Source organism: Rhodococcus oryzae (genome assembly GCF_005049235.1).
Lineage (GTDB): Bacteria > Actinomycetota > Actinomycetes > Mycobacteriales > Mycobacteriaceae > Rhodococcus_G > Rhodococcus_G oryzae.
Genome location: NZ_SUMD01000005.1, coordinates 114,749 through 170,687 on the forward strand (window position 1 = coordinate 114,749; position 55,939 = coordinate 170,687).

56 protein-coding genes, 1 tRNA gene, 1 other RNA gene and 1 riboswitch (2 of these 59 cut by a window edge) are annotated in these 55,939 nt (G+C 70.0%); of the genes, 31 read left to right on the plus strand and 27 right to left on the minus strand.

Going from position 1 to position 55,939, the window contains the following annotated elements:
- A protein-coding gene (gcvT, locus tag FCG67_RS12000) for a glycine cleavage system aminomethyltransferase GcvT (protein WP_136910029.1) crosses the window boundary here: on the minus strand, positions 1-608 show its 5' portion. It extends 493 nt beyond the left edge of the window; only the first 608 of its 1,101 coding nucleotides appear in the window; the start codon lies at positions 606-608; its stop codon lies beyond the left edge, outside the window.
- Between the two features lie 83 nt (positions 609-691).
- On the opposite strand from gcvT, the gene FCG67_RS12005 reads away from it, so the two are divergent.
- Positions 692-2,206 carry a leucyl aminopeptidase gene (locus tag FCG67_RS12005; RefSeq protein WP_136910030.1) on the plus strand — a complete coding sequence of 505 codons (1,515 nt, stop codon included), beginning with the start codon at positions 692-694 and terminating at the stop codon, positions 2,204-2,206.
- Positions 2,207-2,267: 61 nt separating this feature from the next.
- On the opposite strand, the gene FCG67_RS12010 is transcribed toward FCG67_RS12005, so the two are convergent.
- On the minus strand, positions 2,268-2,606 hold the full coding sequence (locus FCG67_RS12010) for an oxidoreductase (protein WP_136910031.1): 339 nt from the start codon (positions 2,604-2,606) through the stop codon (positions 2,268-2,270).
- Positions 2,607-2,861: 255 nt separating this feature from the next.
- Between FCG67_RS12010 and sucB the strand changes: the two genes are divergently transcribed.
- From sucB to FCG67_RS12035, 5 genes are all read left to right on the plus strand, one after another.
- Entirely contained in the window at positions 2,862-4,586 is a 1,725-nt protein-coding gene (gene sucB, locus FCG67_RS12015; protein ID WP_136910032.1) for a 2-oxoglutarate dehydrogenase, E2 component, dihydrolipoamide succinyltransferase, read from the plus strand.
- Between the two features lie 90 nt (positions 4,587-4,676).
- Positions 4,677-5,567: a TIGR01777 family oxidoreductase gene (locus FCG67_RS12020; RefSeq protein ID WP_136910033.1), complete on the plus strand. Its 891-nt coding sequence runs from the start codon at positions 4,677-4,679 to the stop codon at positions 5,565-5,567.
- A gap of 58 nt (positions 5,568-5,625) precedes the next feature.
- Complete coding sequence (gene lipB / locus FCG67_RS12025; protein ID WP_136910034.1) at positions 5,626-6,390, plus strand: lipoyl(octanoyl) transferase LipB; 765 nt, start codon at positions 5,626-5,628, stop codon at positions 6,388-6,390.
- 63 nt (positions 6,391-6,453) lie between these two features.
- Positions 6,454-7,467, plus strand: coding sequence for a lipoyl synthase (gene lipA / locus FCG67_RS12030; protein WP_136910035.1), 1,014 nt, complete (start codon positions 6,454-6,456; stop codon positions 7,465-7,467).
- Between the two features lie 56 nt (positions 7,468-7,523).
- A complete protein-coding gene (locus FCG67_RS12035) occupies positions 7,524-8,264 on the plus strand; it encodes a DUF4191 domain-containing protein (protein WP_136910036.1) in 741 nt (246 codons plus the stop codon).
- Positions 8,265-8,337: 73 nt separating this feature from the next.
- Here the strand turns inward: FCG67_RS12035 and FCG67_RS12040 are convergent, their stop codons facing one another.
- Entirely contained in the window at positions 8,338-8,814 is a 477-nt protein-coding gene (locus FCG67_RS12040) for an RDD family protein (protein WP_136910037.1), read from the minus strand.
- A 195-nt stretch (positions 8,815-9,009) separates the two neighbouring features.
- Here FCG67_RS12040 and glnA (FCG67_RS12045) point away from each other — a divergent pair, with 195 nt between their 5' ends.
- Positions 9,010-10,446, plus strand: coding sequence for a type I glutamate--ammonia ligase (gene glnA / locus FCG67_RS12045; protein ID WP_097212117.1), 1,437 nt, complete (start codon positions 9,010-9,012; stop codon positions 10,444-10,446).
- A gap of 90 nt (positions 10,447-10,536) precedes the next feature.
- Here glnA (FCG67_RS12045) and FCG67_RS12050 read toward each other — a convergent pair whose 3' ends face one another.
- From FCG67_RS12050 to FCG67_RS12060, 3 genes are all read right to left on the minus strand, one after another.
- Complete coding sequence (locus FCG67_RS12050) at positions 10,537-11,067, minus strand: C40 family peptidase (RefSeq protein ID WP_136910038.1); 531 nt, start codon at positions 11,065-11,067, stop codon at positions 10,537-10,539.
- A gap of 245 nt (positions 11,068-11,312) precedes the next feature.
- A complete protein-coding gene (locus tag FCG67_RS12055) occupies positions 11,313-11,693 on the minus strand; it encodes a hypothetical protein (protein WP_246045022.1) in 381 nt (126 codons plus the stop codon).
- Between the two features lie 172 nt (positions 11,694-11,865).
- Positions 11,866-12,627: an MgtC/SapB family protein gene (locus FCG67_RS12060; RefSeq protein WP_136910040.1), complete on the minus strand. Its 762-nt coding sequence runs from the start codon at positions 12,625-12,627 to the stop codon at positions 11,866-11,868.
- 293 nt (positions 12,628-12,920) lie between these two features.
- Positions 12,921-13,094, minus strand: a riboswitch (M-box (ykoK) riboswitch).
- A 171-nt stretch (positions 13,095-13,265) separates the two neighbouring features.
- On the opposite strand from FCG67_RS12060, the gene FCG67_RS12065 reads away from it, so the two are divergent.
- On the plus strand, positions 13,266-14,366 hold the full coding sequence (locus tag FCG67_RS12065; RefSeq protein WP_136910041.1) for a serine hydrolase domain-containing protein: 1,101 nt from the start codon (positions 13,266-13,268) through the stop codon (positions 14,364-14,366).
- 6 nt (positions 14,367-14,372) lie between these two features.
- Here the strand turns inward: FCG67_RS12065 and FCG67_RS12070 are convergent, their stop codons facing one another.
- From FCG67_RS12070 to FCG67_RS12080, 3 genes are read right to left on the minus strand one after another with little or no spacing between them, the layout of a single operon-like run.
- Positions 14,373-17,387: a bifunctional [glutamine synthetase] adenylyltransferase/[glutamine synthetase]-adenylyl-L-tyrosine phosphorylase gene (locus tag FCG67_RS12070; RefSeq protein WP_136910042.1), complete on the minus strand. Its 3,015-nt coding sequence runs from the start codon at positions 17,385-17,387 to the stop codon at positions 14,373-14,375.
- A gap of 6 nt (positions 17,388-17,393) precedes the next feature.
- Complete coding sequence (glnA, locus tag FCG67_RS12075) at positions 17,394-18,734, minus strand: type I glutamate--ammonia ligase (protein WP_136910043.1); 1,341 nt, start codon at positions 18,732-18,734, stop codon at positions 17,394-17,396.
- Positions 18,735-18,789: 55 nt separating this feature from the next.
- Positions 18,790-20,364 carry an alpha/beta hydrolase gene (locus FCG67_RS12080; RefSeq protein ID WP_246045023.1) on the minus strand — a complete coding sequence of 525 codons (1,575 nt, stop codon included), beginning with the start codon at positions 20,362-20,364 and terminating at the stop codon, positions 18,790-18,792.
- Between the two features lie 165 nt (positions 20,365-20,529).
- Between FCG67_RS12080 and FCG67_RS12085 the strand changes: the two genes are divergently transcribed.
- From FCG67_RS12085 to FCG67_RS12105, 5 genes are all read left to right on the plus strand, one after another.
- Positions 20,530-21,378, plus strand: coding sequence for a type IV toxin-antitoxin system AbiEi family antitoxin domain-containing protein (locus FCG67_RS12085; protein WP_246045024.1), 849 nt, complete (start codon positions 20,530-20,532; stop codon positions 21,376-21,378).
- Between the two features lie 183 nt (positions 21,379-21,561).
- Positions 21,562-22,410 (plus strand): 3-methyl-2-oxobutanoate hydroxymethyltransferase, encoded by an 849-nt coding sequence (panB, locus tag FCG67_RS12090; RefSeq protein ID WP_136910045.1) that lies wholly within the window; start codon positions 21,562-21,564, stop codon positions 22,408-22,410.
- 137 nt (positions 22,411-22,547) lie between these two features.
- The gene (locus FCG67_RS12095; RefSeq protein WP_136910046.1) at positions 22,548-22,994 is read left to right on the plus strand and encodes a hypothetical protein; all 447 of its coding nucleotides are present in this window, start codon (positions 22,548-22,550) and stop codon (positions 22,992-22,994) included.
- Positions 22,991-23,956, plus strand: coding sequence for a prolyl aminopeptidase (gene pip / locus FCG67_RS12100; RefSeq protein WP_425467832.1), 966 nt, complete (start codon positions 22,991-22,993; stop codon positions 23,954-23,956). Before FCG67_RS12095 ends, pip begins: the two co-directional genes overlap by 4 nt.
- A gap of 48 nt (positions 23,957-24,004) precedes the next feature.
- On the plus strand, positions 24,005-24,877 hold the full coding sequence (locus FCG67_RS12105; protein ID WP_136910048.1) for a CHAD domain-containing protein: 873 nt from the start codon (positions 24,005-24,007) through the stop codon (positions 24,875-24,877).
- Here the strand turns inward: FCG67_RS12105 and FCG67_RS12110 are convergent.
- The 4 genes from FCG67_RS12110 to rnpB all read right to left on the minus strand — a co-directional run bounded on the left by FCG67_RS12110 (position 24,861) and on the right by rnpB (position 28,040).
- Positions 24,861-26,273 (minus strand): RNB domain-containing ribonuclease, encoded by a 1,413-nt coding sequence (locus tag FCG67_RS12110; RefSeq protein WP_136910049.1) that lies wholly within the window; start codon positions 26,271-26,273, stop codon positions 24,861-24,863. The genes FCG67_RS12105 and FCG67_RS12110 overlap by 17 nt on opposite strands.
- 46 nt (positions 26,274-26,319) lie before the next feature.
- On the minus strand, positions 26,320-26,508 hold the full coding sequence (locus FCG67_RS12115) for a hypothetical protein (protein ID WP_077041980.1): 189 nt from the start codon (positions 26,506-26,508) through the stop codon (positions 26,320-26,322).
- Between the two features lie 297 nt (positions 26,509-26,805).
- Positions 26,806-27,579, minus strand: coding sequence for a potassium channel family protein (locus FCG67_RS12120; RefSeq protein WP_136910050.1), 774 nt, complete (start codon positions 27,577-27,579; stop codon positions 26,806-26,808).
- Positions 27,580-27,624: 45 nt separating this feature from the next.
- Positions 27,625-28,040: RNase P RNA component class A (gene rnpB, locus FCG67_RS12125), an RNA gene on the minus strand.
- A gap of 86 nt (positions 28,041-28,126) precedes the next feature.
- Between rnpB and FCG67_RS12130 the strand changes: the two genes are divergently transcribed.
- Together FCG67_RS12130 and FCG67_RS12135 are read left to right on the plus strand one after the other, a co-directional pair.
- On the plus strand, positions 28,127-28,651 hold the full coding sequence (locus FCG67_RS12130) for a DUF1697 domain-containing protein (protein WP_136910051.1): 525 nt from the start codon (positions 28,127-28,129) through the stop codon (positions 28,649-28,651).
- Positions 28,652-28,674: 23 nt separating this feature from the next.
- The gene (locus FCG67_RS12135) at positions 28,675-29,919 is read left to right on the plus strand and encodes an SLC13 family permease (RefSeq protein WP_136910052.1); all 1,245 of its coding nucleotides are present in this window, start codon (positions 28,675-28,677) and stop codon (positions 29,917-29,919) included.
- 49 nt (positions 29,920-29,968) lie between these two features.
- Here the strand turns inward: FCG67_RS12135 and FCG67_RS12140 are convergent, their stop codons facing one another.
- The 4 genes from FCG67_RS12140 to FCG67_RS12155 all read right to left on the minus strand — a co-directional run bounded on the left by FCG67_RS12140 (position 29,969) and on the right by FCG67_RS12155 (position 34,311).
- Positions 29,969-31,363, minus strand: a complete 1,395-nt coding sequence (locus FCG67_RS12140; protein ID WP_136910053.1) for a dicarboxylate/amino acid:cation symporter — start codon at positions 31,361-31,363, stop codon at positions 29,969-29,971.
- Positions 31,364-31,655: 292 nt separating this feature from the next.
- Positions 31,656-32,759, minus strand: a complete 1,104-nt coding sequence (locus FCG67_RS12145) for a bifunctional RNase H/acid phosphatase (RefSeq protein WP_136910283.1) — start codon at positions 32,757-32,759, stop codon at positions 31,656-31,658.
- 20 nt (positions 32,760-32,779) lie between these two features.
- Complete coding sequence (locus FCG67_RS12150; RefSeq protein WP_136910054.1) at positions 32,780-33,517, minus strand: zinc ribbon domain-containing protein; 738 nt, start codon at positions 33,515-33,517, stop codon at positions 32,780-32,782.
- Positions 33,518-33,606: 89 nt separating this feature from the next.
- The gene (locus FCG67_RS12155; protein WP_136910055.1) at positions 33,607-34,311 is read right to left on the minus strand and encodes a TetR/AcrR family transcriptional regulator; all 705 of its coding nucleotides are present in this window, start codon (positions 34,309-34,311) and stop codon (positions 33,607-33,609) included.
- Between the two features lie 124 nt (positions 34,312-34,435).
- Here FCG67_RS12155 and FCG67_RS12160 point away from each other — a divergent pair, with 124 nt between their 5' ends.
- Positions 34,436-35,662, plus strand: coding sequence for an FAD-dependent monooxygenase (locus tag FCG67_RS12160; RefSeq protein WP_136910056.1), 1,227 nt, complete (start codon positions 34,436-34,438; stop codon positions 35,660-35,662).
- Between the two features lie 43 nt (positions 35,663-35,705).
- Here FCG67_RS12160 and FCG67_RS12165 read toward each other — a convergent pair whose 3' ends face one another.
- Together FCG67_RS12165 and cobC are read right to left on the minus strand one after the other, a co-directional pair.
- A complete protein-coding gene (locus tag FCG67_RS12165; RefSeq protein WP_246045025.1) occupies positions 35,706-36,839 on the minus strand; it encodes a Nif3-like dinuclear metal center hexameric protein in 1,134 nt (377 codons plus the stop codon).
- Entirely contained in the window at positions 36,836-37,870 is a 1,035-nt protein-coding gene (cobC, locus tag FCG67_RS12170; protein ID WP_136910058.1) for an Rv2231c family histidinol phosphate aminotransferase CobC, read from the minus strand. Before cobC ends, FCG67_RS12165 begins: the two co-directional genes overlap by 4 nt.
- 55 nt (positions 37,871-37,925) lie before the next feature.
- Here cobC and FCG67_RS12175 point away from each other — a divergent pair, with 55 nt between their 5' ends.
- From FCG67_RS12175 to FCG67_RS12185, 3 genes are read left to right on the plus strand one after another with little or no spacing between them, the layout of a single operon-like run.
- Entirely contained in the window at positions 37,926-38,594 is a 669-nt protein-coding gene (locus tag FCG67_RS12175; RefSeq protein ID WP_136910059.1) for an HAD hydrolase-like protein, read from the plus strand.
- Positions 38,584-39,057, plus strand: a complete 474-nt coding sequence (locus FCG67_RS12180; RefSeq protein WP_136910060.1) for a low molecular weight protein-tyrosine-phosphatase — start codon at positions 38,584-38,586, stop codon at positions 39,055-39,057. The genes FCG67_RS12175 and FCG67_RS12180 overlap by 11 nt, the downstream gene beginning before the upstream one ends.
- A 50-nt stretch (positions 39,058-39,107) precedes the next feature.
- Positions 39,108-40,019, plus strand: a complete 912-nt coding sequence (locus FCG67_RS12185; protein WP_136910061.1) for an SURF1 family cytochrome oxidase biogenesis protein — start codon at positions 39,108-39,110, stop codon at positions 40,017-40,019.
- Here the strand turns inward: FCG67_RS12185 and FCG67_RS12190 are convergent.
- Entirely contained in the window at positions 39,945-40,940 is a 996-nt protein-coding gene (locus tag FCG67_RS12190) for a cobalamin biosynthesis protein (RefSeq protein WP_136910062.1), read from the minus strand. The two genes, FCG67_RS12185 and FCG67_RS12190, sit on opposite strands and share 75 nt — an antisense overlap.
- A gap of 46 nt (positions 40,941-40,986) precedes the next feature.
- On the opposite strand from FCG67_RS12190, the gene FCG67_RS12195 reads away from it, so the two are divergent.
- The 4 genes from FCG67_RS12195 to FCG67_RS12210 all read left to right on the plus strand — a co-directional run bounded on the left by FCG67_RS12195 (position 40,987) and on the right by FCG67_RS12210 (position 44,042).
- Complete coding sequence (locus FCG67_RS12195) at positions 40,987-41,343, plus strand: DUF5655 domain-containing protein (protein WP_136910063.1); 357 nt, start codon at positions 40,987-40,989, stop codon at positions 41,341-41,343.
- 116 nt (positions 41,344-41,459) lie between these two features.
- Positions 41,460-42,152, plus strand: a complete 693-nt coding sequence (locus tag FCG67_RS12200; protein WP_211243178.1) for an ABC transporter ATP-binding protein — start codon at positions 41,460-41,462, stop codon at positions 42,150-42,152.
- Positions 42,149-43,456 carry an FtsX-like permease family protein gene (locus FCG67_RS12205; RefSeq protein ID WP_136910065.1) on the plus strand — a complete coding sequence of 436 codons (1,308 nt, stop codon included), beginning with the start codon at positions 42,149-42,151 and terminating at the stop codon, positions 43,454-43,456. The genes FCG67_RS12200 and FCG67_RS12205 overlap by 4 nt, the downstream gene beginning before the upstream one ends.
- Positions 43,457-43,466: 10 nt before the next feature.
- Positions 43,467-44,042: a thermonuclease family protein gene (locus FCG67_RS12210; RefSeq protein WP_246045026.1), complete on the plus strand. Its 576-nt coding sequence runs from the start codon at positions 43,467-43,469 to the stop codon at positions 44,040-44,042.
- A 4-nt stretch (positions 44,043-44,046) separates the two neighbouring features.
- Here FCG67_RS12210 and FCG67_RS24955 read toward each other — a convergent pair whose 3' ends face one another.
- Positions 44,047-44,211: a hypothetical protein gene (locus FCG67_RS24955; RefSeq protein WP_169310504.1), complete on the minus strand. Its 165-nt coding sequence runs from the start codon at positions 44,209-44,211 to the stop codon at positions 44,047-44,049.
- A 108-nt stretch (positions 44,212-44,319) separates the two neighbouring features.
- Between FCG67_RS24955 and FCG67_RS25180 the strand changes: the two genes are divergently transcribed.
- Positions 44,320-45,024, plus strand: coding sequence for an excalibur calcium-binding domain-containing protein (locus tag FCG67_RS25180; protein WP_211243179.1), 705 nt, complete (start codon positions 44,320-44,322; stop codon positions 45,022-45,024).
- 95 nt (positions 45,025-45,119) lie between these two features.
- On the opposite strand, the gene FCG67_RS25560 is transcribed toward FCG67_RS25180, so the two are convergent.
- On the minus strand, positions 45,120-45,590 hold the full coding sequence (locus FCG67_RS25560; protein WP_136910066.1) for an acyltransferase: 471 nt from the start codon (positions 45,588-45,590) through the stop codon (positions 45,120-45,122).
- Positions 45,591-45,743: 153 nt separating this feature from the next.
- On the opposite strand from FCG67_RS25560, the gene FCG67_RS12225 reads away from it, so the two are divergent.
- Complete coding sequence (locus FCG67_RS12225) at positions 45,744-46,001, plus strand: type II toxin-antitoxin system Phd/YefM family antitoxin (protein WP_136910286.1); 258 nt, start codon at positions 45,744-45,746, stop codon at positions 45,999-46,001.
- A 16-nt stretch (positions 46,002-46,017) separates the two neighbouring features.
- Here FCG67_RS12225 and FCG67_RS12230 read toward each other — a convergent pair whose 3' ends face one another.
- Positions 46,018-46,476, minus strand: coding sequence for a DUF5994 family protein (locus FCG67_RS12230; RefSeq protein ID WP_246045027.1), 459 nt, complete (start codon positions 46,474-46,476; stop codon positions 46,018-46,020).
- Complete coding sequence (locus FCG67_RS12235) at positions 46,473-46,922, minus strand: DUF5994 family protein (RefSeq protein ID WP_425467833.1); 450 nt, start codon at positions 46,920-46,922, stop codon at positions 46,473-46,475. The genes FCG67_RS12230 and FCG67_RS12235 overlap by 4 nt, the downstream gene beginning before the upstream one ends.
- Before the next feature lie 735 nt (positions 46,923-47,657).
- Between FCG67_RS12235 and FCG67_RS12240 the strand changes: the two genes are divergently transcribed.
- On the plus strand, positions 47,658-48,476 hold the full coding sequence (locus FCG67_RS12240; protein ID WP_169310505.1) for a transglycosylase domain-containing protein: 819 nt from the start codon (positions 47,658-47,660) through the stop codon (positions 48,474-48,476).
- 103 nt (positions 48,477-48,579) lie between these two features.
- On the plus strand, positions 48,580-48,993 hold the full coding sequence (locus FCG67_RS12245) for a hypothetical protein (protein ID WP_136910068.1): 414 nt from the start codon (positions 48,580-48,582) through the stop codon (positions 48,991-48,993).
- A gap of 105 nt (positions 48,994-49,098) precedes the next feature.
- Here the strand turns inward: FCG67_RS12245 and FCG67_RS12250 are convergent.
- The 3 genes from FCG67_RS12250 to FCG67_RS12260 all read right to left on the minus strand — a co-directional run bounded on the left by FCG67_RS12250 (position 49,099) and on the right by FCG67_RS12260 (position 50,113).
- Positions 49,099-49,170 (minus strand) — tRNA-Val (locus FCG67_RS12250).
- Positions 49,171-49,200: 30 nt separating this feature from the next.
- Positions 49,201-49,665: a peroxiredoxin gene (locus FCG67_RS12255; protein WP_097212084.1), complete on the minus strand. Its 465-nt coding sequence runs from the start codon at positions 49,663-49,665 to the stop codon at positions 49,201-49,203.
- A gap of 25 nt (positions 49,666-49,690) precedes the next feature.
- A complete protein-coding gene (locus FCG67_RS12260; RefSeq protein WP_136910069.1) occupies positions 49,691-50,113 on the minus strand; it encodes a DUF3052 domain-containing protein in 423 nt (140 codons plus the stop codon).
- Positions 50,114-50,352: 239 nt separating this feature from the next.
- Between FCG67_RS12260 and aceE the strand changes: the two genes are divergently transcribed.
- From aceE to acpM, 4 genes are all read left to right on the plus strand, one after another.
- Positions 50,353-53,217 carry a pyruvate dehydrogenase (acetyl-transferring), homodimeric type gene (gene aceE, locus FCG67_RS12265; RefSeq protein WP_211243180.1) on the plus strand — a complete coding sequence of 955 codons (2,865 nt, stop codon included), beginning with the start codon at positions 50,353-50,355 and terminating at the stop codon, positions 53,215-53,217.
- A 111-nt stretch (positions 53,218-53,328) separates the two neighbouring features.
- The gene (locus FCG67_RS12270; RefSeq protein WP_136910070.1) at positions 53,329-54,645 is read left to right on the plus strand and encodes a PucR family transcriptional regulator; all 1,317 of its coding nucleotides are present in this window, start codon (positions 53,329-53,331) and stop codon (positions 54,643-54,645) included.
- A gap of 127 nt (positions 54,646-54,772) precedes the next feature.
- The gene (locus FCG67_RS12275; protein WP_136910071.1) at positions 54,773-55,690 is read left to right on the plus strand and encodes an ACP S-malonyltransferase; all 918 of its coding nucleotides are present in this window, start codon (positions 54,773-54,775) and stop codon (positions 55,688-55,690) included.
- Positions 55,691-55,809: 119 nt separating this feature from the next.
- On the plus strand, positions 55,810-55,939 hold the 5' end (the start) of the coding sequence (gene acpM, locus FCG67_RS12280) for a meromycolate extension acyl carrier protein AcpM (RefSeq protein WP_077041999.1). The gene runs 176 nt beyond the window's last position; only the first 130 of its 306 coding nucleotides appear in the window; the start codon lies at positions 55,810-55,812; the stop codon falls past the right edge of the window.

A 55,939-nucleotide genomic window follows, 5' to 3' on the forward strand; every position in this document is an offset into this window, starting at 1 on the left:
TCCCACGCGGGCAGCAGCTCGTAGCCGTGTTCACCGGTGTACCCGGTGCGGCACACCCGGACGGTGACTCCCCCGAAGGTGGCGTCGACGAAGGACATGTACTCCATGTCGGACGGAAGCCCCAGCGCGGCAAGGATTTCCGCGGACTTCGGGCCCTGCACGGCGAGCACGCCGAACTCGCGATGCTGGTCCGTCACCGTGATCCCGGCGGGCACCTTGGCGGCCAGCTCGGCGACGACGGCAGCGGTGTTGGCCGCGTTCGGGACGAGGAAGACCTCCTCGTCGCTGACGTAGTAGGCGATCAGGTCGTCGGTGACGCCGCCCGTCTCGGTGGCGCACAGGGTGTACTGCGCCTGGCCGGGCCCGATCTTGCCCAGATCGTTGGTCAGGGAGGCGTTCACGAACTCGGCCGCGCCCGGGCCCGCGACCAGCGCCTTGCCCAGGTGGCTGACGTCGAAGACGCCGACGGTCTCGCGGACCGCGGTGTGCTCGGCCACCACACCCGCGTAGGAAACCGGCATCTCCCAGCCGCCGAACGGGGCGAAGGTGGCACCCAGTTCGGCGTGCACCGCGCGGAGGGGGCCCTGCAAGAGTTCAGCGTCGCTCATGGGCGAACACGCTAGCCGACCGGGGCATCGCCCCCGCACTAGAGTTGGCCCGCAGTTGTTCACCAACAGATCAGGAGATCGAAGTGAGTGCCGCCAAGCCCCCCACCGCGCCCCTCGGCCCCGAGCTCGCGCTGGCCGGATCCGTCGCCGAGTCGGTGGAGGTCCTCGTCATCGGCCTCACCAAGGGCGCCGAGGGCCCGGAGGCCTCGGTCGGCGATGCGCTCGACGACGCGACCGCCGAGGCGGTGCTGGCCGGGCTGGTCGCGGTCGGCGCCACCGGCAAGGCGGAGGAACTGACCCGGATCCCGGCGCCCGCGGGCTCGGGCGTCGCGAGCATCCTCGCGGTGGGGCTCGGCGACCCCGACGACGTGGACGCGCAGCGGATCCGCGAGTGCGCGGGCGTCGCGGCCCGCGCACTGGCCGGGACCACCGTCGCGGCCACCACGCTGTCCGTCCTCGACCTCGGCGCGGCCGCGGAGGGCTTCTACCTCGGCGCCTACACCTTCACCCGGTTCAAGTCGGCCAAGTCGGCGCCGAAGGACAACGGGAAGCCGATCACCCGCGTGGAGTTGCTCGTCGAGGAGCCCGGCGACCAGGAGTCCGAGAGCACCCTCGCCCGGTCCGCCGCGATCGCCGAGGCCGTCGCCACCGCGCGTGAATTCGTGAACACCCCGCCGAGCCATCTCTTCCCGGAGGAATTCGCCGCCCGCGCCGAGGCGCTCGGTACCGCGGCCGGACTCGAGGTCGAGATCCTCGACGAGAAGGCACTCGAAAAGGGCGGCTTCGGCGGCATCCTCGGAGTCGGCAAGGGCTCCTCGCGTCAGCCGCGCCTTGTCCGGCTCACCCACAAGGGGTCCGGTGGCAAGTCCGTAGCCCTGGTCGGCAAGGGCATCACCTTCGACACCGGCGGCATCTCGATCAAGCCGGCGGCGGGCATGGAGAACATGACCTCCGACATGGGCGGCGCCGCGGCGGTCGTCGCGACGGTGGTGCTGGCCGCGAAGCTCGGCCTGAGGGTCGGCGTCGACGCCTGGGTGCCGATGGCCGAGAACATGCCGTCCAGCACCGCGCAGCGCCCCGGCGACGTGCTCACCCAGTACGGCGGCACCACGGTCGAGGTCATCAACACCGACGCCGAGGGGCGGCTGATCCTGGCCGACGCGATCGTGCGGGCCTGCGAGGAGAAGCCCGACTACCTGATCGACACCGCCACCCTGACCGGGGCGCAGATGGTGGCGCTTGGCAACCGCACGCCCGGCGTGATGGGCACCGACGAGTTCCGTGACCGCGTCGCCCGCATCTCGCAGCAGATCGGCGAGAACGCGTGGGCGATGCCGCTGCCCGGCGAGCTGCGCGCGGACCTCAACTCGAAGGTCGCCGACCTGGCCAACGTCACCAACCACCGCTGGGGCGGCATGCTCGCCGCCGCGATCTACCTCAAGGAGTTCGTCGCCGAGGGCGTGCAGTGGGCGCACATCGACGTGGCCGGTCCGGCCTACAACACCGGCGGGCCGTTCGGCTTCACGGGCAAGGGCGGAACCGGGGTCCCGGTGCGAACGATGATCAGCGTCCTCGAAGACATCGACCACCAGGGCTGACACCCCGTGAGTCCTTTCGGTCCCGCCGCGGGCCGGATGGACTCACAGGCGGCGCAGCCGCCTAGGCCTCGCGGGCGCGCTTGCGCAGGATCTTCTGCCGGGCGTCGTAATCGCGCATCCGCTGCGGATACCCGGTCTTGTGGACGTCGTACACGGGGATGTGCAGATCCTCGCCGAGGCGGCGGGCCCCGCGCACCCCGCCGACCGGGCGTCGCGTCCATTCCCCGTCGTTCGCGACCAGCACGACCGTCACCGGTGTGACGGTGGTCTGCGGCTCGACGTAGGCCTCGACCCCGGTGTGCGTGTGCACCCAGTTCGCCAGGTACTGGGCGTCGGGTCCACGCGTGCCGTGTCGGCCGGAACCCGCCCGTCCCCTCGAGAGCCTGCTGAAAAGACCCACGTCCTACCTCCTCCCACCGTGGCGCGACCGCCCGTTCTAACCAGTTTCAAGTTTGCCAGCGCTTGCTGAGAACTGAATGTGGAACATGTGACCAGGCCCTCATAGGACGGGCGAATCCGATCAATGACAGGATGGGTCCGCGAGGTTCACGGTTCGCAACACGCCCCGTGGACCCAGTACGACACGCACAATGGATTTCGACCACAAGTCGGCAAAACTCAACAACCCGAACACAACTGTCGAGGAGTCAAAAGCATGGCCTTCTCCGTCCAGATGCCAGCTCTTGGTGAGAGCGTTACCGAGGGGACTGTCACGAGGTGGCTCAAGCAGGAAGGAGATACGGTCGAAGTCGACGAGCCCCTGCTCGAGGTCTCCACTGACAAGGTCGACACCGAGATCCCTTCCCCGGTGGCAGGCGTGCTGACCAAGATCGTCGCGCACGAGGATGAGACCGTCGAGATCGGCGGAGAGCTCGCCGTGATCGGCGCGGCTGGAGAAGCCGCCGCACCCGCGCCCGCAGCCGCCCCGGAGCCCGCCGCCGCACCCGCACCGGCACCGGCCGCCCCGGAGCCCGCCGCCGCACCCGCCGCAGAGGCACCCGCCGCACCCGCGCCCGCCGCAGCGGCGTCCGGAACCCCGATCACCATGCCGGAACTCGGCGAGTCCGTGACCGAGGGCACCGTCACCCGCTGGCTCAAGGCAGTCGGCGATTCGGTCGCCGTCGACGAGCCCCTGCTCGAGGTCTCGACCGACAAGGTCGACACCGAGATCCCCTCGCCCGTCGCGGGCACGCTGCTCGAGATCAGCGCCCAGGAGGACGACACCGTCCCGGTCGGCGGCCAGCTCGCCGTCATCGGTTCGGGCGCCCCCGCCGCCGCGCCTGCCGCGCCGCCGGCTCCCCCGGCACCGGCCGCCGCGCCGCCGGCTCCCCCGGCACCGGCCCCCGCGCCGCCGGCTCCCCCGGCTCCCCCGACACCGGCACCCGCAGCACCCGCGCCGGCCGCGCCCGCTCCGGCGGCCGCACCCTCCGGTGACGGCAGCCCGTACGTGACCCCCCTGGTCCGAAAGCTGGCCACGGACAACAACGTCGACCTGTCGACGGTCACCGGCACCGGCGTCGGTGGACGGATCCGCAAGCAGGACGTGCTGGCCGCGGCCGAGGCGAAGAAGGCCCCGGCCGCCGCCCCGGCAACCGCCGCCCCCGCTGCCGCGGCCCCGGCCGCACCGGCCGCGGGCGTCCGGCCCGAGCTCGCGCACCTGCGCGGCACCACCCAGAAGGTCAACCGGATCCGCCAGATCACCGCGGTCAAGACCCGGGAGTCGCTGCAGACCACCGCGCAGCTGACCCAGACCTTCGAGGTCGACGTCACCAAGATCGTCGCCCTGCGGGCCCAGGCCAAGGCCGGGTTCGCCGAGCGCGAGGGCGTGAACCTGACCTTCCTGCCGTTCTTCGCGAAGGCCGTCGTCGAGGCACTCGGGGCACACCCGAACGTCAACGCCAGCTACAACGAGGACGCCAAGGAGATCACCTACCACGCGGCCGAGCACCTCGGCATCGCCGTGGACACCGAGCAGGGCCTGCTCTCCCCGGTGATCCACAACGCAGGCGACCTGTCGCTGGCAGGCCTGGCCCGCGCGATCGCGGACATCGCCAAGCGGGCCCGCTCCGGCGGCCTCAAGCCGGACGAGCTGGCCGGTGGCACCTTCACGGTCACCAACATCGGCAGCCAGGGCGCCCTGTTCGACACCCCGATCCTGGTGCCGCCGCAGGCCGCCATGCTCGGCACGGGCGCGATCGTCAAGCGCCCGATGGTGATCACCGACGAGAACGGCAACGAGTCCATCGGCGTCCGGTCGATGTGCTACCTGCCGCTCACCTACGATCACCGCCTGATCGACGGCGCCGACGCCGGTCGGTTCCTCACCACGATCAAGCAGCGGCTCGAGGAAGCCTCGTTCGAGGCGGACCTGGGGCTCTAGCTCGACCAGTAGATCGGCAGCACGGACACGCCCGTCGGGGGCACCATCGGATCACCGGTGGTGCCCCCGTCGGCGTCAGGAGGCAGCACGATGCGAGTGACAATCGCCGGCTCGTCCGGCTTGATCGGGTCATCCCTTGTGGCTTCGCTGCGGGCGGACGGCCACGAGATCCGGCGGCTGGTGCGGCGGCCTGCCGCGGGGCCGGACGAGTTCCGGTGGGCACCCGAGCGCGGCGAGCTGGACGAACGCGCCCTCGCCGACGCGGACGCGGTGGTGAATCTGTGCGGCACCAACTTCGGCGACACCCGGTGGAACGGCGCGTTCAAGCAGACGCTGCGGGACAGCCGGATCACCTCGACCGACGTGATCGCGCGGGCGGTCGCCGATGCCGGGGTGCCGAGGCTGCTCAACGCCAGCGCGGTCGGCTACTACGGCGACACCGGCGAGCGGGTCGTCGACGAGACCGCGGCGCCCGGGGCCGGGTTCCTGGCCGACCTGTGTCGGGACTGGGAGGCGGCGACCGTGCCCGCCAGTGAGGCCGGGGTGCGCACCGTGCTGCTACGGAGCGCGGCGGTGATCTCACCGCGGGGCGGGCTGCTGGGCCGCCTGCGTCCACTGTTCCGGTTGGGGCTCGGCGGCCGGCTCGGCACCGGGCGGCAGTACCTGTCCTGGATCTCCCTCGAGGACGAACTCGACGCCATCGCGTTCGCGCTGCGCACCGAGACGCTGAGCGGCCCGGTGAACCTCGCCGGGCCCTCGCCCGCGACCAACGCGTCCTTCACCGCCGCTCTTGGCCGCGCCCTGCACCGCCCGACGCCATGGGTGGTGCCCGGATTCGCGGTGCGCGCCGTCGTCGGCGAGATCGCGGACGAGGTCGCGCTGACCGGGCAGCGGGTCCTGCCCGCGGCACTGGAGAGTGCCGGATTCACCTTCCACCACACCACGATCGGCGAGGCCATCGACGCCGCGCTGTCGGACTGACCGCCCTCGGCCCGGACCGCGCCCAGCCGACCGACGGGCCGGGCGTAACGTGTGCCCCATGGGCACCACTTCCTCGGTTCGGTTCAGCACGGATCCCCTCGAGGTGAGGAGCCTCGGCACGCTCGACTACCTGGCGGCATGGGAGCTGCAGCGCGAACTCGTCGCCGATCGGGCCGCGGACAGCGGGCGTGACACCCTGCTGCTGCTCGAGCATCCCTCCGTCTACACCGCCGGGCGTCGCACCGCCCCGGAGGACCGGCCCACCGACGGCATCCCGGTGATCGACGTGGACCGCGGCGGCAAGATCACGTGGCACGGGCCCGGACAGCTGGTCGGCTACCCGATCGTCAAGCTCGCCGTACCGGTCGACGTCGTGAACTACGTCCGGCGGATCGAGGAGGCACTGATCTCCGTCTGCACCGACCTCGGCATCGCATGCGGACGCGTCGAGGGTCGCTCCGGTGTGTGGCTGCCCGCCTCGCTGACCGGCGGGTCCTGGCTGCCCGAGCGCAAGATCGCCGCGATCGGCGTGCGGATGCAGCGCGGGGTCGCCATGCACGGCTTCGCGATCAACTGCGACGCGGACCTCGGGGCCTTCGACGAGATCATCCCGTGCGGCATCGCCGACGCAGGCGTCACCTCGCTCTCGCGCGAACTCGGTCGGACGGTCACCGTCGCCGAGATCACCCCTGCGGTCGTCGCCGCGGTCGCGGCCGCGCTCGACGGCGAACTCCGGGTCACCGAGCACGACATCGAGCGCATCACCTTCGACGAGGCGGCCGCGGCCGAGCCGACCCGCTTCACCACGCACCGGTTCGCCTGACGCCCATCGCCTGCGCCTCTCCCGGTCGATCGACGTCCTCGCGCCGGGCGTAGCATCGGAGCCGTGACTGTGGCCCCAGAAGGACGCAAGCTGCTCCGTATCGAGATCCGAAACGCGGAGACCCCCATCGAACGCAAACCCAACTGGATCAAGACCCGAGCGAAGATGGGCCCGGAGTACTCCGAGCTCAAGGGTCTGGTCAAGCGGGAGGGTCTGCACACGGTCTGCGAGGAAGCGGGCTGCCCCAACATCTACGAGTGCTGGGAGGACCGCGAGGCCACCTTCCTCATCGGCGGTGAACAGTGCACCCGCCGATGCGATTTCTGCCAGATCGACACCGGCAAGCCGGAGGCGCTCGACCGCGACGAGCCGCGCCGCGTCGCCGAGTCGGTGCAGGCAATGGGTCTGCGGTACTCCACGATCACCGGCGTCGCCCGCGACGACCTCGAGGACGGCGGCTCCTGGCTGTACGCCGAGACGGTCCGCCAGATCCACGCCCTCAACCCAGGCACCGGCGTCGAGAACCTGATCCCCGACTTCAACGGCAAGCCGGATCTGCTTGCCGAGGTGTTCGAGTCGCGGCCGGAGGTCCTCGCGCACAACGTCGAGACCGTGCCGCGGATCTTCAAGCGCATCCGTCCCGCGTTCCGGTACGAGCGCTCGCTCGGCGTCATCACCGCCGCCCGCGACTTCGGACTGGTCACCAAGTCGAACCTCATCCTCGGCATGGGCGAGACGCCCGAGGAGATCCGCCAGGCGCTGGTCGACCTGCACGAGGCCGGCTGCGACATCATCACCATCACCCAGTACCTGCGTCCCTCGCCGCGGCATCACCCCGTCGAGCGGTGGGTCAAGCCGGAGGAGTTCGTCGAGCACTCCCAGTTCGCCACCGAACTCGGCTTCGCGGGCGTGATGGCCGGACCGCTGGTCCGCTCGTCCTACCGGGCCGGTCGCCTCTACGCGCAGGCGATGGCGCACCACGGCCGCGAGCTGCCCGAGGGCCAGGCCCATCTCGCCGACGGGGGCAGCGCCTCGCAGGAAGCCAGCTCGCTGATGGAGCGGCTCGCCCGCGCCTGAGCCCCACCACCACTCGGGTGCGATCGGCCTCCGGCCAGGGACGTATCCTGTGACGTATGGCGAACGGCAAGGGCAAGCCCACCAAAGAGGCGAAGGCTGCGGCGAAAGCGGCCCGTAAGCAGGCATCGAAGGAGCGCAGGAGCCAGCTCTGGCAGGCGTTCCAGATGCAGCGCAAGGAAGACAAGCTGCTGCTGCCGCTGATGATCGGTGCCGTCGTCGGGCTCGCCGTGGTGTTCTTCCTCGTCGGCCTCATCTTCGGAATCCAGTGGTTCCTGCTGCCGATCGGCATCCTGCTCGGTGTGCTCGCCGCGTTCATCATCTTCGGCAGGCGCGTGCAGAAGACCGTGTACGGCAAGGCCGAGGGCCAGGCAGGCGCAGGCGCCTGGGCACTGGACAACCTGCAGGGCGGCTGGCGGGTGTCCAACGCGATCGCGGGTACCACCCAGCTCGACGCCGTGCACCGGGTGATCGGCAGGCCGGGCGTCATCCTGGTCGCCGAGGGTTCGCCTCAGCGGGTGAAGTCCCTTCTCGCGCAGGAGAAGAAGAAGACCGCGCGGCTCGTCGGCGACACCCCGATCTACGACATCATCATCGGCAACGACGAGGGCCAGGTGCCGCTGTCGCAGCTGCAGAAGTACCTCGCGAAGCTGCCGAAGAACATCGACACCAAGCGGATGGACTCGATCGAGTCGCGGCTGGCGGCGCTCGGCGCCCGCGGCGGCCCGGCCATGCCGAAGGGCCCGCTGCCCGGCGGCGCCAAGATGAAGGGCGTCCAGCGCACGATGCGCAGGCGCTGACCCTCCCCCTCACAACCGAAGTGCCCTCGACGTGATTCACGTCGAGGGCACTTCGCGTTCGGGTGCGGGGCGACTAGCGCGAGCGAACCAGCGCGGTGCCGGTGGCGCGGTCGTGCATGCCGCGGCCGTCGAGATCGGTGATCAGCGCGGGGATGACGAACACCAGCAGCACCTGACGGGCCAGCGCACGCACGATGCCGACGGGCACCGGCGCGTCGACCCGGGCCACCTGCAGTCCCACGCAGTACTGGCCGGGGGTGAAGGAGAACAGCGTCACCGTGAGCACGCCGACGACGAACCAGACCATCAGGATGATGGTGCCGAGCCGGCCGTCGAGCGCGTCCCCGCCGAGGATCAGCAGCGCGACGCCGCCGCCCATCAGCCAGTCGATCATGAAGGCCGCGAGACGTCGGCCGGTGCCGACCAACGAGCCGCGGCCCGACTCCGGCAATCCGAGCCGCTCGCCCTTGTAGAGGTTCTCGGTGCCGTCCTCCCCCTTGGGAAGGGCCGCCGAGGGGCCGGAGAGCCAGGATCCAGTGCTTCGCGCCATGCATCCCAGGATAGGCCCAGCGTGGCGGGTCGATCACGATGGCCCGGGGAGGGTGTGAGATACACCGTTATCCGAGACGTGTAACACTGGCGAAACACAACCTTGATTGCTGGGCAACACCAGGTCCATACCGTCTGTCTCGACGCAAGCCGCCGGAATGCACAATCGGCAGGCACCAACTGAAGGAGCACACGCGTGGCGTTCACCACGGCCGAAGAGGTCATCAATTACATAGCCGACGAAAAGATCGAGTACGTCGACATCCGGTTCAGCGACCTGCCGGGCGTTCAGCAGCACTTCTCGATCCCCGCGTCCGCGTTCAACAAGGACGTCTTCGAGGACGGCCTCGCGTTCGACGGTTCGTCCGTCCGCGGCTTCCAGTCGATCCACGAGTCGGACATGATGCTCCTGCCCGACGTCAGCACCGCCCGAGTCGACCCCTTCCGCGCCGCCAAGACGCTGAACATGGACTTCTTCGTGCACGACCCGTTCACCCGTGAGTCCTACAGCCGCGACCCCCGCAACGTCGCGCGCAAGGCCGAGGAGTACTTGGTCAGCACCGGCATCGCCGACACCGCCTTCTTCGGCGCCGAGGCCGAGTTCTACATCTTCGACTCGGTCCGCTACGACTCCGGCATGAACGGCGCCTTCTACGAGCTGGACTCGATCTCCGGCTCCTGGAACACCGGCAACGAGGTCAACGCCGACGGCAGCCCGAACCTCGGCTACAAGGTTCGCCCGAAGGGTGGCTACTTCCCGGTCGCCCCGTACGACCACTACGTCGACCTGCGCGACGAGATCTCCACCAACCTGCAGAACGCGGGCTTCGAGCTCGAGCGCGGCCACCACGAGGTGGGCACCGGCGGCCAGCAGGAGATCAACTACAAGTTCAACACCCTGCTCGCGGCGGCCGACGACCTGCAGCTGTTCAAGTACATCGTGAAGAACACCTGCTGGCAGAACGGCAAGTCCGCGACCTTCATGCCGAAGCCGCTCTTCGGTGACAACGGCTCGGGCATGCACGTGCACCAGTCGCTGTGGAAGGACGGCAAGCCGCTCTTCCACGACGAGTCCGGCTACGCGGGCCTGTCCGACATGGCGCGCCACTACATCGGCGGCATCCTGCACCACGCACCGTCGCTGCTGGCCTTCACCAACCCGACGGTCAACTCGTACCACCGCCTGGTGCCGGGCTACGAAGCCCCCATCAACCTGGTGTACAGCCAGCGCAACCGCTCCGCGGCCGTGCGTATCCCGATCACCGGCAACAACCCGAAGGCCAAGCGCATCGAGTTCCGCGCGCCGGACTCCTCGGGTAACCCGTACCTGAACTTCGCCGCGCAGATGATGGCCGGCCTGGACGGCATCAAGAACAAGATCGAGCCGATGGCGCCGGTCGACAAGGACCTCTACGAGCTACCGCCGGAGGAGGCCCGCAACATCCCGCAGGCCCCCACCAGCCTGGCGACGGTCATCGACCGCCTCGAGGCCGATCACGAGTACCTCACCGAGGGTGGCGTGTTCACGACCGACCTGATCGAGAGCTGGATCTCGATCAAGCGCGAGCAGGAGATCGCCCCGGTCAACCTGCGGCCGCACCCGTACGAGTTCCAGCTGTACTACGACGTCTAAATCGACGTCCAAGTCGTTCATCCGCTGAACGCCTGAACACACAACGGCGCCCCGACCATTTCTGGTCGGGGCGCCGTTGTCCTGAGGGGGTCAGTACCGCCGGGCGGCGGTGAAGGGCATCGAGTCGAGCGGTGCCCGCTTGACCGACTGGCCGGGGGTCGGCGCGTGCACGACCATGCCGCCGCCTGCATAGAGGCCGACGTGCTCGGTGCCGTAGAACAGCACGACGTCGCCCGGCTGCAGGTCACCCTTGCCGACCGGCGTTCCGCCGTTGATCTGGTCGTAGGTGGTCCGCGGCACGGACACGCCCGCCTGCCGATATGCCCACTGGACCAGACCCGAGCAGTCGAAGGTGTCGGGGCCGGTCGCGCCCCACACATAGGGCGCGCCGATCTTGGTCTGCGCGGCGTCGAGTGCGCGCTGTCCGTGCGTGACCATGGCGTCCGGGGTGATCGCGCCCATCGGCGGTAGGCCGGGGATCTCGAAGTTTCCCAGCCCCGGGATACTCAGCGGCTGCGCCACCGCGGGGGCGACCGGGAGAATCACCGCTCCCGCGGTGATCGCCCCCAGCAACAGACCACGGGCGATTCGGTTGTTCTTCTGCAGGCGGTGCTTGCTCATGCGAGGGGTCCTCCGGGTGTTCCGCTGACCGAAACCTCGTGTGGCTCGATCTACTGGCGGAACCCAGAGTCCCTTCGTTATCTAATCGAGACATCGGGAGAACTACCCGCATGGGTACCCGTTTTGTGATGTTTGGGTACCTGGTGTGATGTGTCGGTTACCCGGCCTGAATCCGTACCGACTCCCCGGTCCGTACGCGCGTCAGCGCTCGCACCGGGTCCCGGTGCGAGCGCGACACCTGCGCGCTATGGGGTGTTGACGTAGTCCTCGATCGCCTTCTGCGCCTTGGGGTTGCCATTGGCGATGCCGATGAGCGCGCCGGTGACGGCACCGGTCGGCAGCCCGATCATGCAGCCGGCGAGACTGCCGGGGAACATCGAGAGGCATCCAACGCCGAGGCCGATGGCCGCGCCGATCGCCGTTCCGGCCGCGCCGCCGTTGGCCCAACCGAGATTGAGCTCGTTGAGCATGTTCTCGAGCGCCGCCTGTTTCTGGTCGACCAGGTGCACCCCCGGGACCACCGGTCGCGGCGGTCCCTCGTCCGGGGCGATCGGGCCGGCGTGTGCGGTTCCCGCTCCGGCAATCACCGCCGCGGCGAACAGGGCCGATACTGACGTTCGGGTCATCAGTTTCATGTCGATCCTCACCTTGCAGACGAAGGACGAGCCAGGACTGACTGTAACTTCCGGTCGCGGCGGGGGGTGAGCGAAACGCCGCAATTCCCCTGGCTCCGACCAGCGCCGTTATGTGGACAATCGTCCGAGTTCCAGCGGCGTTTCGCCGAGTGTGCAGCTACCGTCACGTCGGCCGAGAGCGGGCGACGGCAGCTGCACACTCGGCGGCGGGCCGAGCGCAGCGAGAGTCGGTCTCCACCGACCAGCGCACGTGGGTCACCAGCGGCTCCATGCTGAGCCGGCTGACCGCGCTCTCGAGCAGCCGGTCGTCCCGCTCGTCGGCCGTCAGCTCCGCCAGCACCGTCACCTCGCCGGTCTCGGGCAGATCGAACGAGCGGACGGATCGCAGTCGGAACTCCGAGCGCGAGACTGCCTGCACGGCGAGCCCACGCACGTGGGCCTCGGCGTCGTCGCGGCACGTCACCTCGAAGACGTATTCCGCCGCAGGCATCTCACGCCCCTTGGTGGCAGGTTGATGATCCATCAACCTGCCGAGCGGGCGCAGCAGCGTGTTCGCCGTCATGATCGCAACGGTGCCGATCACCGCGGCCCAGTACATCCCGCCGCCGGCCAGCGCACCGATCGCCGCCGTCGCCCAGAGCGTCGCCGCCGTGTTCAACCCGGTGATCGAGGCGCCCTGCTTCATGATCACACCCGCCCCGAGGAAGCCGATGCCCGAAACGATCTGTGCGGCAACGCGAGTCGGGTCCGCCCCCGGACCGTCGAAGCTGTAGGCACCCAGGATCACGAAGAGCGTCGCACCCAGACTGACCAATGCGTTGGTCCGGAGCCCGGCCAGCCGGGACCGCCACTGCCGCTCGATCCCGACCGCAGCGCCCAGCCCGAGGCCGAGCGCCACGCGCAGGATGATCACCGTCGTATCCATCGCCAACTCCTAGTTCCCTGGCGCGCAGCGCAGGGTTGCTCCGCGACATCGAATGCCGCGGGCTCGAACGCGACGCCGAGGTCGCGAGGGGGGAAGGACCGAGGTGGGCGAGACCAGCCGCCTCAGCGACCACCGTCGGCCGAATTGTGTTGCGTCAAAACTCCACTGGGCGGGTCGTCCACGGTGGTCACCTCCTCCTGCGTCTGGCTGCCGCGAACGGATGGACACCGCCGCGGTGGAACCTGCGAGCACACGAGGTCGAATCCACCTACTCCGACATGGATTCCGTCGATCTGACACCTCCACGTAAGGGCTTTGACACTGCACGACGTATCCCGGATCACGCCGGGAAGCCACTTCGGATCACCCCTTAATCCGGGGAGATCTGTCCTAACCTTGGGCGTCTCTCGACGTCGTCAGATCAGTGGCCTGTGTTCGTGCAGGAGCCTCGCCTAACGAGGTGCTGCGTTTTCCACCGTAGGCGCGATGCATTGGCGGGGCAACCCGCCCACAACGCCGCGCGCCGCCGACGACGACGCCGATCCGGTCACCGAGGCCACTCCCCCGACCGAATATCAGGGCACAGATCAGGGGCAACCCCGATGACACCGATCGGCCCCGTCCGTACGGTCATCGACATGCGACACCAGAAGCCGGCGCTCGCCGCCGCCATCGCCGCGATCGCCCTACTACTCAGCGGCTGTGTGGATTTCGAGCGCACCCGTACCCTGCAGAACGACCTCGACGGCTTGACGAGCGCGGGTGTCGCCGGCGCGGTATCGACCGTGAGCGCCAACCGCACCACGACTGTGCTGACGAGCGGCGTCGGCGACCGCACGACCGGCGCCGAGATCGCCGACGACAGTCGGGTCCGAGTGGGCAGCATCACCAAGGCCTTCACCTCCGCGATCATCATGCAACTCGTGGCGGAGGGAAGGGTCGATCTCGACCGCGCCATCGACGGCTACCTACCCGGTGTGATCGCGGGCGCGGGCGGGGACGGCACGGCGATCACTGTCCGGCAGCTCATGCAGCATCGCAGCGGGCTGCCCGAGTTCGCGGGCGAACCGGGGGCGGACGAACTGGTCGCCGCGAACGAGAACCGCACGATCACCCCGGCCCAGGCGGTGGCGATCGCGATGGCCAAACCGGCACAGTTCCCGCCGGGATCCCGATTCCTCTACACCAACACCAACTACATCGTGCTGGGCATGCTGATCGAGGCGGTGACCCGACACAGTTACACCGACGAGCTCACCACCCGCATCCTCGGCCCCCTCGGCCTCGAGGACACCTACCTTCCCGGGCCTGGCGAGCGCGCGATCCGGGGCCCGCACCCCTCCGGATACCAGGACGTCGACGGCATCGTCAGCGATGTCTCGATGATCGAACCCTCGGTCCCGTGGTCGGCGGGTGCCCTGGTCTCCACCGGCCGCGACATCAACAGGTTCTGGCTCGCCCTGCTGGACGGGAAGGTGGTTCCCCGTGCGCAATTGGACGAGATGACGAAGGCACAACCCGCCGCCGACGAGGCCGAGGGCATGGGCTACGGCCTCGGCGTCGGATCCACCGACCTGCCGTGCGGGGTCAGGTACGTCGGCCACACCGGCGGAATCCCCGGCTACTACACCCTGTCCGGCGCGAGCACCGAGGGCCGCGCGGTGACCATCACCCTCACCCAGATCCCGACCCAGCAGACCGACAGCGAGGCGCTGCTCTCGCACGCGCTCTGCCCATGAGCCCGGTCAGGCGCCGAAGGTGTGCTCCACCACGGCCTTCGCCCGGCGCGTGACGCGCAGGTAGTTGTCCAGGAACTCCCCGGCGTCGCCGGAGTTCCAGCCGGCGACCTGCGCGACTGCGGACAGCACCCGGCCCGGCCCCGGCAGCTGATCGGTTGGCTTGCCGCGCACCAAAACCAGGGCGTTGCGGGCCTTGGTCGCCGTGAGCCAGGCCTCGCGCAGCAGCTCGATGTCCGTCTCGCTCATCAGTTCCGCCGCGCCGATCGCGTCCAGCGTCTGGAGCGTCGAGGTGTTGTGCAGGGCGGGCACGTCGTGGGCGTGCCGGAGCTGGATCAGCTGCACCGTCCACTCCACGTCGGCCAGGCCGCCGCGTCCGAGCTTGGTGTGGGTGGCCGGGTCGGCGCCGCGCGGCAACCGCTCGGAGTCGACCCTGGCCTTGATCCGCCGGATCTCGCGGACCGCCTGTTCGGAGACCCCGCCCTCCGGGTACCGGGTCTCGTCGATCATGTGCAGGAACCGCAGGGCCAGGTCCGGGTCACCCGCGGCGGTGTGCGCGCGCAGCAGCGCCTGGATCTCCCAGGCCTGCGCCCACTGTCGGTAGTACGCCTCGTACGACGCCAACGTCCGCACCAGCGGACCGTTGCGGCCCTCGGGGCGCAGGCCGGTGTCCACCTCGAGCGGCGGGTCCGTGCTCGGCGCGCCGAGCAGCTTCTGCACCCGATCCGCGATGCTGTTGGCCCACTTGACCGCCCGGACCTCGTCCTCGCCGGGCTTGGGTTCGCAGACGAACAGCACGTCCGCGTCCGAGCCGTACCCGAGCTCCCCACCGCCGAGCCTGCCCATCCCGATCACCGCGAACGACGCGGGCGCAGGCCCACCCAGTTCGGCCTCACTGGCCCGGATCACCGAGTCCAGCGCGGCACCGAGCACGGCCGCCCACACCGAGGACAGGGCGCGGCACACCTGCGGGACATCGAGCATTCCCAGCACGTCGGCCGACGCCACCCGCGCCAGCTCGTGCCTGCGCAGCGAGCGGGCGGCATTGACCGCACGCACCGGATCGTCGTAACGCGCGGAGGAGGACAGGATCCCGCGGGCGACCTCGTCCGGGTCGATGTCGAGCAGTCGGGGTCCGGTCGGCCCGTCCGCGAACAACCGCAGCACATCCGGTGCCTTAATCAGCAGGTCCGGGATGTACGCGGACGATCCGAGCACGATCATCAGGCGCTGGGCCACCGCGCCCTCGTCGCGCAGGACCCGCAGGAACCAGTCCTGTTCGACCATCGCCTCGGACAGCCTGCGGTAGGCGAGCAGTCCGGCGTCGGGATCGGGTGTGTCGCTGAGCCATTCGAGCAAGGTCGGCAGCAGCAGTGCCTGGATCCGCCCCTTCCGCGATGCGCCGCCGGTCAGAGCCTTCAGGTGACCGAGGGCGTTCTCGGGCGCGGTGTAGCCGAGCGCGGCGAGCTGACGCGTCGCCGCGTCCGGGCTCAACCGGATCGCGTCCTTGTCCAGCCGGGCAACCGATTCCAGCAGCGGGCGGTAGAAGAGCTTGGCGTGCAGGCGACGGATCCGGTGCGCGTTGCGCTTGACCTCGGCGTTGAGCACGCCGAGCGCGTCCCGCTGGCCGTCCGGACGCATGTGCGCCGCGCGGGCGAGCCAGCGCAGCGCCTCCTCGTCGTCCGCGGGCGGCAGGGTGTGCGTGCGCTTGAGCTTCTGCAGCTGTAGCCGGTGCTCGATCAACCGCAGGAATTCGTACGACGCAGCGAGATTCGCGGCGTCGTCGCGCCCGACGTAGCCGCCGGCCGCGAGCGCGGTCAGCGCGTCGACGGTGCTCTTCACGTGCAGCGACTCGTCCGCGCGCCCGTGCACCAGCTGCAACAACTGCACCGCGAACTCGACGTCGCGCAGACTGCCGCGGCCGAGCTTGATCTCCCGCTCGCGCAGCTCCGGCGGCACCATCTCCTCGACCCGGCGGCGCATGGCCTGCAGGTCGACGACGAAGTCCTCGCGCTCGGAGGCCATCCACACCATCGGGCTCAGCGCGTCGACGTAGCGTTCGCCCAGCTCGAGGTCGCCCGTCGCCGGTCGCGCCTTGAGCAGCGCCTGGAACTCCCAGGTCTTGGCCCAGCGCTTGTAGTAGGCGATGTGCGAGTCGAGGGTGCGCACCAGCTCGCCGCGCTTGCCCTCCGGTCGCAGCGCCGCATCCACCTCGAAGAAGGCGGCCGAACCCACCCGCATCAGCTCGCCCGCGAGCCGGCTGGTGGATGCGTCCGAGGGCTCCGCGACGAACACCACATCGACGTCGCTGACGTAGTTCAGTTCGCGCGCACCGCATTTGCCCATCGCGATCACGGCGAGACGGGCCGGACACGGACCGTCGGGGTAGATCTCGGCGACCGCGACCGCGAGCGCCCCGGTGAGCGCGGCGTCGGCCATGTCGGAGAGCTGGCGCCCGACCGTCTGATACGGCAACACCGGCTCGTTCTCCACGGTGGCCGCCAGGTCGGAGGCCGCCAGCACCATCAGCTGGTCGCGGTAGGTCTTGCGCAGCGCGGCGATCGCGGCCGGGCCGGTGATCCCCGCCCGGTACACCAGGTTGGTCTCGGACGCGCTGTCGTCCGGGGCGGCCTTGACGCTGGCCAGCAGCTCGTCGGTGAGCTCGTCCCGGCTCGGCAGCCTGGCCTCCCCCGCCAGCAGCTTCCACCCGGACGGGTCGGCCACGAGGTGGTCACCGAAGGCGCTCGACGCGCCGATCAGTCCGAACAGCCTGCCCCGCAGGGCCGTATCGGTGCGGAGTTCGGCGTCGAGCTCGGCCCAACCGTCCCCGAGGCCGTCCTTGACGCGGACCAGGGTGCGCAGCGCCAGGTCGGCGTTCGCGGCGCGCGAGAGCGCCCAGAGCAGCTCCAGGCTCTCCGGGTTGGCCCAGTCGAGGTGGGCGAGCTCGTCCCCCGCGGTCGGCTCGACGAGGCCGAGACGGCCGACGCTGGGGATGGTGGAACGGGCGGTAGGCGGCTTGACCATCGGTGCTTACAGACCCAGGTACGTCTTGATCTCGAACGGGGTCACCTGGCTGCGATATTCCTCCCACTCACGCCTCTTGTTGCGCAGGAAGAAATCGAACACGTGCTCGCCGAGCGCCTCGGCCACCAGCTCCGAGCGCTCCATCTCGCGCAGCGCGGTGTCGAGGCTGCTTGGCAGCTCCTTGTAGCCCATCGCCCGGCGCTCCGCGGAGGTCAGCGACCAGACGTCGTCCTCGGCCTCGGGCGGCAGCTCGTAGCCCTTCTCGATGCCGCGGAGTCCGGCGGCGAGCAGCACCGCGAAGGTGAGATACGGGTTGCAGGCCGAGTCTGGGCTGCGGATCTCGACGCGACGCGAGGACGCCTTGTTCGGCGTGTACATCGGCACCCGGATCAGGGCCGAGCGGTTCGACGGACCCCAGGACGCGGCGGTCGGGGCCTCGCCGCCGTGGATCAGCCGCTTGTAGGAGTTCACCCACTGGTTGGTCACCGCGCTGATCTCGTTGGCGTGTTCGAGGATGCCCGCGATGAACGCCTTGCCGGTGTCCGAGAGCTGCATCGGGTCGTCCGGGTTGTGGAAGGCGTTGTTCTCGCCCTCGAACAGGCTCATGTGGGTGTGCATGGCCGAGCCGGCCTGATCGCCGAACGGCTTGGGCATGAAGGTCGCGCGCACGCCCTCGTTGATCGCGACCTCCTTCACGATGTAGCGGAAGGTCATCACGTTGTCGGCCATCGACAGCGCGTCGGCGTAGCGCAGGTCGATCTCCTGCTGCCCGGGCGCGGCCTCGTGGTGGCTGAACTCGACGGAGATGCCCATCGACTCGAGCGCGTCGATGGCGTGCCTGCGGAAGTTCGGCGCGGAGTCGTGCACGGCCTGGTCGAAGTAGCCGCCGCTGTCCGCGGGCACCGGCGGGGTGCCGTCGGCGGGGCCGTTCTCGAGCAGGAAGAACTCGATCTCGGGGTGCACATAGCAGCTGAACCCGAGGTCGCTCGCCTTGCTGAGCTGCCTGCGCAGCACGTGCCGCGGGTCGGCCCAGGACGGCGTCCCGTCCGGCATCGCGATGTCGCAGAACATGCGCGCCGAGTGCTGCGCGCCGTCCTTGTGCGCCCACGGCAGGATCTGGAAGGTCGATGGGTCCGGCTTGGCGACAGTGTCCGCCTCCGAGACCCGCGAGAAACCCTCGATGGCCGAGCCGTCGAACCCGATGCCCTCGCTGAAGGCACCCTCGAGTTCGGCCGGGGCGATCGCCACCGACTTCAGGTAGCCGAGCACATCGGTGAACCACAGTCGGACAAAACGGATGTCGCGCTCTTCGAGGGTGCGGAGCACGAATTCCTTTTGGCGATCCATGTCCGCGAGAGTAGGCAAAGTCCGTTAAATCTGTGTTACATCGTGAAATCGGTTACTAACACGTGAGGTCGGGCTGGGGTTCGGTCAGCTCGGTGAGGTACTCGACGACGGGGTCGTCGACGCAGGAGACGCCGCTCATCGCGACCGTGTGCTGGGTCCCCCGGTACGTGATCAGGGAGGCCCCGAGCTGCTTGGCCAGCTCCACTCCCGCCTGATACGGCGTGGCGGGATCCTCGGTCGTCGAGATCACGACGAGGTGCGGCAGACCGGGGGCATCGATCGTGTGCGGGCTCCCGGAGCTGGGCACCGGCCAGAAGGCGCAGGTGTCGAGCGGGGCATTGCCCGTGCCGCGGCCGTCGTCGAGGAACGGCGCGGCCCGCCGGAACTCGGTATCCGCAGCGCCCGCCTCGGCCCGGTCGGTGACCGGCGGGTCGTCGACGCACCGAACCGCGTTGAACACGTCCTCGATGTTGCTGTAGCTGCCGTCCTCCTGGCGACCCTCGTACGTGTCGGCCAGCTGCAGGAGGGTGTCGCCGTGACCGTCGGCCAGCGAGCTGAGCCCGCCGCGGAGCATCCCCCACAGGTTCTGCGAGTACAGCGCCTGCTGGACCCCGGTGATCGCGTCCCGGTAGCCGAGACCCCTGGGGTCGGTGGTGTCCGCCGGCTTGTCGACCAGCGGATCGAGCAGCTCCTTGAACCGCGCGCTGAACCGGGAGGGGTCGGTGCCGAGCGGGCAGTCGTCCGACTGCGCGCAGTCCGCCGCGAACGCGTCGAACGCCTTCTGGAAGCCCGCCGCCTGCAGCACCACCTCTTGGACCTGGTCCTGGTTCGGGTCCAGCGCGCCGTCGAGCACCATCGCGCGCACGTTCGCGGGGAACGTCTCGGCGTAGCTCGAGCCGAGCCGGGTGCCGTAGGAGTACCCGAGGTAGCTCAGCTTCTCGTCGCCGAGCACCGACCGGATCACGTCCATGTCCCGGACCACCTCACGGGTGCCGACGTGCTCGAGGAACTCGGCTCCGGTCCGCTCGGCGCACCTGCGCGCGTAGTCGGCGTTCTTCGCCTCGATCCGGGCGATCCCCTCCGGGCTCATGTCCACGCCGGGATCCGCGCGCTGCGCGTCGGTCTCCGCCGGCGTCAGGCAGCGGACCTGCGGCGTCGACGCGCCGATCCCGCGCGGGTCGAACCCGATCACGTCGAACCGGTCGCCCAACGCGGTGCCCGCGCCGTCGGTCGCCATCGCCAAGCCGGATGCGCCGGGCCCGCCGGGATTGACCAGGACGGACCCGATCTTCGGGCCGGTCGCCTGGCTCCGGGAGATCGCGATCTTCGCGGTGTCCCCTGTCGGGTCCGCATAGTCCACCGGCACGGTGATCTCGGCGCACTCGAGGCTGCTGGCCAGCGGCATCCCGTCGGTGCTGTAGCCCTCGCAGGACTCCCACTGCGGGGTCTGCGTGTAGAACGCCTCCAGGCCCGCCGGGACCGCGCCCGCCCCCGGGCCGAAGTCGCCCGCGGGCCTGCCCGCCGCCTCGCCCTTGGCGGCCCCGTCGACCACGCTCCCGCATCCGGCGGCCATGGCTGCGACGAGCGCTCCCACGGCCAGTACGACAGGGACTCGGCGCGACATCGGCATGCCATCGATGGTGCCACGGGCCGCCGGACCCCCGGCCCGGCCCTGATCCGGCAGGATCAGCCCCGCATTCCGGGGCAGATCCTGCCGAACTACGCGCTGAGTGGAACGCGAGGCGGTCTGCCCGCCGTCCAAGACGACATGACGCCGATCGCCGTGCACGCAGTGATGGCAAGTCAAGACGGCGTCATCACCCTGGGCCAGGCACTGTCGGCGGGCATGAGCCGGACGGCCGTCGACCGCCGGGTGGGCACCGGTCAGTGGCGGCGTCTGTACCGGGGCGTCTACCTACGGTCCGACCGGCAGCTGACCCGCGCCGCGCGCCTGCGCGCGGCGGTGTTCGCCGCCGGACCGGACGCCGTGGCGAGCGGAACCAGTGCGGCCTGGTGGCTCGGCCTCACCGACCGACCGCCCATCGACGACCTCGTCACGATCCCCCGCGCCCGCGCGGTGACGAACCGGGATGGGATCCGCATCCGACGTCGTGACCTGCACTGGACCGACATCGGCACGCAGCGCGGCCTGCGCGTCACCGAGCTCCCGCTCACCGTCCTCGAAGCCGCCGTCGAACTCCGGGACGGGTCGGTGTTGATGGACCGAGCACTGCAACGACACACGACACTCCCCGTCCTTGAGGCCGTGCACGAGCGGAACAGCGGACGGTCCGGCACCGCCGCCGCCACCCGGCTGCTGCGTTCGGCAGGCGAGGGTGGTGCGTCGGAGGCCGAGCGCATGCTGCTGCGGTTGCTCCGGGGGTCGGAGCTGACCGGCTGGAGTCCGCACGTCACCAGCTGTGGATACGAGATCGATGTGGCGTTCGTGCGCAGGCGCGTCGCGATCGAGGTGGACGGGTGGGCATGGCACCGCGACGTGGCCCGGTTCAACAACGACGCCCGGCGCCAGAACATCCTGGTCAATGCCGGCTGGCACGTGCTGCGCTTCACTTGGCACCAGCTCCGGCACGACCCGGATTCCGTCCTGCACCAGATCGTCGCGGCTCTCGACAGCCGCTCGTGACCGATATGGGCAGGATCAGCCCCGGATTGCGGGGCAGATCCTTCCCAAGACGGAGCACTCCATATGTGACCAATTGCACGTCACCGCCTGTTCTCGGGGTGGTCGGCCGGTGGCAGACTGAGCTACGTCATCACCCACAACCCGGGGACCCGCACTGGGCCTCGAGGCACGAAAGGGACACTGATGTCCGATAACACTGCCCCCTACGGTTCCGCGCCCGCTCAGCCGGCCGCCAAGCGAACCAAGATCCGCACCCACCACCTGCAGACCATGAAGGCCGAGGGCGAGCGCTGGGCGATGCTCACCGCCTACGACTACTCGACCGCGCGGCTCTTCGAGGAGGCCGGCATCCCGGTACTCCTGGTCGGCGACTCCGCCGCGAACGTCGTCTACGGCTACGACACGACGGTGCCGGTCACCATCGACGAGCTGATCCCGCTGGTCCGCGGCGTGGTCCGCGGCGCCCCGAACGCCCTCGTCGTCGCCGACCTGCCGTTCGGCAGCTATGAGTCCTCCCCCGAGCAGGCGCTGGCCACCGCCACCCGGTTCATGAAGGAGGGCCAGGCGCACGCGGTCAAGCTCGAGGGCGGCGAGCGCGTCGCCCCGCAGATCGCCGCGATCACCGCCGCGGGCATCCCGGTGATGGCGCACATCGGGTTCACACCGCAGTCCGTGAACAGCCTCGGCGGCTTCCGCGTGCAGGGCCGCGGCGACGGCGCCGAGCAGCTCGTCGCCGACGCCATCGCCGTGCAGGAGGCCGGCGCGTTCTCCGTGGTCATGGAGATGGTGCCCGCCGAGATCGCCGGCCAGGTCACCCGGAAGCTGACGATCCCGACCGTCGGCATCGGCGCGGGTGCCGAATGCGATGCGCAGGTGCTGGTCTGGCAGGACATGGCCGGGTACACCAGCGGCAAGACCGCCAAGTTCGTCAAGAAGTTCGCCGCAGTCGGCGACGATCTGCGCGGGGCGGCGGCCGCCTACGCGGCCGAGGTCCGGTCCGGCACCTTCCCCGCTGAGGAACACAGCTTCTGACGCCGGCTTCCGCGCGCGACGACGATCCGCCCTCTCGCGGGGCGGATCGTCGTCGCGCGATGGCACACTCGATGACAACGGCGCGCGCGGGTATCCCGTGCGCCGTCACACACTTCACCGAAAGACAGGGTGCCTACATGTTCCATCGTCGTCTCGCGGCTGCCGTCGCCGGAGCCGCTGCTGTCGTCGCTCTCGCGGGCGGCTGTGCCACCGAGAACGCCCCGGCCCCGGCCCCCGCTCCCGCACCGAGCGGCGGCACGGGCGCCCTGCCCAACACCTCGGTAGCCCCTGCGCCCGGTGGCCCGGTCGCGGGCGGCGTCACCGAGGCGCAGGCCGCCCAGCTGTGCTCGGACATGCAGGCGCAGCTGCAGAGCTGGCGCACCTACACTCCGACCATCGGCAAGGGCGGGCTGAACACGGTCGTCGGCACCTGGGCCGCCCAGAACGGCATCAACGTCATCGAGCTGATGGGCAACAAGGCCCGGATCGACGCGATCACCCAGGCGCAGTGCCCGGATGTGCGTGCCGAGGCCATCGAATCGTTGCGGATCCCGGACCTGGCGTCGGGCCTGATCGGGTTCTGACACCGATGCGGGACCTGTACCCCGAGATCGAGCCGCACCGCGCCGGGCACCTCGATGTCGGCGACGGGCAGCGCATCTACTGGGAGGTCAGCGGCAACCCCGACGGCAAGCCCGTCGTGTTCCTGCACGGCGGGCCCGGCGGCGGCACCACCGCCGACCACCGCCGGTTCTTCGACCCCGACGCCTACCAGATCGTGCTGTTCGATCAGCGCGGCTGCGGGCGTTCGACGCCGCATGTCGCCGACGGCGCGGACCTGTCGGCGAACACCACGGAGCACCTCATCGCCGACATCGAGGCGCTGCGCACGTATCTCGAGGTGCAGCGCTGGCAGGTCTTCGGCGGTTCCTGGGGTTCGACGCTGGCGCTGGCGTACGCGCAGGCCAACCCGGACCGGGTCACCGAGCTGGTGCTGCGCGGGGTGTTCCTGCTGCGCCGCAGCGAGATCGACTGGTACTACAACGGCGGCGCGAGCGCGATCTACCCCGACCTGTGGCAGGGCTTCCTCGCCCCGGTGCCCGAGGACGAGCGGGGCGGCGACCTCGTCGAGGCCTACCACCGTCTGCTCCACTCCCCCGACGACGACGTCGCGCTGGCGGCCGCCATCGCCTGGTCCACCTGGGAGGGTGCCACCAGTTCGCTGCTGCCCCGGCCCGCACGGGTCGAGGAGACCGCGGAACCGCGCTTCGCGCTGGCGTTCGCTCGGATCGAGAACCACTACTTCCGCAATCACGGATTCCTCGCGGAGGGCCAGCTGCTCCGCGACATCGCCGCGATCGAGAAGATCCCGGCGGTGATCGTGCAGGGCCGGTACGACGTGGTGTGCCCCGTGACCAGCGCGTGGGCCCTGCACCGGGCCTGGCCGTCGGCCCGGCTGGTGATCGTCGACGACGCCGGGCACGCCGCCAACGAGCCTGGGATCGCCCACCACCTGGTCGAGGCGACCGACGCCTTTCGCGACTGACGCCCGAATCTCTCGACAGCGACGGACGCGGGCGGGTAAACCTGAGTCATGGGCAAGGGGCGCACACCGGACGGGACAGCTGCCGTGCTGGCGGCGCTACGCGATCACGCCGACGAACTGGATGCACGCGCGGCCGAGGTGCGCCGGGACGAGTTCGACTCGGTGCATCAGATGCGGGTGTCGACGCGACGCCTGCGCAGCGTGCTCGGCAGCTACCGGTCGCTGTTCCCGGACGGCGCGACCGACGGCGTGCGGGCCGAACTCCGATGGCTGGGCACGGTTCTCGGCAACGCCAGGGACGCCGAGGTGATGGCCGAGCGGTTTCGCGACCTCCTCGACGCGCAGCCGCCCGAACTGGTGCGCGGGCCCGTCCGCCATCGCCTGGTCGCGACGAACGAGCTCGCCTACCGCGACGCGCACATCGAGGCGGTCGCCGCGCTCGACGGCACTCGCTACGAGGCGCTGCTGGCCTCGCTGGACGCCCTGCTCGCGGCGCCCCCGTACCGAACCGATGCGGTCCGATTCGGGCTGCACCGTGCCAGTCGCAAGGTACGCAAGGCGGCGCGGAAGGCGGGACTCACCGCGCGGGGCACCGGCGAACCGACGCCGGAGCGCCTGCATACGGTCCGCAAGCGCGCCAAGGCGCTCCGATACGCCGCCGAGGCGGCCGCGTCCACCAGGCCCTCGCCAGTGCGGGCGGGCAAGGCGGCGAAGAAGCTGCAGACCGTGCTCGGCGACCATCACGATTCCGTGGTCGCGCGGGCTCGGCTGCTGGCCGCGGCCGACCTGGCCCGCGGCGCGGGCGAGGACACCTTCACCTACGGCGTGCTGACCGCCGCCGAGGCCGACCGGGTTCGACGCGCCGTGCCACGGTCACGAAAGCTGGTGCGCAAGATCAGGTCTGCTAGCCGGAAGCTGTAGCCGGGTAGCCGAACTTCACCGTCCGGCCTGTCACGTCGGCCTGGACCAGGCGCACGGACACCGCCTCGCCCTCCGGCGGATTGCCGAGACACTTGCCGATCACCGTCGCCTGCGGTGCGAAGACCTCGGCCTCCCGCTTTCCGTCCATCCCGCGCAGCACCACCGCGTCGAACACCTCGCCCTCGCGGCCGGCGAGCAGGGTGGCCTCCGTGAGGTCCACGCAGGCCCGATCGACCTTGTTGGCCAACGTGTCCGAGCCCCTCATCAGATCCGACAGAGAGGGCAGGGCGTCACGAACCCATTGCGGCACCGGTGTTCCCGCGCAGATCGCCAGGCACACCTCGGTGCTGAACCGGTCCGAGAGGCGCCGCAGCGGCGCCGTCACGTGGGCGTACGGCGCGCCGATCCCGGAATGCGTGACCAGCTCCGGGACCTCGCCGTCGAACGCGGCGTAGCCCGCTCCGCGCAGCAGCGAGGTCGCCTCGGTCATCATCACCAGCGTCGCGGGCGTGTTCGGTTCCAGGCCCGCAAGGAATTCGCCGACCGGGACCTGCGTCGGCCAGTCCATGCCAAGGGCACTCGCGGCCCTGCGCAGTGCCGCGACTGCGCCCGGCGCCGGGGTGGGCAGGGTGCGCAGCAGTCCGATGCCGGCGTCGATCATCAGCTTCGCCGCACACATCCCGGTCAGCAGCGACACCTCGGCGTTCCAGTCGTCGGCCTCGGTGCGCGGTTGCAGCTCGAGCCGCCAGCCGTCGCCGTCGCCGACCACCTCCTGCTCGGGCAGCTTGAGCTCGATCGCGCCGCGGTCGATCGCGGACGCGAGTCGCAGCTTGCCGAACTCGGGCAGCGCCGCGATCGAGGGATGCAACGAGCCGGACTCCGAATCCGCCTGCACCCCTGCGTAGTCGAACCGCGCGACCGAACGCACCAGGGCGCGGGAGACCGCTACCGAGACCGGCTCCGCCCGCTCGTCGAGCTCGATCCGCCACAGCGCGGCCGGCCGCACCAGATCGGGGAGCAGGCTGGCCGCGCCCTCGGACATCACCCGCGGGTGCAGCGGCAGTGACCCGTCCGGCAGGTAGAAGGTCTGGCCGCGCCGCCTGACCTCCGCGTCGAGGTCGCCGCCGGGGACCACGACGGCCGCGACGTCGGCGATCGCGTAGTGCAGGACGAACCCGGTGGGCGTGCGCTCGAGGTGCAGGGCCTGGTCGAGGTCCATGGAGGTCGGCGGGTCGATGGTGACCAGCGCCAGGTCGGTTCGGTCCGCGCGCTCGACCGCGTATCGGTCGACCGCGGACTCCGCCTCGGCGATGGCCCTCGGGGGGAAGTCGGCGGTGAGCGAGAAGTCGGTCCGGATGGCACCGAAGTCGATCCCGCGGGCAGAGATGCGCGTCATCACAACTGCCGAGCGTAGTGGCTCGGCTCGATCGCGCGGCCGACCGTCAGTTGTTCCAGTCGTCCTCGGCCTTGTCCGCGGCCTTGTTGCGCTCCGCGGCGATCTCCAACGCTCGCGCGGCGGTCTCGCGATCCGGATAGGGACCCATCCTGTCGAGCCCGCGGGCGTCCTTGCCCTGACGCACCGAACCGTCCGACACGCAGTAGTACCAGAGGTGCTCTTCGTCCTCGCTCATGTCTTCAGTGTGCCCGGTTCCCGGCACCCTCACCATCCGAACCGACGCCTCGAAATCTTTTCGGCCCGTTCGCTTGAGGACTGAACGCAAGCATGAGACTCTTACGCTCGGCAGGGGACGGCGTGTCACATCCACCGCACCCGTATCCGAGGATTCGAGAGTTTCCGCGCTGCACCGCCTCAACCCGTATGAAATGGAGAATCACCCGCATGGCCCCCATGTCTTACCTGCTCTACGATGCCCTCCTCCCGCATCTCGGAGCCGACGCCGCCGAGCACTGGGCGACGACCCTGGTCGTCAACCCGATCTGACATCGGACGTCACCAAAGATGCCCCCGCCGATTCGGCGGGGGCATCTTTTTGTGCGCTCGCCGCCCCGGTCTGCTCCGCCAGCCGCCGGTTCAGGTCGGCGACCTCCGCGGTGAGCCGGTGGATCTCGTCGGTGGCGTGCTTCGCCCCGTCCTCCTGAGCCGCGGCGACCCGTTCGACGAACCACGAGGCCAGCGACGCGGTGACGACACCGAGCAGCGCGACACCGCCGAGCATCAGCCCGAACGCGATCAGTCGACCCTCCGCCGTGGTCGGGTACCGGTCTCCGTAGCCGACAGTGGTCACCGTCGTCATCCCCCACCAGAGCGCGTCCCCGAATCCGGTGATGTTGGCGTCCGGATTGGCACGTTCGGCGTCGAGCACCGCGAGGGCGGCGCAGAACACCAACAGCCCGGTGCCGCCGACCACGTACGCGCCGACCCTGCCCCGGAACGATCCGGCCATGCTCCTGCTGAGTGCGGCGAGCACCACCACCAGACGCAACGGACGCAGCAACGGAAGCAGCAGCGCCACCAGTTCGAAGAGGTTGGCCCGGACGAAAGCCCATTTCTCGCGTGCCCGCACGAGTCGGTCGCCGTAGTCGAGCGCGAAGGCGACCCACGTGACGATCATCGTGGCGTCACAGAGGACCCGGAAGCCGGGCGCCAGGTCCACCACCAGGATCGGGAGTGCGTAGGCGGCCAGGAAGACGAGCGAGGCGACAGTGAGGAAGGCGTCCCTCGATGACTTGAGCAATGTCATCGGCAGAGAGTAACGACTGCAGGCTTACACATCTCGGTAAGTGGGCGGACGAGTTGGTCTGTAAGCCGGATCCTGTCCCCGGCGCCGAGGCGCCGGGTGGCGACCATCCATCTGGGCACACCGTTGCCGGGTACCTCGAGCGGTCCACCCGCAGGCTCGGGCGAGCAGCCCTCGAACACCTGCGCAGCCGCACCTTCGAGAAGGTGCGGCCTTCGACCTTGCTCCGGGCGGGGTTTACCTAGCCACCCCAGTCACCTGGGGTGCTGGTGCGCTCTTACCGCACCGTTTCACCCTCACCGACGCTCACGCGCCGGCGGTCTGTTTTCTGTGGCACTGTCCCGCGGGTCACCCCGGGTTGCCGTTAGCAACCGCCCTGCTCTGTGGAGTCCGGACTTTCCTCGGCCCTGGGCCTGCGCGCGCGAGCGCACGGTTCCCCGAGCCGCGGTCGCCCGACCAACTCGTCCGCCGCTACAGACTACTGCCTGCCGCGCACACCTCCGACACTCGAACGCTTGTTTGACCGGCGTCGACTGTCTACCGTCTAGCCATGGCCAGATACATCGCGTTGCTGCGAGGCATCAATGTCGGCGGGATCAACATCAAGATGGCGGACCTCAAGGACGCGATCTCGGGGCTCGGTTTCGACAACGTCAAGACCGTATTGGCCTCGGGCAATGTGCTTTTCGACTCCGACCGCACGGACCGCGAGGCGATCAAGTCCGATATCGAGGCCTGCCTGCGGGAGAGGTTCGGCTACGACGCCTGGATCGTGCTGGTGGACCACCAGCGCCTGGCCGCGGTCGTCGAAGACTTCCCGTTCGAGGCCGACCGCGACGGATGGCACCCGTACGTGTTGCTGTCCTCGGACCCGGCGTCGCTGGACGACATGTTCGCCGCCGCACAGTCTCTCGCGCTCGGCGACGAGGCGGTCGCGCTCGGTGACGGCGTCCTGTACTGGCATGTCGAACGCGGCGAGACGCTGCAGAGCCCGTTCGGAAAGCTCAGCGCCAAAGCCAAGTACAAGTCGACGACGACCAACCGGAACCTGCGCACCCTGCGCAAGCTGTTGTGACGGTCGGCTGAGGTACTCGCCGAATGGTCTGGCTTGTCGGCGCCCTCGTCGCCCTGGTGCTGGCCGCCGCGATCCTCCGTCCGCACGGACTGCCCGAGGTGGCCGTCGCCGCGCCCGCCGCCGTGATCGTGGTGGCCGTCGGGGCGGTCACGCCTGCGCAGGCACTGGAGGAGGTGCGCACGCTCGGTCCGACCGTGGCGTTCCTCGCCGCGATCCTCGTGCTCGCCCACCTCGCGGACGCGAGCGGCGTGTTCACCTGGACCGCCTCGGTCCTGCGGCGTGATTCCCGGGGTCGCCCGAAGCGGCTGCTGGGGCTGGCATTCACCGCCTGCGCGGTCACCACCGCGGTGTTGAGCCTGGACGCCACGGTGGTGCTGCTGACGCCCGCGATCGTGGCGACCGCGACGAGGATGGGCGTCTCGGCGCGCCCGGTGAACTACGCCGCGGCGCACCTGGCCAACTCGGCATCGACGTTGCTGCCGGTATCGAACCTGACGAACCTGCTGGCCTTCTCGGCGACGGGCCTCGGTTTCCTCCACTTCACCTCCCTGATGGCATTGCCGTGGCTCGTCGCGATCGCGGTGGAGTTCGTGGTGTTCCGGCTCTTCTTCGCGCGCGACCTCGCCGCGCCGCCGGAACCAGCCCCGACGCCGATGCCGACGTCGACCCGGATCCTGCCGCCGCCCCGCTGGGCCCTGGCGGTCCTCGGTCTGACCCTGCTCGGCTTCGCGTTGTCCGGCCTCGTCGGGGTGGCCCCGGCGTGGATCGCGGTCGCCGGTGCGGTGCTGCTCGGTGTGCCCGCACTGAAGGAGGGGCGCACCAGGCCGCGGTCGATGCTCGCCGCGGCCGATCCCTACTTTGCGGTGTTCGTCCTCGCGCTGGGGATCCTGGTCGCTCCCCTGATCGACGGGGAGGTCGGCGACTGGGTCGGAGGTCTGCTGCCACACACCGAGTCGTTCACCGCCCTGCTCCTGACAGCGTCCGTGGCCGCGCTCGCCGCGAACCTGGTCAACAATCTGCCCGCCACCCTCCTGATGATCGGCGCCCTCGGGCCGGGCGCACCGACCGGGCTGCTCCTGGCGATGCTGATCGGGGTGAACCTCGGGCCCAACCTGACCTACACCGGGTCCCTGGCAACGCTGCTGTGGCGCCGGGTTGCGACCCGCTGTGGGCAGCCGCCGACGCTGGGCACCTTCACCGCGCTCGGTGTGATCAGCACTCCCCTGACCATTGTCGGCGCCGTCGCCGCGCTGTGGCTGGCGCTCTGACACGGCAGGGCCGGCCCGGATTCCGGGCCGGCCCTGCCGTGGGGTCCGGTCAGACGGTCGCGTGTACCTTCTCCGCGGACGGCGGCAGCTCGGGGTCCTCGTCGGCGAACGGGTCGCCGTTGCGGGGCGCGTTGTAGAGCTCCTCGTCGAGGATTCCCTCCCGCTTGGCGACGATGGTCGGGACCAGCGCCTGCCCGGTGACGTTGAGCGCGGTGCGGCCCATGTCGACGATCGGCTCGACGGCCAGCAACAGCCCGACACCCGCGAGCGGCAGACCCAGGGTGGACAGGGTCAGCGTGAGCATCACGGTGGCACCGGTTGTGCCCGCGGTGGCGGCCGAACCGATCACCGAGACCACGACGATCAGCAGGTAGTCCGTCAGGCTCAGGTCGATGCCGTAGAACTGCGCCACGAAGATCGCGGCGATGGCTGGGTAGATCGCGGCGCAGCCGTCCATCTTGGTGGTCGCGCCGAGCGGCACCGCGAACGACGCGTACTCGCGCGGCACGCCCAGGTTGCGCTCGGTGACCCGCTCGGTCAGCGGCAGGGTGCCGATCGAGGACCGGGACACGAAGCCGAGCTGGGTGGCCGGCCACACGCCGGAGAAGAACTGCTTGACCGAGAGCCCGTGCGCGCGAACGAGAATCGGGTACACGACGAAGAAGACGATGGCCAGGCCGATGTAGACGGCCAGGGTGAACACACCCAGCTGACCGATCGCGTCCCACCCGTAGGTGGCCACGGCCTTTGCGATCAGCGCGGCGGTGCCGATCGGGGCGAGGCGGATGATCCACCAGAGCACCTTCTGCACGATCGCGAGCAGCGAGGCGTTCAGTTCCAGGAACGGCTCGGCCTTCTTGCCCACCTTGAGCGCCGCGATCCCGACCGCGATCGCGATGACCAGCAACTGCAGGACGTTGAAGCTCAGCGACGTGGTCGCGGCGCCGGAGTCCGTGACCGTCGTCTTCGCGCCGAGGGCGAGGAAGTTTTGCGGGACCAGGCCGGTCAGGAACGCCCACCAGGAGCCGGACCCCTTCGGGACCCCGGCGTCGTCGGGATTGACGGACGTGTTCGCGCCGGGCTGGGTGATCAGCCCGACCGCGATGCCGATCAGCACCGCGATGAACGCGGTGATCGCGAACCACAGCAGCGTCTGGACGGCCAGACGGGCGGCGTTGGCCACCTGGCGGAGATTGGCGATGGAGCTGACGATCGCAGTGAAGACCAGCGGGATCACCGCGACGGTCAGCAGCGCGACGTAGCTCGAACCGATGGTCGTGACGGTGCCGGTCAGCCAGTTGGCACTGCCGTCGTCGGCGGGGGGCATCGAGCGGGCCAGCAGTCCGATGAGGACGCCGGCGATCAGGCCGACGACGATCTGTGGACCGAAGGAGGTTGCCCAGCCGGGCAGGCGCCTGGTGCGGGCGAGGATGGGGGCCGACATGTGACGGACCTTTCGTGATGGGTGCGCAGCAGCAGGCACGCTCGTTCGAGCGTGGGTGCGCGGGGAGTGCCGACGGACGCCGGGCCCGGGACAGAGGTCGACCGGGTGGCAGGAATGGATGGGTCAGCGCATACAGACAGCGCTCGCCTGCAGACAGTTGTCGACATACCGTCGACTGGTCAGCAGCGAGTTCACCCGGAGCATGTTACTCCCGCTAAGAAACGCGCTTCGCGCCGGTGAGTGATTAGCACCCCGGTCGGGGTACAAATCACTCACGGGCGGCGCAGCCGCACTAGAGGTGCGAGGTGTCGTTGACGAGGCGCACCGAGGCACCGCCGTCGGGGTAGAACTCGGCGATGGACAGCGATGCCAGGTCCAGGTGCAGCCGGTAGAGCAGCGACGGCCCGACGTCCAGCGCCATCTGCAGCAGGGTCTTGATCGGCGTGACGTGCGAGACCAGCAGCAGGTTCGCGCCGGGGAACTCGGCCACGAGGTCGTCGCGCGCCCGCTCGATGCGCGCCCGCACCTCGTCGAAGCTCTCGCCGCCGGGCGGCCGGACGGAGGTGTCGGAGATCCACCGGCGGTGCAGCTCGGGGTCGCGCTCGGACGCCTCCCCGAAGGTCAGCCCCTCCCAGTCACCGAAATCCGTCTCGATGAGTCCCTCGTGGACCCGGACCGGCAGCGACAGCTCGGCGGCCACCGCCTCGGCGGTCTGCCGCGCCCGACCCAGCGGCGACGACAGGACGGCGGTGATGCCGCCGCGTTCGCCGATCCGCTTCGCGGCCGCGCGGGCCTGAGACAGGCCGAGGTCGGTCAGCTCCGGGTTGCCGCGGCCGGAGTAGCGGCGCTCGACCGACAGCGCGGTCTGCCCGTGCCGGAGCAGCAGCATCCTGGTGGGCTTCCCGAGCGCACCGGTCCACCCCGGTGAGACCGGGGCAGACTCCGGCTTCTCGGTTTTCGCAGCGACCGTCGCCGGGGCCGTCAGGTTCGTCGGCTGCCCGTCCATGGCCTCGTTCGCGAGCTTGTCGGCGTGCGAGTTCTCGGCCCGCGGGATCCACGTGTAGTCGACCCGGTCGAAACCGGCGGCCAGCTCGCCCGCCTGCCGGGCGAGCGGCTTCATGTCCGGGTGCTTGACCTGCCAGCGCCCGGACATCTGCTCGACGACCAGCTTCGAGTCCATCCGCACCGACACCGACCGGGCGCCGAGCGCCGCCGCGGCGGTCAGCCCGGCGATCAGCCCGCGGTACTCGGCGACGTTGTTGGTCGCGATGCCGATAGACTCGCCGCGCTCGGCCAGCACCCGGTCGTGATCGGAGTCGAAGACGACCGCGCCGTAGCCGGCCGGTCCCGGGTTCCCGCGTGAGCCGCCGTCGGCCTCGACGAAGACGTGGCCAATGGAGCGACCCCCGGGGTCAGTCACAGACCGGATTCCTTGGTACGCACCATGATCGCGTTGCACTCGGGGCAGCGGATCAGCGTCTCCGGATCGGCCTTGGCGATGCGGGAGATCTCGCCGCGGTCGATCTCGATCCGGCACGCGCCGCACCGGCGGGCCTGCAGCAACGCGGCCCCGGCGCCACCGGCGGACCGCTGACGGTCGTAGATGGCCAGCAGGTCGGCCGGGAACTCCGGCTCGAGCGCGGCCCGGTCGCTCACGCACCGCTGCTCGGCCGCGTCGAGGTCGGCGGCGGCGTCGTCGCGGCGACGGCTGGCATCGATGAGGGCGTCGTCGATCTGGCTCAGCTGGGCGCCCGCGTGCTCGTAGTCAGACTGCGAGGCCTCGCGGCGCTCCATCACCTCGAGCAGTTCGTCCTCGAGGATCGACTGCCTGCGCTCGAGGCTGCCGAGCTCGTGCTCCAGCTCGGTGAGCTGCTTGGCGCCGACGGTGCCGCCCTGGAGCAGCTTCCGGTCGCGCTCCTCGCGCTGGCGGACGGCGTCCACCTCGCCCTCAAGCTTCTTGATGTCCCGGTCCAGGTCGTCGAGGACGATCTCCACCGCGACCGCGGCGTCCTTGCGCGCCACACGGTCGGACTCGAGGCGCTGCACCTCTTCCTGCTCGGGCAGCGTCCGGCGGCGGTGCGCGATCCTCGACAGCTCGGTATCCACCGCCGCGAGGTCGAGCAGCTTGGCCTGAATCCGGGGTTCGACGTTCACGCGGGCGGGCTCCTGCTTGTGCTGAGTGGGGTTATTGGCCCCGCTACCGTACCGCCCTGCGGGGTGCAGCCAGTACCGCTGCGCAGCGGTCACCGCGCCCGCCCGACGAATGCCTCGATTCCGTCGAGGACGCACCGCAGTCCGAGTTCGAGCCCGACTCGGTCCGCCGGCTCGAATCCGCCGCCGTCGATGGACTCGATCAGCGCCGGATAGTCGTCACGCCGCCGATCGACGATCGCGGAGACCGAACCGAGCCACTCGGCGCGCCACTGCTCGGACACCGCGTCGGGCATCGCCGCCTGACCGGCGACGCCTCGCACGTGCCCGAGGAGCAGCAGGAACAGTTGGTGGACATCGCGGTGCTCGAGCCCGGTCTCGGCGAATGCCCGCAGCGCGGAGTCCATCCAGCCGAGCTGATTCGGGCCCATCACCCCCTCACCGCCGGTCGACGCGAGCAGCCAGGGGCGCCGCACGAACAGGCTATGGAGCTCGCGCGCCCAGGCCTCCAACCTCGGCCGCCACCCACCCTCGATGCCGCTCAGATCGGGCGGCGCACCGATCGCCTCGTCCAGCATCAGCGTGAGCAGCGTCGCCTTGTCGGGAACGTAGCGGTACAGCGAGGTGGTGGTGAAGCCGAACTCGGCTGCCACGCGCTGCAGCGACACCGCCTCGAGCCCACTCGCGTCGGCGATACCGACGGCGGCCGCGACCACCTCGCGGACGCTCAGGCTCGGGCGCCGCCCCCGGCGCGCGGGTTCCTCGTCCCGCCACAACAGCTCGAATGCCGTCGTCATCTGCTCTCCTCCGTTGCCGCCGAGGTCCGCGATTGACCGCGAACCGAAACTGTGTATAACCTACACTCAATAGTGAACGGCATTCACAGTGAATGCGATTCACAACAACTATAGGGAGGCACCCATGATCGAGTCGTCAACGGCACGCCGCGGCAACGTCCTCATCTCCGGGGCCAGCCTGGCCGGCCCGGCGCTGGCCTTCTGGCTGCACCGCTTCGGCTTCTCCGCCACCGTCGTCGAGCGCGCGCCGCGGCTGCGCGAGGGCGGTCAGGCTGTCGACTTCCGCGGTGCGGCGCACCTGCAGATGCTCACCCGGATGGGCCTCCTCGACGAGATCCGCGAACTCCGGACGCCGGAGGGCCGACTGAACGTCATCGACGGCGACGGCCGGACGCTGGCCAGCCTGCCGCCCGAGTTCACCGGAGGCGACGTCGAGATCCAACGCGGCGACCTCGCCCAGCTGCTGTTCGCCAAGACCGAGGACCACACCGAGTACGTCTTCGGCGACTCGATCACCGGACTCACCGATACCGACGAAGGCGTGCACGTCACCTTCGAGCGCGGTGCCCCGCGCACCTTCGACCTGGTGATCGGCGCCGACGGCCTGCACTCGAACGTCCGGAAGCTGACCTTCGGGGACGAGTCCCGCTTCCTCACCCAGTCCGGCTACTACGTCGCGATCTTCAACGCGCCCAACAGCATCGGACTCGGCGACGACAGCGTCCTCTACAACGAGCCGGGCGTGGGCGTGATGGCGTACGGCACCAGGGGCGGCGACGAGTGCGAGGTCATGTGCCTGTTCGAGTCGGCACCGATCGACTACGACCACCGCGACATCGACCAGCAGAAGCGGATCCTCGCCGACGTCATGTCAGGCGTCGGCTGGCAGACGCAGACCCTGATGCGCGAGCTCGAGTCCGCGACGAGCTTCTACTTCGACTCGATCAGCGTCGTCGAGATGGACCGCTACAGCGCGGGCCGGATCGCCCTGATCGGCGACGCCGGCTATGGCGCCACCTGCGGCGGGATGGGTGCGGGCATGTCCCTGATCAGCGCCTACGTGCTGGCCGCCGAGCTGGCCGCCGCCGATGGCGACCACCGCACCGCGTTCGCGCGGTACGAGGAGCAGATCCGCGGCTACGCGACGGCCTGCCAGAAGGTCGCCAAGGGCGCCGGTCCCACCCTCGCCCCGCCGACCGCGAAGAAGCTCGGCCAGCGCAACCGGATGTTCAAGGTGCTGACCTTCGGCCCGCTGAGCAGGCTGCTGGCCTGGATGTCCACCAGGGCCGCCAACGCCATCGACGTCGGCCGCTACGAGAGCGTGCCCGAGCGGGTGCCGGCGACGAGCTAGCCACCAGCGCAGCGACCGCCAGCAGCCGCCCAGCGGCGGGCCGCTAGCAGGAACCCAGCGTCCACGGGTCGGTGCGGACCGTGGACACCGCGCTCGCCCACCCGGGGGTCCCGGCGAACCGGGCGTCGAGCACTCCCCTTGCCTGGTCGCACCAGGGGAACTCGCTGGCCCAGTGCGCGACGTCGACCAGCGCGGGGCCGCCCGCGCGCAGGTGCTCGTCGGCGGGGTGATGACGCAGGTCGGCCGTCACATAGGCGTCCACCCCGCGGGCGGCTGCGACCCCGAGCAGCGAGTCGCCTGATCCGCCGCACACCGCCACCGTCCGCACTGGCGCCTCCGGGTCCCCCGCCGCGCGCACGCCCCAGGCGGTCTCGGGCAGCGCGGCCCGCACCCGGGCGGTGAACTGGCGCAACGTCTCCGGCTCCGCGAGTTCACCGATCCGGCCGATGCCCCGCGGCGACCCGGTGTCGGCCAGCTCGAGGACGTCGAAGGCCGGCTCCTCGTAGGGGTGGGCGCCTCGCAGCGCGCCGAGCACCAGGCGTCGCAGCGACCGCCTGGCCACCACCTCCACCCGGTCCTCGGCGACCCGCTCGAGCCGGCCGACCTCGCCGAGCGCCGGGTTCGCGGCCGTGCCCGGCAGGAACTGTCCGGTGCCGGTGACCGTCCAGCTGCAGTCGCGATAGTCCCCGACCTGGCCCGCCCCGGCGTCGAACAGGGCCCTGCGTACCGCGTCGGTGTCCGTGGTGGGGACCATCACCACCCACTTGTCGAGCGACTCGGACGGCGCCGGGTCCAGCGGGCCGGTCACCGTCAGCCCCAGCGCCCGCGCCAGCGCGTCGGACACCCCTGGGTCGGCGGAATCGGCGTTGGTGTGCGCGGTGTACAGCGCGCAGCCGGACCGGATCAGCCGGTGCACCAGCGCGCCCTTCGGGGTGTGCGCGCCGACGGTGTCCACCCCGCGCAGCAGCAGCGGATGGTGCACGAGCAGGAGCTGCGCACCCCAGGCCAGCGCCTCCTCGACCACCGACTCGGTGGCGTCGACGGCGATCAGCACCCGGCTGACGTCGTCGGCGGGGTCGCCGCACACCAGGCCGACGGAGTCCCAGCTCTCGGCGAGCGCGGGCGGGTAGGCCCGCTCCAGCGCCTCGATCACCTCGGCCAGCCGAACAGCCATCACAGCACCTCTCTCATCGCGTCGACCAACACCCTCGCCTGGGCGGCCTCCCGGACCGCGACCCGCAGGTGGTCGGGGCCGAGGCCGGGGAACGTGTCGCAGCGTCGGACCGCGATCCCCTTGTCCCGCAGGCGCGTCCGCACCCTTTCGCCGTCCGGGACCCGCAGCAGCAGGAACGGCCCCCGCGCAGGCAACTGCACGGTGACACCCGCCTCGGTCAGCATCGCCACCATCTCCGCGCGCTCGGCCTCGATCACATCGGCCTCGCGGCACGCCCACGCGACGGCGGCCGGCTCGCTGCACGCCCGGATCGCCTCCACCTGCAGACTGCCCAGCGGCCAGTGCGCCCGCCCGACCTGCAGGCGTGCCAGCAGCTCCGGGTCGCCGAGCACGTACCCGCACCGCAGCCCCGCCAGCGCGAACGTCTTGGTCAGGCTGCGAAGGACCAGTACGTCGGGCAACGACAGGCCGGCCAGCGACTCCGGCTCACCGGGCACGGCGTCCGCGAACGCCTCGTCGACGACCACGATCCGGCCCGGCCTGCGCAGCGCCAGGATGTCTGCGGCGGGGTGCAGCACCGACGTCGGGTTGGTCGGGTTGCCGATCACCACCAGGTCCGCACCCTCGGGGACGGCGGCCGGGTCGAGCCGGTACGGCTCGTCCAGCATCACGGTCTCGACCGGGACGCCCGCCTCCCGCAGCGCCCACTCCGGCTCGGTGAACGAGGGGTGGATCAGCGCCGCCCGCGAGGGCGCGAGCCGCGGCAGCATCGCGAACCCCTCGGCGCCGCCCGAGAGCAGCAGTACCTCGTCGCGGCGGCGGCCGTGCCGCGACGCGACCTGGTCCCGCGCGGCCTCCTCCGCGGCGACCTCCGGGTACCGACCCAGCGTTCCCAGCGCGTCGACGAGTCGTTGCCGCAGCCAGTCGGGCGGCCCGTCGCCGCGCACGTTGACGGCGAAGTCGAGCAGTCCGGGTTCGGCGTCGATGTCGCCGTGATGCCGCAGGTCGGTCCACTGCGGGGAGCGGGTGTCCACGAAGGGAGTTTATGGCGGTCGCATCGCCGTGCCGGACAACGGGCAGGATGGAGGCGTGAGCCCCAGCGTGACACTCTTCGACCTCGACGGCACCCTCACCGATTCGGCGCCCGGCATCGTGGCCGGCTTCCGGCACGCGCTGACCGCGGTCGGTGTTCCCGAACCCGACGGCGACCTACTGGACCGGATCGTCGGGCCGCCGATGGTGGACACCCTGCGCTCGCTCGGGCTCGACGAGGAGACCACCCAGCGCGCCCTGGCCAGCTACCTCGACCGCTACGACGAGATCGGCTGGGCGGAGAACGCGGTCTTCGACGGCATCGGCGACCTGCTCACCGCCGCCGCGAGCCGCGGATCCCGACTGGCGGTGGCGACGTCCAAGTCGGAACGGTTCGCGCGCCGGATCCTCGAGCACTTCGCGCTCGCCGGGCACTTCGAGGTGATCGCCGGGGCGTCCGACGACGGCACCGCGCGGCGCGCGAAGGTCGACGTGATCGAGCACGCGCTGCGCGGGCTCGGCATCGAACCGATCGACGCGGGGCGCGGCGGCACCCCCGACGTGGTGATGGTCGGCGACCGCGAACACGACGTGCACGGCGCCGCGCACTGGGGCATCCCGACGGTGTTCGTCGGCTGGGGCTACGGCTCCGCCGAGGAGGCCGAGGGCGCCCGCTGGTCGGTGGAGACCGTCGACGAGCTCGGGCGGGTCCTCGATGCCGGCTGACCTTCCGCTGCACATCACCTTCGTCTGCACCGGCAACATCTGCCGGTCCCCGATGGCCGAGAAGATCCTGCTCGGGCACCTGCGCGAGGCGGGCCTCGACCCGCGGGTCCGGGTGTCGAGCGCGGGCACCGGCGACTGGCACGTCGGACACGAGGCCGACCACCGCACCAACGCGGTGCTGCGCGGGCACGGCTACCCCACCGGGCACCGGGCGGCGCAGGTCGACCGCGACCACCTCGACGCCGACCTGGTCGTCGCGCTCGACACCGGGCACGACCGCGCGCTGGCGCATCTCGGGGTGCCGGCGGAGCGGCGACGGTTGCTGCGCAGCTTCGACCCGGACGCGGACGGTGACTCGGTGCCGGACCCGTACTACGGCGACCGCGCCGACTTCGAGCTCGTGCGCGAGCAGATCGAGGCCGCCGTGCCCGGACTCCTCCAGTGGGTGCGCGAGCAGCACTGAATCGGACACCGGTCGACCGTGCCGGTCGGCGCGGCAAGTACCGTGGAACCGTGCGAAGGCTGAAGTTTCTGCTGCGTCCGGGCTGGTTGGCGCTGGCCGCCGTCGTCGCCGGGTTCGCCTTCATGTGCTTCACCGTGCTCGCGCCGTGGCAGCTCGGCAAGAACACCGACACCGAGCACCGCAACAAGCTCATCGAGGAGTCGAGCAACGCCGAGCCGGTGGCCGTCGAGTCGATCCTGCCCGAATCCGGACCACTGGCCCGGGACGACGAGTGGCGCCAGGTGACCGTGACGGGCAGCTATCTGCCCGGCAGTGACGTCCTGATCCGGCTGCGCTCGATCGAGGATTCGCCCGCCTACGAGGTGATCACCCCGATGCGGCTGACCGACGGCCGGATCGTCCTGGTCAACCGCGGGTACGCCCGCCCGGAGCAGGGCGCCGTGCCGCCGTCGTTCGCGCCCGCCCCCACCGACCAGGTGACGGTCACCGCGCGGGCCCGCGCCTCCGAGGGCACCGTGCCGGGCAAGGACCCGATCCGGGAGAACGGCTACGAGCAGGTCTACTTCATCGACGCGGGCCAGATCGGTTCGGTGCTCGGCCTCGAGCCCGTCGACGCCTACTTCCAGCTCGTCCCCGACCAGCCGGGCGGGCTGAACCCCATCCCGCTGCCGCAGCTCGATGCGGGCCCGTACCTGTCGTACGGGCTGCAGTGGCTGGCGTTCGGGATCATGGCCCCGCTCGGGCTGATCTACTTCGCGCGCGCCGAGATCCGCGAACGCCGCCGCTCCCGCGCGCCGGAGCCCGCGGCGACCCCAGCCGCCACGGCGCCTGCCGCCGAACCCGCGGCCACCGAGGACATCACGCTGCCGCGGCGCCGATTCAGCCGTTCACCGCAGCCGGAGCCCGCGGCGATGACCGCGACGGAGGCGAAGCTCGCCGATCGCTACGGCAAGCGCCGCTGACCCGAGCGCGGCGCCGATCTGCACCGCGGACGAGAGCCGCACCACCCTCCGCAGGTCCGCGGTCGCGGGCGGCGGACCGTCGCCGAGCGTTGGCCGCTCCTCGATGCCGTGCGGATACTCGGTGCGGCCGCCCAGCCGGACCCCGAGCGCGCCCGCCATCGACGCCTCGGCGACGCCGGCGTTCGGGCTGGGGTGCGCCGCCGCGTCCCGACACCACGCCGCCGCCGCGGCGGCAGGCGAACCGCCGACGACCGGCGCGGTGAGCACGGCCAGCAGGCCGGTCACGCGGGCGGGCGCGAGATTCACCAGGTCGTCGAGCCGGGCCGCCGCCCAGCCGAAGCTCAGGTACCGCTCCGAGCGATAGCCGATCATCGCGTCGAGGGTGTTGATCGCCCGGTAGCCGAGCGCGCCGGGGGCGCCCGCCACGGCCGCCCAGAACAGTGGCCCGACGGTGGCGTCGGAGGTGTTCTCGGCGACCGATTCGACGGTGGCCCTGGTCAGGCCCTCGGCGTCGAGGGAATCCGGATCGCGCCCGCACAGCGACGGGATGAGCGCGCGGGCCCCGGCGAGGTCGCCGCCCTCGACCCGCGCGGCCATGTCGGAGCCGACGCGGACCAGGGAGGTGCCGCCGAGCGCGGTCCAGGTCGCGGCAGCGGTGATCGCGGTCTCCCCCGCCCAGCCCAGCCCGCGCCCGAAACGCACGGCGACCAGGGTCACGCCCATGACCGCGCCGACCAGGACGGCGGTGTGCACGGCGCCTGCCGCGCGCCGATCGGAGTACGTGCGCTGTTCGAGGAGCGCCGCGGCCTGACCGAACCCGGCCACCGGGTGCCACCGCACCGGGTCGGCCAGGGCCCGATCCGCCGCGTACCCGAGCAGGATCCCGGCCGCCCTCGCCGTCGCGCGGCCGTTGAAGTTCACGCCGGTATTTCTATCAACCGCACCGACCGCCGATTACCGTCGACCCATGACCGGTGACGTCGACGAGTACGCCGCGGGCCTCGACGATGCCGCGGTGGAGTTGCTGTACCTGTTCCGGGACCGGGTGCTCGCGCTCGGTGACGTCGACGAGCGAGTGCACCCGAGCGAAGTCGCTTGGGCACGTGCCCGGGTGTTCGCCACGGCATTCATCGTCTCGTCGAGGCTGGAGGTGGCGATCGACCTGCTGCGACGCGTCGAGCATCCGCGGCTTCGCGAGTCGTTCGCGACGACCAGGAAGGTCTGGACCCATCGCATGTTCTTCACCGCCGCCGACCAGATCGACGACGTGATCGCCGAGTTGCTCGCGGAGGCCTTCGACACCGTGGGTCCCGGCACCCGCTGACCTTGCCTCGTCGGGGTGATCTCCGGGTCGGGTCATACCTGGGCATGACCCGACGGCAGCGAGAATCGGGCCGCGGTCCGATGACGCGGGCACCCCGCGTCCGCGACGGTGGAACCATGACCATCCCGACCCCGCCATCCGTCCTGTCCGTGCACGCACTCGGCAAGTCCTTCGGGCCGACCCCAGTGCTCCGCGACGTCAGCCTGGAGATCCAGGCAGGCACCGCGACCGCGATCATGGGCCCGTCGGGTTCCGGCAAGTCGACGCTGCTGCACTGCATGTCGGGGATCGTCAAGCCGGACTCAGGCGCGGTGTTGCTCGCCGGGCAGCACATCCAGAACCTCGGCGAGAACGACCGCAGCCGGCTCCGGCGCGAGGCCTTCGGCTTCGTCTTCCAGTCCGGGCAGCTGCTCCCGGAACTGCCCGCGATCGAGAACGTCGCGCTGCCGCTGATCCTCAACGGCGCCTCCATTCGTGACGCCAAGGCCACCGCGAACACCTTCTTCGCGCCGCTCGGGCTGGACGGACTGCAGGACCGTCGGCCGGGGCAGATGTCCGGCGGGCAGTCGCAGCGGGTGGCGATCGCCAGGGCCCTGGCGACCAAACCCTCGGTGCTGTTCGCGGACGAGCCGACCGGCGCGCTGGACGCGCAGACCAGCTGGGAGGTGATGCGCCTGCTGCGGGAATCGGCACAGCAGATCGGATCCGCCCTGGTGGTGGTCACCCACGACCTCGAGGTGGCCCGCTGGTGCGACCGCACGCTGGTGATGCAGGCCGGTTCCCTCGTCGCGCAGCAGGTGGCGGCGTGAGCGCCACCGCCCGCGTCGCCCTGCTGACGGTGCGGGGCGAGGGCCGAAAGGCGATCAGCACCTATACCCTTCCGGTCACCGCCTTCGCCGCCTCCACCGCGCTGCTGCTCACGGTCCTCGGCGGGTACGGCGCCTTCGACGGCCGCGCAGACGAGCCGGAGGCGCAGATGTACCTCGCCCTCGCGGGCGTGGCCTCGGTCCTCATGGTGGTGCCCGCCGTGACCCTCGGCCTCGCCGCGGCACGACTCGGCGCGCGCCGCCGGGACGAGCGGCTCGCCGCGCTGCGGCTGATCGGTGCCACCCCGCGCCAGATCGTGGCCCTGTGCTCGGCCGAATCCGGTGCGCAGGGCCTGGTCGGCGCGCTGATCGGCGTGGTCGGCTACCTAGCCGCGATGCCGCTGGTCGCGCAGCTGCGGTTCCAGGGCCGCACCTTCGACCTCGCCGAGCTCTGGGTCGGCACCCTGCCGTTGCTCGGGGTCGTGCTCGGGATGACGGCGCTGGCCGCGCTCACCTCGATGCTCGGCATGCGGCAGGTGTTCGTCAGCCCGCTCGGTGTCGCACAGGGCAATCCCCGGCCCGCTCCCAAGGCACTCATCGCGGCGCTCGCCGCCGCGGTGTTGTTCGGCTGGACCGCCGTCGGCGGCGGCGCGCCCGGCGTCGCAGCCATCCTGATCGGGCTCGCGGTCTGCTTCGGCGTCGTGGCCCTGATCGGCCCGTTCGTGATCTCCCTGCTGGGCCGCATCATGCTCGCCCGCTCGAGGGACGCCGCCTCGCTGATCGCCGCGCGCCGGGTGCTCGACAACCCGAAATCCGTGTGGCGCACCGTCAGCGGCGTCACGATGGCCAGCTTCGTGGCGGCAGGCACCTCGCTGCTCGCCGCGATCGGCAACGGCGAGGGCCAGGAGCTCCAGCCGGGTCAGGAGTTCATCTTCGCGGACCTGCGGACCGGTGTGCTGTTCACCCTCGGCGCGACCTTCGCGCTCGCCGCGATCTCCTCGGCGCTCACCCAGGTATCCACGATCCTGGACAACCGGCAGCTCTACCGCAGCCTCGCGCTGGCGGGCACGCCGCCCGAGGTGATGGACCGGGCCCGCATGCGGCAGGTCCGCACCCCGGTGGTGGTGATGGCGCTGGCGGGCGCGGGCGGCGCCCTGCTGTTCCTGTTCCCGCTCACCGGCGCCGCCATCGTGACCAGCCCGATGGCGCTGCTGCAGCTCGGCGTCACGCTGGCCGCCGGAATCGCCCTGGTGCTGGCCAGCGCGCTCCTGGCTCGACCGGTGATGCGCCGGGTGCTCGCCGATTAGGCTCGGACCGATGAACGCCCCTGCGCCCCGGCGGAAGTGGATTCTCGCCCTGTGCGCGGGGGCCGTCCTCGCGGTGGGGGTGGCGCTGGCGGCGTCGAACCGGTGGACGGTGACCGAGCCCGCCGGGCCCGTCGATCCGCGCACGATGACGGTCGAGTACGTGTACGACGGCGACACCGTGCGCGTGCGTGACGGCGACGGGGAGTTGACGGTCCGGGTGCTGGGCATCGACACCCCCGAGACGGTGAAGTCGGGATACACCGTCGGATGCTGGGGACCCGAGTCCACCTCCTACGCCCGCGCCACGCTCGACGGCGCCGCGGTGCAGGTCACGATCGATCCCCGTGCGGACGCCGTCGACGACTACGGCCGCACCCTCGCCCACCTGACACTGCCCGACGGCTCCGACTACGGGACAGCCGCCGTCCGAGCCGGGATGGCCAAGGCGTATGCCTACGGCCGCAGCACCGGTCGGCTGACCGAGGAGATCGCGCGGGCCGAGAGCGAGGCACGTGCCTCGGGCGCGGGATTGTGGGGGCCGCCCTGCGACGGGCGCACGGATTCGGTCCAGCTGGAAGGTAATTGACCGGTCAGCCGCTGCGGCGGATCCGGGCGAGGGCGCCCGCGGCGATGACGAGCCACAGCAGTCCGAGCGCGATGGTCCAGCCCACGCTCTCCAGCCGGGCCGCCGCCAGCCCGAGGCCGAAGGCCAGCACCGCGAGCCCGACCAGCGTCAGCACCTGCCCCATCTTCATCGGTCAAGCGTACGTCGGCGAACAGTCACGGGCCGGGGGAATGTCGATGCCGCCCACCCCGTCTGATACTCATTGCGGGCACACATCCCAAAAGGAGTATCACCACCCATGACGAACCCCGGCGGACCCCCTCCCGGCTGGTACCCCGATCCCGACCCGAGCGGGGCCACCGAGTTCCAGCGGTACTGGAACGGCGACGAATGGACGTTGACAACGCGTCCCGTGCCGCCGGATTCGACCGCCACCACCCTCATCCCGGTCATCCCCGCCGAGCCGGAACCCGAACCGGAGCCGGAGCCCGCGGCGAAAAAGAAGTCGAAGACCGTCCCGCTCCTTGCGGCAGGCGCCGTCGCGGTGGCGGTGCTCGCCGTCACCGCCGGCGTCATGGGCTCGGCGACGAGCGAACCCGCCTCCTCCCCCACCATCTCGAGGACCGTGCCCACGACGACGGCACGCCCGTCCACGCCCGCGACCTCGCCCGCCCGCTCTTCGTCGGTGCCCGCGCCCGTGAAGCCGGCGCCGCTGGTCGAGGTACCGAAGCCGACGACCTACAACGCGCCAGCCCCCGTCACCACCCGTCCGCCCGGCGCCGCACCCGCGCCCGCCTACGTTCCGGATACCTCGGAACGGAGGCCCGCTCCGACGCCGGTGATCACGAAGCCACAGCCGCTCGTCGAGGCACCTTCTCCGTCGGGCAAGTTCTCATCGTGCGAGGACGCGATCGCGGCCGGAGCGGCCCCGATGTACAAGGGCGACCCCGGCTACAGCCCCAAACTGGATCGGGACAAGGACGGCATCGCCTGCGACAAGTAGTGCCCGAGACGTGGGGCGGCGTGAGTGCGCGCCGCCCCACGCTTCGCGCGCCGCGGGGCGCACGAAACGCGAAGCCCGCGTGCGGGTATCCGCGATCAGGCGGGCAGGTCCCGTACCCGCCGCGCCGGATTCCCGGCGTAGAGGCCGTTCGGCTCGCAGTCCTTGGTCACCACCGCGCCCGCGCCGATCATGCAGCCGGGCCCGATGGTGACGCCGGGCAAGATGGTCGCCCGCGCACCGATCCAGCAGCCGTCCCCGACGACGATCGGTAGGTCGTAGACGCGCCCCCCGCGCCCGTCGGCGGGGCCCATCTCGTGGGTGCTGGTGATGAACGCGACCTGGTGCCCCACCGCGACCTGCCTGCCGAGCGTGATCGGCGCGGTCCCGTCGAAGAACACGCCCCGGTTCACGAAGGTGCCCACGCCCATCCGGATGTCCTTACCGCCGAAGTGGCATCCCGCGTAGATCCCGGCTCCCCACACCTTGGCGCCGCCGGCGAGTAGCAGCAGGATGCGCAGCCACACGGGAACGAGCCGCCAGGACTGGATGATGTTGATCAGACGCACACCGTGACCCTAGTCCGCGCGAAAGACGAGGCATTTCGAACGGCGGAACAGAATTTGGGAGTGTCCGGGGCATAGAAATGCGTTCAACCCCACCACGTGGTGGCAGGATTCACGAGTCAGATCCGTCGGGAATGGAGATGCGCTGTGGCCGCAATGAAGGTGAAGACCGCGAGGAAGCGACTGAAGAAGTTGATCCGGAGGGCAAACGATGAGTCCGCCGCGATCGAGATCGGCGGCAAGCACGGCAGCGCTGTCCTGATCTCACGGTCTCACTACGAAGCCCTCCGCGAGACCTCGTACCTGCTGCGGTCGCCGGATCTGCTCGAGAGCCTCCGACGGGCCGGTGCTCGCGAGAGACTCCTCGACGACCTCTACGGCGCGCCCACCGAGCGGACCGATCAGATCGCCTGACCGACCGGCGAAGACGTCACACCTCGGATGCACCCACGGCAAGCCGCATCGCCGCATAGGCACAGTCCGCCTCGGTGTCCGGCGGGACGACCAGCAACGCCAGCCGTGACCCATCGGCCCCGAACAGGTACATGACGTTCTGTGGCTGACCGTCCACCGGGCCGCAGACGAGCACTCCATCGTGTCGATCGAGGCCGCGTTGTGTGACACTGCGCGGATTCCAAGCGAAGGAAACCCGGACTGTGCGACCGAGATGTGTTGCGACAGCGCTGATCACGTCATGCAATTCCAACGTCAGGTTCGTGGTCCGCGGCCACCACGCGCCGTCGACCAGGCCGGAAGGCGCGCCTCGAGCCCGAAGGAGGATGCGCGATGTGCGGGTTGCCGGCTCAAAGGGCTGGCGGCCATTGGTCTCGTGCAGTCGCGAACCCATGTCGAAGTGATTCCCGACGCTTCGGATCCCGTCGCGCATCATGGTCGACGCACCTTCCCAGCCCCACCTTCCGAATCCCAGCGATTCTGGGCGGCAAGCTGGAACGCCTCGCGTACCCCGACCATCAACAGGTCGTCCGCCGTGGTCGCACTGTTCGGCTTGGCGGCGGTCATCATGGTCGCGTGCGCGTAGTCGGGCTCTGTGTAGGGCGGGACCACCAGCAGCGCCATCCTCTTCCTGTTCGCGCCGACGACGTACAGGGTGTTGACCGGCTGAAACGGGTAGCCGTCCAATCGAACTTCGTGTCCCCCACTGCGGATCCGCGCGGGCGCCTTCGCCCACCCGTTTATGTTGTAGACCACTCGGTCGATCCGGCCGAGGCGAATGCCGAGCACCGCCAGTAGCCCGGGGACTTCGGTGGCCAAGTCGGGTGACCTGGGCCACCACGCTCCATCGACGAACCCCCGGGCTGCACGCCGTGGCTTCAACCGCAGCCGCAGCGTTGGTATCCGCCGCGCATGGGGTTGACGGGCATCGCGATGGCCCAGGGACGGGCTCGTATGATTCAGCGTCACGACTGACGCTCCTGCCTTGGCCGCGAACCGGCCAGGTTCATTCCAATCGGAGACGACGCGATCGAAAATGCCGCGTTCGAGGTGCACCCGATACACCCGATGCTACGCCCGCGCTCGCCTCGGCCCCTCAGCGCGGAACCGGCAGAAGCTCACAATTGACAACCTGATTGTTTCGGTAACCTTTAGGTGTGTTCACGAGATACGCGCGGTGCGCCGCTGAGGGCCATGTCGAAGGCGAGCAGCGTGCGGCCCTCAGGGTGCCTGCGGACCGGAGCTTCGTCCAGCACGGGTTGACCGTCACGGACGGGAACTGAGGCGCGTTCACGCCCTCCACGCACCATGAACAAACGACTCGGCGACGGCCGGAACCGTCCGATTCCCCGACCCCAGCCTCGGTACAGTGCCGCGACATCGCGGCGGCCGTGGCCGGCACTCCCGCGTGATACCCCGCGGCCGGACAACCTTGCGCCGTACGGGCCACCTCCCCAGTCGAGTTGGAAGTACCAACGAGCGAAGCCGCAGGCTCCGGTCTGGCCGCCGCCTCCGCTGCCTCCGACTCCGACGCCTCCGCTCCCCCCTACGCCGGAACTCCCCGACGGCACGACACCCCCGTCCCGGAAGCCCGCCTGGCGCCGGTGGACGAAGTGGATGGTGATCGGATTCGTCGTATGGCTCGTGGTGACGCCCGTGATCTACCGCGTGTGGACGCCGCCGCGCACGATGTTCATGCTGACCGACAGCGCGCCGGGCGACACGGTCTTCCAGGAAGTCTCGCTCGACCACATCAGCAGGCACTACATCGCGTCCGTGCTCGCCCACGAGGACGCCGAGCTCGGCACGCGCATGGGCCCGTTCCACATGAGCGACTTCATCGATCGGACCGAGACTTATCTCGAGTCCGGTGAAGATCTCTCGGGCTCGACCATCCCCCAGCAGCTGGTGAAGAACATGTTCCTCATCCGAGGCGAGTGGGTCGGAACGAGGGTATTCCGCAAGGGCGTGGAGGCCGTGCTGTCCTGGCCCTTCAACCTCATGGGCGACCAGCGGCAGCTCGAGCTGTACCTGAACTACGCCCAGTTCGGGCCGAACCTGTACGGCGTCTGCTCCGCCAGCTGGTACTACTTCAACCGTCCGCCGTGGGACAGCAACCCATGGGACGCAGCAACAATTGCCGGCCTCCTGCCGCTCGGCGAAGACGCCCGACGGGCGCCGGGTGGCGGCGTCGACGTCGAGAGCGACGGGACATGGCTGGTGGCCAGCACGGTCGCCAATGCCCGGAACAAGCTGCCGCAGCGGATCAGCCAGATGGGCGGCTGGGAGGGAGCGGTCGCGACGGTGGGCATCACCGACTCGGCAGGCGACCACCCGCCTCTCGGGGAGCCGAAGAGCTGCTCCGTGATGCCCCAGGTCGTGGCCGATCGGCTCGCGGCCGAGGGCGCCTGGTGGAGTTCGGAGTACGGCGGCTGACCACTAGTCGAAAGTAGGAGAACTGCCGACTTTCATGACCGGATCATCACGAAGCCTTTAACGTGTTCTGGTTCACTCCAAAAACCCACCAGGAGAAACCACAGTGCGTAGATCCGCAGGAATCATCGGCGCCACCATCGCCGCCGCCGGCCTCACCATCGGCACCGCAGGCGTCGCCAGCGCGCTCCCGGTGAGCATTCCCGGCACCACCGGCCACCCCTACGTGGCCGGCGTCGACGTGGAGCCGGGGTCGTACTACTCCCGCATCACGGACAGCACGAACGGGACCTGCCGTTTTGTCATGACCCCTGACGGCGATAATCCGCCGAGCAACAGTACTGACTTCACGTACCGAATCGTCGATCTGAAGGCCGGCGACCGGCTCGACTCCGTCGGCTGCACCCCCTGGCACCGACAGGGGAACCCCCTCGGCTCGGCAGGGTCAACCGACTTGGGCATTCTCAGCGGGCTGGGCCTGGAGGATTTCGTCTTCGGCAATCTCCCGTTGGGTTCCTGACCAGTCGACTCGGTTCCCACGAGCAAGAAGCCCCCCGCCTCGTCGAGGCGGGGGGCTTCTTGCTGTCCGACAGCGAGTTTGGCCACTCGCCTGCCGGCACCGCGGTGGGCGCGGAGGGTTTCGAACCCCCGACCGCTGGTGTGTAAAACCAGAGCTCTACCACTGAGCTACACGCCCGAAATCCGACGGTTTCCCGCCGAATTGCACTCAGGAATCTAGCGCGGCGAGCGCATTCTCCCAAGCTGCCTGGTCACGGGCCTCTCCGGGGCCGTTCATCTCGGCGAACCGGATGTAGCCCTCCTTGTCCACGACGAAGGTTCCGCGGTTCGCGAACCCGGCCTTGTCGTTGAACACGTCGTAGGCCTGGGCCACCGCACCGTGCGGCCAGAAGTCCGACAGCAACGGGAAGGTGTACCCCTGCTCCGCCGCCCAGATCTTGTGCGTGGGCGGCGGACCGACGGAGACCGCGAGCACCGCGGCGTCGTCGTTCTCGAACTTCGGCAGACCGTCCCGGACCTTGCAGAGCTCACCCTGGCAGGTACCGGTGAAGGCGAGCGGATAGAACACGATCAGGACGTTCTTCTTACCTCGGTAGTCCGAGAGCGAGACTTCCTGGTTGTTCTGGTCCTTGAGGGTGAAATCGGGAGCGATCGCACCGACGTCGAGAGGCATGGGGGTTCCTTCTGGAGTAGTGCTGTCAGCGCTTGGCCGGGCGGGCCTTCGGCTGCACCAGCCGACTGCCGCTCCACAGGCCGAGGTTCGCCGCCGAGGTCTGGGTCAGACCCGCCGTCGGTGCCGATTCGGCGATCTCGCTGGGCTCGACATGGCCAGGCTGTCCGGTCTTGGGGCTGAGGACCCACACGAAACCCTCGTCGGCCAGGGGGCCGATCGCGTCCATGAGTGCGTCGACGAGGTCTCCGTCGCCGTCCCGCCACCACAGCAGGACCACGTCGATCACCTCATCCGATTCCTCGTCGAGGAGCTCCCCACCGATGGTCTCCTCCACGGATGCGCGCAGCGCATCGTCGGTGTCCTCGTCCCAACCCAGTTCCTGAACAGCCATGTCATTGGTGATGCCGAGTTTCTGGGCATAGTTCTGGGCGTCCGCCGCGGCGACCACGGTGGTGTCCTCCTTTTGTTGTCGGGGCTGAGACCTCCAGCACCCGGTCCGTGTGGATCAGTAGTGAAAGCGAACAGGTTGAACGGCTCTCGCGCAAGCCGACGCCACCGAAAAACCGAACAAAGATTTTGTGACGTACCCGATTGTGACTCGCCGTCGCCCCTCGCCGGGCAATACGGCAGGATTGAGCCAGATCACCATCACGCGTAAAGCGGACCGCCGTCACACAGGCGATTCGCATGGATTGGGCGCCGCACCGAGCGTCCTCCCCGATGAAGGAGAGTCATACGTTGTCCGAGCCCACCCAGGACCAATTCTCGCCAGCGCAGCAGCCCGCACCCAGCGGCGACGGCCGCGTCCGCGTGATTCGTGAGGGGGTGGCCTCATATCTCCCCGACATCGATCCCGACGAGACAACCGAGTGGTTGGACAGCTTCGACGGCCTGCTGCAGAACTCGGGACCGGCGCGCGCCCGCTACCTGATGCTGCGACTGCTCGAGCGCGCGGGCGAGAACCGGGTGTCCATCCCCGCGCTGACCTCCACCGATTACGTGAACACCATTCCGACCGAGAACGAGCCGTGGTTCCCCGGCGACGAGGAGGTCGAGCGCCGCTACCGCGCCTGGATCCGCTGGAACGCCGCTGTCATGGTGCACCGCGCGCAGCGCCCCGGCGTCGGCGTCGGCGGCCACATCTCCACCTACGCGTCCTCCGCGGCCCTCTATGAGGTCGGGTTCAACCACTTCTTCCGCGGCAAGGACCACCCCGGCGGCGGCGACCAGATCTTCATCCAGGGTCACGCCTCCCCCGGCATCTACGCCCGTGCCTTCCTCGAGGGCCGGATCCCGGCCGAGCAGATGGACGGCTTCCGCCAGGAACACAGCCACGCGGACGCGGGCGGCGGGCTGCCGTCCTACCCGCACCCGCGACTGCTGCCCGACTTCTGGGAATTCCCCACGGTGTCGATGGGCCTCGGCCCGATGAACGCCATCTACCAGGCCCGGTTCAACCACTACCTGAACGATCGCGGCATCAAGGACACCTCCGACCAGCACGTCTGGGCCTTCCTCGGCGACGGCGAGATGGACGAGCCGGAGTCGCGGGGCCTGGCCCACGTCGCCGCCACCGAGGGCCTCGACAACCTCACGTTCGTCGTCAACTGCAACCTGCAGCGCCTCGACGGCCCCGTCCGCGGCAACGGCAAGATCATCCAGGAGCTGGAGTCGTTCTTCCGCGGCGCCGGCTGGAACGTCATCAAGGTCGTCTGGGGCCGCGAGTGGGACGCGCTGCTGCACGCCGACAAGGACGGCGCGCTGGTCAACCTGATGAACACCACTCCCGACGGCGACTACCAGACCTACAAGGCCAACGACGGCGGATACGTCCGCGAGCACTTCTTCGGCCGGGACCCCCGCACCAAGGAACTGGTCAAGGACCTGTCCGACCAGGACATCTGGAACCTCAAGCGCGGCGGGCACGACTACCGCAAGATCCACGCGGCGTACGCCGCCGCGCTGCAGCACAAGGGCCAGCCGACCGTCATCCTGGCGCACACCATCAAGGGCTACACCCTTGGCAAGCACTTCGAGGGCCGCAACGCGACCCACCAGATGAAGAAGCTCACCCTCGACGACCTCAAGGCGTTCCGCGACCTGCAGCGGATCCCGATCTCCGACGCCGAGCTGGAGAAGGACCCGTACCTGCCGCCGTACTACCACCCCGGCGCGGACGCCCCCGAGATCCAGTACATGCTCGACCGTCGCAAGCAGCTGGGCGGGTTCCTGCCCTCGCGCCGCACCGACGTCGCGCCGCTGGCGCTGCCCGAGGACAAGACCTACGACTCGCTGAGGAAGGGCTCCGGCAAGCAGGAGATCGCCACCACCATGGCGCTCGTGCGGGTCCTCAAGGAGCTGCTCCGCGACAAGGAGATCGGCAAGCGGATCGTGCCGATCATCCCCGACGAGGCCCGCACGTTCGGCATGGACTCGTGGTTCCCGTCGCTGAAGATCTACAACCGCAACGGCCAGCTGTACACCTCCGTCGACGCCGACCTGATGCTCGCCTACAAGGAGAGCTCGATCGGCCAGATCCTGCACGAGGGCATCAACGAGGCAGGCTCCACCGCCTCGTTCACCGCGGTCGGCACCTCCTATGCCACCCACGGCGAGCCGATGATCCCGCTGTACATCTTCTACTCGATGTTCGGCTTCCAGCGGACCGGTGACGGACTCTGGGCCGCCGCCGACCAGATGGCCCGCGGTTTCGTGCTCGGCGCCACCGCGGGCCGGACCACGCTCACGGGCGAGGGCCTCCAGCACGCCGACGGACACTCGCTGCTGCTGGCGTCGACGAACCCGGCCGCGGTGACCTACGACCCGGCGTTCTCGTACGAGATCGCGCACATCGTCAAGGACGGTCTGCGCCGGATGTACGGCGGCACGCCCGGCGAGGAAGGGTTCGGCGGCGAGAACGTCTTCTACTACCTGACCATCTACAACGAGCCGTACGTGCAGCCCGCGGAGCCGGAGGACCTCGACGTCGAGGGCCTGCTCAAGGGCATCTACCTGTACAGCAAGAGCACGGGCACCGGACCCCGCGCGCAGATCCTGGTCTCCGGCGTCGCCATGCCGGAGGGCCTGCGCGCCCAGCAGCTGTTGGCCGAGGACTGGGGCGTCGCGGCGGACGTGTGGTCGGTCACGTCGTGGGGCGAGCTGCGCCGCGACGGCGTCGAGTGCGAGCGACAGGCGCTGCGGAACCCGCAGGCCACCGCCGCCGTGCCGTACGTGTCCACCGCGCTGGCAGGCGCCGAGGGCCCGTTCGTGGCGGCCTCGGACTGGATGCGGGCGGTCCCGGACCAGATCCGGCAGTGGGTGCCCGGCGCGTACACCACGCTCGGCACCGACGGGTTCGGCTTCTCCGACACCCGGACCGCGGCCAGGCGCTACTTCAACGTCGACGCCGAGTCGATCGTGGTCGCGGTGCTGGCCGGCCTCGCCAAGGAGGGCAAGCTCGAGCACAACACCCCGGCGGCGGCGGCCCGGCACTACCGGATCGACGACGTCCTTGCGGCGCCGAAGTCGCTGAAGGACCCGGGCAGCGCCTGACGACTATCTGTGCACGAGTGTTTATAGACACCTGACAAATCAGGCGCTCGGGAAGCGCGCATATCGCGCCCCCGGGCGCCTGAGGTCACGGTGCGCGTAAGTTTCGAGACTATGGGCGAGCAGAAACCCCCGGTGGACGGCTCCACCGACGACGGGGCACAGGCGGCGGGCGTGCCGGTTTTCGGCAGGCAGCGTCAGCCCCGCGACCCCCTGCCCGACGCGTTGCTGCGCCGGGTCAAGCAGTTCTCCGGCCGGCTCTCCACCGAGGCGATCACCTCGATGCAGGACCAGCTCCCGTTCGTCGGCGACCTCGACGCCGACCAGCGGGCGAGCGTGCAACTGCTCGTGCAGACGGCGGTGGTCAACTTCCTCGAGTGGCTCAAGGACCCCGAGGGCGACATCCGGTTCAGCATGGAGGCCTTCCAGGTCATCCCCCAGGACCTGGCCCGCAGGCTGACCCTGCGCCAGACCGTCGACATGGTGCGCGTGGCGATGGAGTTCTTCGAGCAGTGGCTGCCCGCGCTTGCCCGGAACGAACAACAGCTCATCGCCCTGACCGAGGCTGTGCTGCGCTACGGTCGCGAGCTCGGGTTCGCCGCCGCCTCCGTCTACGCCAGCGCCGCCGAGTCCCGCGGCGCGTGGGACACCCGGCTGGAGGCCCTCGTCGTGGACGCGGTGGTCCGCGGCGACACCGGCTCCGACATGCTTTCCCGCGCAGCGACACTCAACTGGGACGCGACCGCGCCCGCGACCGTCCTCGTCGGCACCCCGCCGCCCGACCAGGGCGTGTCGGTGGTCGGCACCGTTCACACGATCGCGCAGAAGCACGGGCGGGCCGCGCTCGCCGTCGTGCAGGGCTCCCGGCTGGTGATGGTCGTCAGCGGCGACATGCAGGACCCTTACGGCGATCAGTTCATGACGGACCTGCTCACCAACTTCTCCGACGGCCCCGTGGTGATCGGGCCGACCACCCGCACCCTCAGCGCCGCACACTTCAGCGCGGTCGAAGCCCTCGCAGGCATGGAGGCGGTGGCCGGCTGGCGGGGTGCCCCGCGGCCGGTCCACGCGGGCGAACTACTGCCCGAGCGGGCCCTGCTCGGCGACAGGGCGGCCCTCGATTCGCTCATCGATCTGCTCGTGCGGCCGCTGGCCGCCGCGGGGTCCGCGCTGACCGACACCCTCGAGACCTATCTCGACTGTGGCGCCGCCGTCGAGACCTGTGCCCGCAAGCTGTTCGTGCACCCCAACACTGTCCGGTATCGACTTAAAAAGATCAGCGAGATCACCGGCCGCGACCCCATGAACCCGCGCGACGCGTACGTGCTCAGGGTCGCGTCAACGGTGGGCCGTTTGGCTCAAGCCAGTCACGAAACAACTCATCCAGTCACACCAATCACATTCTTCACAAACCGTGCGATCGACTTGTAACGTTCCGCCGTCCACTTCCGATGCGAGTTCCCCACATGCGATTTTGTGGAAACCCTACAAAACACTTGTCCAAGGTTGATGGTCAAAAACATCACCCACATGCCGCTGGACAGTGTTCCCTTATCTTGTGATTTCGTTGCTTGCCCCGGGTCAGGGCTCCCAAACCCCCGGCATGCTCAGCCCTTGGCTGGAGCTGCCGGGCACTGCAGACCGCATTTCCATCTGGTCGAAGGCCTCCGGCCTCGACCTCCAACGCCTGGGCACCACCGCCACGGCCGACGAGATCACCGACACCTCGGTCACCCAGCCCCTCGTGGTCGCCGCCGCGCTGCTCGCCTTCGAGGAGCTCGAGCGCCGCGGACTCGTCCCCGCGGACCTGATCGCCGCGGGCCACTCGGTCGGTGAGCTGGCCGCGGCCGCCATCGCAGGCGTGATCTCCTCGGACGACGCCGTCGCGCTCGCCGCGCTCCGCGGCTCCGAGATGGCCAAGGCCTGCGCGCTCGAGCCGACCGGCATGTCCGCGGTGCTCGGCGGCGACGAAGAGATCGTCCTGGCCCGACTGGCCGAGCTCGGCCTCGAGCCGGCGAACCGGAATGCGGCCGGCCAGATCGTGGCGGCCGGCCTGCTCAGCGCCCTGGAGGAACTCGCGGCCGCGCCGCCGGAGAAGGCCCGCGTCCGGGCCCTGCCGGTGGCAGGTGCGTTCCACACCGCGTTCATGGCGCCTGCCCAGGAAGCCGTGACCGAGGCGGCCTCCCGAATCAGCCCCTCGGATCCGACGCGCACGCTACTGTCCAATGCCGACGGTCAGCCGGTCACCTCCGGCGCCGACGCGCTGGCCAAGCTGGCCGCCCAGGTGACCAGGCCCGTGCGCTGGGACCTGTGCACCGCATCGCTGCGGGCGGCCCAGGTCACGGCGATCGCCGAACTCCCCCCGGCCGGCACCCTGGTGGGTATCGCAAAGCGGGAGATGAAGGGAACCCCCACGCTGGCGCTCAAGACGCCGGACGACATCCCGGCACTGTCCGAGCTCACCGGACTCGGATGAGGCCCGCCGCAATCCTGCGGCCCTAGTCCCCCGGCAGCAGGACCACACACCACATTGGCCGGTCTGCCGACCGGCCAAGGCCAGACCCAAGTAACACCAAACAAGAAGGGAGCCACGAAGTGGCCACCACCCAGGAAGACATCATTGCCGGACTCGCGGAGATCATCGAGGAGGTCACCGGCATCGAGCCGTCCGAGGTGACCATCGAGAAGTCCTTCGTCGACGACCTCGACATCGACTCGCTCTCCA

Bases quoted from the DNA above. Each gene is read 5' to 3' on its own strand.
- FCG67_RS12065 (WP_136910041.1), top strand. From the start codon at position 13,266: ATGCGACACCAGAAGCCGGCGCTCGCCGCCGCCATCGCCGCGATCGCC.
- FCG67_RS12080 (WP_246045023.1), bottom strand. From the start codon at position 20,364: ATGCCGATGTCGCGCCGAGTCCCTGTCGTACTGGCCGTGGGAGCGCTC.
- FCG67_RS12255 (WP_097212084.1), bottom strand. From the start codon at position 49,665: ATGCCTCTCGACGTCGGTGCGATCGCTCCCGATTTCACCCTCAAGGAC.
- FCG67_RS25180 (WP_211243179.1), top strand. From the start codon at position 44,320: ATGACGAACCCCGGCGGACCCCCTCCCGGCTGGTACCCCGATCCCGAC.
- FCG67_RS12200 (WP_211243178.1), top strand. From the start codon at position 41,460: ATGACCATCCCGACCCCGCCATCCGTCCTGTCCGTGCACGCACTCGGC.
- FCG67_RS24955 (WP_169310504.1), bottom strand. From the start codon at position 44,211: ATGAAGATGGGGCAGGTGCTGACGCTGGTCGGGCTCGCGGTGCTGGCC.
- sucB (WP_136910032.1), top strand. From the start codon at position 2,862: ATGGCCTTCTCCGTCCAGATGCCAGCTCTTGGTGAGAGCGTTACCGAG.
- FCG67_RS12195 (WP_136910063.1), top strand. From the start codon at position 40,987: ATGACCGGTGACGTCGACGAGTACGCCGCGGGCCTCGACGATGCCGCG.
- FCG67_RS12050 (WP_136910038.1), bottom strand. From the start codon at position 11,067: ATGAGCAAGCACCGCCTGCAGAAGAACAACCGAATCGCCCGTGGTCTG.
- FCG67_RS12110 (WP_136910049.1), bottom strand. From the start codon at position 26,273: ATGACGCGCATCTCTGCCCGCGGGATCGACTTCGGTGCCATCCGGACC.
- glnA (WP_136910043.1), bottom strand. From the start codon at position 18,734: ATGGATCGCCAAAAGGAATTCGTGCTCCGCACCCTCGAAGAGCGCGAC.
- FCG67_RS12140 (WP_136910053.1), bottom strand. From the start codon at position 31,363: ATGTCGGCCCCCATCCTCGCCCGCACCAGGCGCCTGCCCGGCTGGGCA.
- FCG67_RS12270 (WP_136910070.1), top strand. From the start codon at position 53,329: ATGGGCGAGCAGAAACCCCCGGTGGACGGCTCCACCGACGACGGGGCA.
- FCG67_RS12070 (WP_136910042.1), bottom strand. From the start codon at position 17,387: ATGGTCAAGCCGCCTACCGCCCGTTCCACCATCCCCAGCGTCGGCCGT.
- FCG67_RS12105 (WP_136910048.1), top strand. From the start codon at position 24,005: ATGGGCAAGGGGCGCACACCGGACGGGACAGCTGCCGTGCTGGCGGCG.
- FCG67_RS12130 (WP_136910051.1), top strand. From the start codon at position 28,127: ATGGCCAGATACATCGCGTTGCTGCGAGGCATCAATGTCGGCGGGATC.
- aceE (WP_211243180.1), top strand. From the start codon at position 50,353: ATGGATTGGGCGCCGCACCGAGCGTCCTCCCCGATGAAGGAGAGTCAT.
- FCG67_RS12120 (WP_136910050.1), bottom strand. From the start codon at position 27,579: ATGACATTGCTCAAGTCATCGAGGGACGCCTTCCTCACTGTCGCCTCG.
- FCG67_RS12230 (WP_246045027.1), bottom strand. From the start codon at position 46,476: ATGATGCGCGACGGGATCCGAAGCGTCGGGAATCACTTCGACATGGGT.
- FCG67_RS12060 (WP_136910040.1), bottom strand. From the start codon at position 12,627: ATGGATACGACGGTGATCATCCTGCGCGTGGCGCTCGGCCTCGGGCTG.
- FCG67_RS12155 (WP_136910055.1), bottom strand. From the start codon at position 34,311: ATGACGACGGCATTCGAGCTGTTGTGGCGGGACGAGGAACCCGCGCGC.
- lipB (WP_136910034.1), top strand. From the start codon at position 5,626: ATGGGCACCACTTCCTCGGTTCGGTTCAGCACGGATCCCCTCGAGGTG.
- FCG67_RS12040 (WP_136910037.1), bottom strand. From the start codon at position 8,814: ATGGCGCGAAGCACTGGATCCTGGCTCTCCGGCCCCTCGGCGGCCCTT.
- FCG67_RS12210 (WP_246045026.1), top strand. From the start codon at position 43,467: ATGAACGCCCCTGCGCCCCGGCGGAAGTGGATTCTCGCCCTGTGCGCG.
- FCG67_RS12135 (WP_136910052.1), top strand. From the start codon at position 28,675: ATGGTCTGGCTTGTCGGCGCCCTCGTCGCCCTGGTGCTGGCCGCCGCG.
- FCG67_RS12020 (WP_136910033.1), top strand. From the start codon at position 4,677: ATGCGAGTGACAATCGCCGGCTCGTCCGGCTTGATCGGGTCATCCCTT.
- FCG67_RS12115 (WP_077041980.1), bottom strand. From the start codon at position 26,508: ATGAGCGAGGACGAAGAGCACCTCTGGTACTACTGCGTGTCGGACGGT.
- FCG67_RS12055 (WP_246045022.1), bottom strand. From the start codon at position 11,693: ATGACCCGAACGTCAGTATCGGCCCTGTTCGCCGCGGCGGTGATTGCC.
- FCG67_RS12180 (WP_136910060.1), top strand. From the start codon at position 38,584: ATGCCGGCTGACCTTCCGCTGCACATCACCTTCGTCTGCACCGGCAAC.
- FCG67_RS12225 (WP_136910286.1), top strand. From the start codon at position 45,744: ATGAAGGTGAAGACCGCGAGGAAGCGACTGAAGAAGTTGATCCGGAGG.
- FCG67_RS12085 (WP_246045024.1), top strand. From the start codon at position 20,530: ATGGCAAGTCAAGACGGCGTCATCACCCTGGGCCAGGCACTGTCGGCG.
- FCG67_RS12240 (WP_169310505.1), top strand. From the start codon at position 47,658: ATGGTGATCGGATTCGTCGTATGGCTCGTGGTGACGCCCGTGATCTAC.
- FCG67_RS12095 (WP_136910046.1), top strand. From the start codon at position 22,548: ATGTTCCATCGTCGTCTCGCGGCTGCCGTCGCCGGAGCCGCTGCTGTC.
- panB (WP_136910045.1), top strand. From the start codon at position 21,562: ATGTCCGATAACACTGCCCCCTACGGTTCCGCGCCCGCTCAGCCGGCC.
- FCG67_RS12160 (WP_136910056.1), top strand. From the start codon at position 34,436: ATGATCGAGTCGTCAACGGCACGCCGCGGCAACGTCCTCATCTCCGGG.
- FCG67_RS12035 (WP_136910036.1), top strand. From the start codon at position 7,524: ATGGCGAACGGCAAGGGCAAGCCCACCAAAGAGGCGAAGGCTGCGGCG.